General features: G+C 60.7%; 49 protein-coding genes, 1 tRNA gene and 2 riboswitches. Of the genes, 29 read left to right on the plus strand and 21 right to left on the minus strand.

All coding sequences use genetic code 11. The features are described 5' to 3' along the window. Positions 1–229: 229 nt before the first annotated feature. Genes ACNKH3_RS00840 through ACNKH3_RS00850 form a run of 3 tightly spaced genes read right to left on the minus strand, consistent with a single transcriptional unit; the run spans position 230 to position 1,726 of the window. The gene (locus tag ACNKH3_RS00840) at positions 230–637 is read right to left on the minus strand and encodes a thioredoxin family protein (protein WP_420207893.1); all 408 of its coding nucleotides are present in this window, start codon (positions 635–637) and stop codon (positions 230–232) included. Between the two features lie 48 nt (positions 638–685). Continuing rightward, positions 686–1,468 (minus strand): histidinol-phosphatase, encoded by a 783-nt coding sequence (locus ACNKH3_RS00845; RefSeq protein ID WP_420207894.1) that lies wholly within the window; start codon positions 1,466–1,468, stop codon positions 686–688. Between the two features lie 60 nt (positions 1,469–1,528). Next, the gene (locus tag ACNKH3_RS00850) at positions 1,529–1,726 is read right to left on the minus strand and encodes a hypothetical protein (protein ID WP_420207895.1); all 198 of its coding nucleotides are present in this window, start codon (positions 1,724–1,726) and stop codon (positions 1,529–1,531) included. A 234-nt stretch (positions 1,727–1,960) separates the two neighbouring features. Here ACNKH3_RS00850 and ACNKH3_RS00855 point away from each other — a divergent pair, with 234 nt between their 5' ends. Then, positions 1,961–2,908 carry a YkgJ family cysteine cluster protein gene (locus ACNKH3_RS00855; RefSeq protein WP_420207896.1) on the plus strand — a complete coding sequence of 316 codons (948 nt, stop codon included), beginning with the start codon at positions 1,961–1,963 and terminating at the stop codon, positions 2,906–2,908. A gap of 37 nt (positions 2,909–2,945) precedes the next feature. On the opposite strand, the gene pabB is transcribed toward ACNKH3_RS00855, so the two are convergent. The 11 genes from pabB to ACNKH3_RS00910 form a co-directional block, all read right to left on the minus strand. Then, complete coding sequence (pabB, locus tag ACNKH3_RS00860; protein WP_420207897.1) at positions 2,946–4,805, minus strand: aminodeoxychorismate synthase component I; 1,860 nt, start codon at positions 4,803–4,805, stop codon at positions 2,946–2,948. After that, positions 4,802–5,281 (minus strand): hypothetical protein, encoded by a 480-nt coding sequence (locus ACNKH3_RS00865; RefSeq protein WP_420207898.1) that lies wholly within the window; start codon positions 5,279–5,281, stop codon positions 4,802–4,804. Before ACNKH3_RS00865 ends, pabB begins: the two co-directional genes overlap by 4 nt. Further along, entirely contained in the window at positions 5,278–5,976 is a 699-nt protein-coding gene (locus ACNKH3_RS00870; RefSeq protein WP_420207899.1) for an ABC transporter ATP-binding protein, read from the minus strand. Before ACNKH3_RS00870 ends, ACNKH3_RS00865 begins: the two co-directional genes overlap by 4 nt. Then, a complete protein-coding gene (locus ACNKH3_RS00875) occupies positions 5,969–7,198 on the minus strand; it encodes a lipoprotein-releasing ABC transporter permease subunit (protein WP_420207900.1) in 1,230 nt (409 codons plus the stop codon). The genes ACNKH3_RS00870 and ACNKH3_RS00875 overlap by 8 nt, the downstream gene beginning before the upstream one ends. A 6-nt stretch (positions 7,199–7,204) precedes the next feature. Next, positions 7,205–8,386 carry a nickel pincer cofactor biosynthesis protein LarC gene (gene larC, locus ACNKH3_RS00880; protein ID WP_420207901.1) on the minus strand — a complete coding sequence of 394 codons (1,182 nt, stop codon included), beginning with the start codon at positions 8,384–8,386 and terminating at the stop codon, positions 7,205–7,207. An 8-nt stretch (positions 8,387–8,394) separates the two neighbouring features. Further along, positions 8,395–9,336 (minus strand): methionyl-tRNA formyltransferase, encoded by a 942-nt coding sequence (gene fmt / locus ACNKH3_RS00885; RefSeq protein WP_420207902.1) that lies wholly within the window; start codon positions 9,334–9,336, stop codon positions 8,395–8,397. Positions 9,337–9,553: 217 nt separating this feature from the next. Further along, on the minus strand, positions 9,554–9,964 hold the full coding sequence (locus ACNKH3_RS00890) for a hypothetical protein (protein ID WP_420207903.1): 411 nt from the start codon (positions 9,962–9,964) through the stop codon (positions 9,554–9,556). A 3-nt stretch (positions 9,965–9,967) separates the two neighbouring features. Next, positions 9,968–10,732: a phosphoribosylformimino-5-aminoimidazole carboxamide ribotide isomerase gene (hisA, locus tag ACNKH3_RS00895; protein ID WP_420207904.1), complete on the minus strand. Its 765-nt coding sequence runs from the start codon at positions 10,730–10,732 to the stop codon at positions 9,968–9,970. Between the two features lie 217 nt (positions 10,733–10,949). Next, positions 10,950–11,642, minus strand: a complete 693-nt coding sequence (locus tag ACNKH3_RS00900; RefSeq protein ID WP_420207905.1) for a DEAD/DEAH box helicase family protein — start codon at positions 11,640–11,642, stop codon at positions 10,950–10,952. Between the two features lie 23 nt (positions 11,643–11,665). Beyond that, positions 11,666–13,747 carry an elongation factor G gene (fusA, locus tag ACNKH3_RS00905; protein ID WP_420207906.1) on the minus strand — a complete coding sequence of 694 codons (2,082 nt, stop codon included), beginning with the start codon at positions 13,745–13,747 and terminating at the stop codon, positions 11,666–11,668. A gap of 340 nt (positions 13,748–14,087) precedes the next feature. Continuing rightward, positions 14,088–14,765 (minus strand): CAP domain-containing protein, encoded by a 678-nt coding sequence (locus ACNKH3_RS00910; RefSeq protein ID WP_417916897.1) that lies wholly within the window; start codon positions 14,763–14,765, stop codon positions 14,088–14,090. A 24-nt stretch (positions 14,766–14,789) separates the two neighbouring features. Next, positions 14,790–14,868, minus strand: a riboswitch (cyclic di-GMP riboswitch). A 330-nt stretch (positions 14,869–15,198) separates the two neighbouring features. Here ACNKH3_RS00910 and ACNKH3_RS00915 point away from each other — a divergent pair. From ACNKH3_RS00915 to dmeF, 3 genes are read left to right on the plus strand one after another with little or no spacing between them, the layout of a single operon-like run. Continuing rightward, positions 15,199–16,686 (plus strand): CHAD domain-containing protein, encoded by a 1,488-nt coding sequence (locus ACNKH3_RS00915; RefSeq protein WP_420207907.1) that lies wholly within the window; start codon positions 15,199–15,201, stop codon positions 16,684–16,686. A 2-nt stretch (positions 16,687–16,688) separates the two neighbouring features. Then, positions 16,689–17,282, plus strand: a complete 594-nt coding sequence (locus ACNKH3_RS00920) for a histidine phosphatase family protein (protein WP_417917025.1) — start codon at positions 16,689–16,691, stop codon at positions 17,280–17,282. 12 nt (positions 17,283–17,294) lie between these two features. Then, positions 17,295–18,263 (plus strand): CDF family Co(II)/Ni(II) efflux transporter DmeF, encoded by a 969-nt coding sequence (gene dmeF / locus ACNKH3_RS00925; protein WP_417917024.1) that lies wholly within the window; start codon positions 17,295–17,297, stop codon positions 18,261–18,263. A gap of 37 nt (positions 18,264–18,300) precedes the next feature. On the opposite strand, the gene ACNKH3_RS00930 is transcribed toward dmeF, so the two are convergent. From ACNKH3_RS00930 to ACNKH3_RS00955, 6 genes are all read right to left on the minus strand, one after another. Further along, positions 18,301–19,548 (minus strand): diguanylate cyclase, encoded by a 1,248-nt coding sequence (locus tag ACNKH3_RS00930; protein ID WP_420207908.1) that lies wholly within the window; start codon positions 19,546–19,548, stop codon positions 18,301–18,303. A 97-nt stretch (positions 19,549–19,645) separates the two neighbouring features. After that, positions 19,646–20,272 carry an MBL fold metallo-hydrolase gene (locus ACNKH3_RS00935; protein ID WP_420207909.1) on the minus strand — a complete coding sequence of 209 codons (627 nt, stop codon included), beginning with the start codon at positions 20,270–20,272 and terminating at the stop codon, positions 19,646–19,648. A gap of 70 nt (positions 20,273–20,342) precedes the next feature. Beyond that, positions 20,343–21,338 carry a P-loop NTPase gene (locus tag ACNKH3_RS00940; protein ID WP_417915878.1) on the minus strand — a complete coding sequence of 332 codons (996 nt, stop codon included), beginning with the start codon at positions 21,336–21,338 and terminating at the stop codon, positions 20,343–20,345. A 62-nt stretch (positions 21,339–21,400) separates the two neighbouring features. Further along, a complete protein-coding gene (gene hflC, locus ACNKH3_RS00945; RefSeq protein ID WP_417915879.1) occupies positions 21,401–22,345 on the minus strand; it encodes a protease modulator HflC in 945 nt (314 codons plus the stop codon). An 8-nt stretch (positions 22,346–22,353) separates the two neighbouring features. Further along, on the minus strand, positions 22,354–23,481 hold the full coding sequence (gene hflK, locus ACNKH3_RS00950) for an FtsH protease activity modulator HflK (protein ID WP_420207910.1): 1,128 nt from the start codon (positions 23,479–23,481) through the stop codon (positions 22,354–22,356). Positions 23,482–23,552: 71 nt separating this feature from the next. Further along, positions 23,553–24,500 (minus strand): rhomboid family intramembrane serine protease, encoded by a 948-nt coding sequence (locus tag ACNKH3_RS00955; protein WP_420207911.1) that lies wholly within the window; start codon positions 24,498–24,500, stop codon positions 23,553–23,555. 179 nt (positions 24,501–24,679) lie between these two features. On the opposite strand from ACNKH3_RS00955, the gene ACNKH3_RS00960 reads away from it, so the two are divergent. The 3 genes from ACNKH3_RS00960 (at position 24,680) to ACNKH3_RS00970 (ending at position 29,315) form a co-directional block, all read left to right on the plus strand. After that, positions 24,680–27,808, plus strand: a complete 3,129-nt coding sequence (locus ACNKH3_RS00960) for an ATP-binding protein (RefSeq protein WP_420207912.1) — start codon at positions 24,680–24,682, stop codon at positions 27,806–27,808. A 13-nt stretch (positions 27,809–27,821) separates the two neighbouring features. Continuing rightward, on the plus strand, positions 27,822–28,004 hold the full coding sequence (locus ACNKH3_RS00965) for a hypothetical protein (RefSeq protein WP_420207913.1): 183 nt from the start codon (positions 27,822–27,824) through the stop codon (positions 28,002–28,004). A gap of 171 nt (positions 28,005–28,175) precedes the next feature. After that, on the plus strand, positions 28,176–29,315 hold the full coding sequence (locus ACNKH3_RS00970; protein WP_417917145.1) for a M20/M25/M40 family metallo-hydrolase: 1,140 nt from the start codon (positions 28,176–28,178) through the stop codon (positions 29,313–29,315). Between the two features lie 75 nt (positions 29,316–29,390). Here the strand turns inward: ACNKH3_RS00970 and ACNKH3_RS00975 are convergent, their stop codons facing one another. After that, positions 29,391–30,275, minus strand: coding sequence for an outer membrane beta-barrel protein (locus tag ACNKH3_RS00975; protein WP_417915718.1), 885 nt, complete (start codon positions 30,273–30,275; stop codon positions 29,391–29,393). A gap of 346 nt (positions 30,276–30,621) precedes the next feature. Between ACNKH3_RS00975 and bamE the strand changes: the two genes are divergently transcribed. The 22 genes from bamE to cobU all read left to right on the plus strand — a co-directional run bounded on the left by bamE (position 30,622) and on the right by cobU (position 50,099). Then, entirely contained in the window at positions 30,622–30,999 is a 378-nt protein-coding gene (gene bamE / locus ACNKH3_RS00980; protein WP_420207914.1) for an outer membrane protein assembly factor BamE domain-containing protein, read from the plus strand. Next, positions 30,996–31,625 carry a YqaA family protein gene (locus tag ACNKH3_RS00985; RefSeq protein ID WP_420207915.1) on the plus strand — a complete coding sequence of 210 codons (630 nt, stop codon included), beginning with the start codon at positions 30,996–30,998 and terminating at the stop codon, positions 31,623–31,625. The genes bamE and ACNKH3_RS00985 overlap by 4 nt, the downstream gene beginning before the upstream one ends. Before the next feature lie 131 nt (positions 31,626–31,756). Continuing rightward, positions 31,757–31,832 (plus strand) — tRNA-Gly (locus tag ACNKH3_RS00990). A gap of 151 nt (positions 31,833–31,983) precedes the next feature. Next, positions 31,984–32,451 carry a ribosome maturation factor RimP gene (gene rimP, locus ACNKH3_RS00995; protein ID WP_417915721.1) on the plus strand — a complete coding sequence of 156 codons (468 nt, stop codon included), beginning with the start codon at positions 31,984–31,986 and terminating at the stop codon, positions 32,449–32,451. Between the two features lie 27 nt (positions 32,452–32,478). Beyond that, positions 32,479–33,774, plus strand: a complete 1,296-nt coding sequence (gene nusA, locus ACNKH3_RS01000; RefSeq protein WP_417915722.1) for a transcription termination factor NusA — start codon at positions 32,479–32,481, stop codon at positions 33,772–33,774. A 6-nt stretch (positions 33,775–33,780) separates the two neighbouring features. Continuing rightward, a complete protein-coding gene (locus tag ACNKH3_RS01005; RefSeq protein ID WP_417915723.1) occupies positions 33,781–33,999 on the plus strand; it encodes a YlxR family protein in 219 nt (72 codons plus the stop codon). A 53-nt stretch (positions 34,000–34,052) separates the two neighbouring features. Next, a complete protein-coding gene (gene infB / locus ACNKH3_RS01010) occupies positions 34,053–36,731 on the plus strand; it encodes a translation initiation factor IF-2 (RefSeq protein ID WP_420207916.1) in 2,679 nt (892 codons plus the stop codon). Positions 36,732–36,749: 18 nt separating this feature from the next. After that, a complete protein-coding gene (rbfA, locus tag ACNKH3_RS01015) occupies positions 36,750–37,172 on the plus strand; it encodes a 30S ribosome-binding factor RbfA (protein ID WP_420207917.1) in 423 nt (140 codons plus the stop codon). Beyond that, the gene (locus ACNKH3_RS01020; RefSeq protein ID WP_420207918.1) at positions 37,141–38,166 is read left to right on the plus strand and encodes a DHH family phosphoesterase; all 1,026 of its coding nucleotides are present in this window, start codon (positions 37,141–37,143) and stop codon (positions 38,164–38,166) included. Before rbfA ends, ACNKH3_RS01020 begins: the two co-directional genes overlap by 32 nt. After that, positions 38,163–38,900: a tRNA pseudouridine(55) synthase TruB gene (gene truB, locus ACNKH3_RS01025; protein ID WP_417916681.1), complete on the plus strand. Its 738-nt coding sequence runs from the start codon at positions 38,163–38,165 to the stop codon at positions 38,898–38,900. Before ACNKH3_RS01020 ends, truB begins: the two co-directional genes overlap by 4 nt. Before the next feature lie 330 nt (positions 38,901–39,230). Then, positions 39,231–39,500 (plus strand): 30S ribosomal protein S15, encoded by a 270-nt coding sequence (gene rpsO / locus ACNKH3_RS01030; protein ID WP_420207919.1) that lies wholly within the window; start codon positions 39,231–39,233, stop codon positions 39,498–39,500. A 75-nt stretch (positions 39,501–39,575) separates the two neighbouring features. Continuing rightward, entirely contained in the window at positions 39,576–40,556 is a 981-nt protein-coding gene (locus ACNKH3_RS01035; RefSeq protein WP_420207920.1) for a TerC family protein, read from the plus strand. Between the two features lie 70 nt (positions 40,557–40,626). Continuing rightward, entirely contained in the window at positions 40,627–42,717 is a 2,091-nt protein-coding gene (gene pnp / locus ACNKH3_RS01040; protein WP_420207921.1) for a polyribonucleotide nucleotidyltransferase, read from the plus strand. 52 nt (positions 42,718–42,769) lie between these two features. Further along, positions 42,770–43,714 carry a SurA N-terminal domain-containing protein gene (locus tag ACNKH3_RS01045; protein WP_417916595.1) on the plus strand — a complete coding sequence of 315 codons (945 nt, stop codon included), beginning with the start codon at positions 42,770–42,772 and terminating at the stop codon, positions 43,712–43,714. Between the two features lie 50 nt (positions 43,715–43,764). Further along, on the plus strand, positions 43,765–44,391 hold the full coding sequence (locus ACNKH3_RS01050) for a helix-turn-helix domain-containing protein (RefSeq protein ID WP_420207922.1): 627 nt from the start codon (positions 43,765–43,767) through the stop codon (positions 44,389–44,391). Between the two features lie 113 nt (positions 44,392–44,504). Further along, a riboswitch (cyclic di-GMP riboswitch) is annotated at positions 44,505–44,583 on the plus strand. 22 nt (positions 44,584–44,605) lie between these two features. Further along, positions 44,606–45,619, plus strand: coding sequence for a hypothetical protein (locus ACNKH3_RS01055; protein ID WP_420207923.1), 1,014 nt, complete (start codon positions 44,606–44,608; stop codon positions 45,617–45,619). A gap of 139 nt (positions 45,620–45,758) precedes the next feature. Next, positions 45,759–46,226, plus strand: a complete 468-nt coding sequence (locus tag ACNKH3_RS01060; RefSeq protein WP_420207924.1) for a tRNA (cytidine(34)-2'-O)-methyltransferase — start codon at positions 45,759–45,761, stop codon at positions 46,224–46,226. 60 nt (positions 46,227–46,286) lie between these two features. Continuing rightward, the gene (gene serC / locus ACNKH3_RS01065; protein ID WP_420207925.1) at positions 46,287–47,369 is read left to right on the plus strand and encodes a 3-phosphoserine/phosphohydroxythreonine transaminase; all 1,083 of its coding nucleotides are present in this window, start codon (positions 46,287–46,289) and stop codon (positions 47,367–47,369) included. A gap of 70 nt (positions 47,370–47,439) precedes the next feature. Then, entirely contained in the window at positions 47,440–48,324 is an 885-nt protein-coding gene (locus tag ACNKH3_RS01070; protein ID WP_420207926.1) for an AEC family transporter, read from the plus strand. 17 nt (positions 48,325–48,341) lie between these two features. Next, entirely contained in the window at positions 48,342–48,629 is a 288-nt protein-coding gene (locus ACNKH3_RS01075) for a YbeD family protein (protein ID WP_420207927.1), read from the plus strand. 16 nt (positions 48,630–48,645) lie between these two features. Further along, complete coding sequence (gene ispH, locus ACNKH3_RS01080) at positions 48,646–49,566, plus strand: 4-hydroxy-3-methylbut-2-enyl diphosphate reductase (protein WP_420207928.1); 921 nt, start codon at positions 48,646–48,648, stop codon at positions 49,564–49,566. Then, entirely contained in the window at positions 49,566–50,099 is a 534-nt protein-coding gene (gene cobU / locus ACNKH3_RS01085; RefSeq protein WP_420207929.1) for a bifunctional adenosylcobinamide kinase/adenosylcobinamide-phosphate guanylyltransferase, read from the plus strand. The genes ispH and cobU overlap by 1 nt, the downstream gene beginning before the upstream one ends. Positions 50,100–50,272 lie beyond the last annotated feature (173 nt).

A 50,272-nucleotide genomic window follows, 5' to 3' on the forward strand; every position in this document is an offset into this window, starting at 1 on the left:
GGTTGCAGACTGTCAGAAAAACAGCGATAATGAAACTGTCCCGGTCCATGGCGCGCTCCTTGTGAATATGGCTTAGATACCGCTATTCTACAGGATGCGCCCCATGGATCGGGCATTTTTTTTAAGAGTTGCACATTAGGTCTCGGTTTCAACATAAACCGGCTGGCCGTTCAGCTCAAATTCGATCAGTTTTTTTCATCAGAGCATTCCTGCAAGAGATAAAGAAGGTTCAGTTCTCTTTTGCCAGCACTGCTTCCAATTCGGCAATAAACTCGTCCGGCGTGTAAATTCGGCCTCGTTTGAACGGATGCACCCTCACGCTGCCGCCTTCCGGGAAGACCACACGGAAGTTCGGATAGCCTCTCACGCCATATTTCATGGCGATGAGATTTTCCTTCCCGCCGTCTTCCGGGTTGATTTTCACCCGGTAATAGGAGGCGAGGAACTGCCGCACCTTGCTGTTGTCAAGCAGCTCTGATTGCAACCGCTTGCAATACCCGCACCAGTCAACATGGAACAAGAGGAAGAACGGCTTTTCCTCGTTCTTCGCCCCTTCATAAATTTCTTCATATCCCGATGCCTTGCTGTGCCAAGTATTGGCACTCAGGGCAAATGCAGCTTTGCCGGAAAGCAGCATGACGGCTGCGGCGGCCAGCAGGAAAGAATGTCGTAAATTGATCGCTTTTCAAGGAGATAAGAGTTGTCGGATCTGCTCAAAATGCCGCCCCACCTGCTCCGGGTGGTGGGCATCGGAGCCAGGAATCAGGGCGATGCCCATTGCCGCCGCCCGACGGATGATTTCCGCTCCGGGATACGGCGCAGGCCGGACCGCATAGCCGGAGGTGTTGACCTCCAAGGCGATGTTTTTGCCGCGCAGCAGCTCCAGCAGCTGGCTGATCTGCGCCTGATGGCGGGCAGTCAGGCGGATGTTCGGCAGGTGGCGCAGGGCCGCGTCAAGGTGGCAGAGCTTGTCGCAGGGAATCTCGCCGCAGGCTTCGATCAGGCTGGCGAAATACGCCTCCAGCACCTTGTCCGCGCCGACCTCGATCAGCGCGTCAATATGCTCCTGCCTGCTGCTCAACATGTTGAGATGACGGCTGCCGTCAAAATAAAAATGGCAGGACAGCCCCCGGTGCTCGAAGGGAAACCGGGCCAATGTGGCCCGCAGCTCATCCGCCGCCAGCGCGTTCCAGCCGATCTCTACTCCCAGCTGCACCTCGATCTGGCCTGCATATTTTTTTTTCAGCCGGAAGCCTTCTTCAAAATACTGCGCAAACAGCTCCGGGGTCAGCCAGATTTGCTGCTCATAGATCAGGCCGCATTCCAGATGCTCCAAAAAGGTCATGGACTGCAAGCCCCTGCTGACGGCTGCGCGCACATAATCCTCCATTTCGCCGGAGGCGTGATTGCAGAGCTTGGTGTGAATATGGTGGTCGCCGCTGAGGTCGACAGGAGAAAAAACAGGCATGAGCGGAAATGAAAAAAAGACCTCAGCCGCCGCAGAAGGACGGCTGGGGAAGGGTGGAAATCAGGCGTTCCCTTTGGGGAAGAAATGAATCACGCCGTCAATCTCCGAGGTGTCGCAGATGTCGCCAAACTCCATCTCGAAATTGAACATGTCGGCGAACTCGTTCATCTCCATGGAAAAGGCCGGGCCGTCAGGAAGATGATAGACCAAGGTCTCCACCTTGCTGAAGTCAATCGGACGGGCAAATATTTTCTTCATGTATTTTCCGTTGATGGGAACCTTGACAGGGCGGCAGCCGCCCCTGAAACATGCGTCTAAAAAGATTATAGTTTCTTTTGCCGAAAAAGCAAGTCCTGTCCCGGCTGGCCCGGAAACAGGCGGGCAGGGCAAGTTTCGTTTGACAGCGCCCCTGCTGATGGTAATATGCTGAAAAAGGTCATGCAGACGCGGAGGAGGACGCTCCGCCGGAAACCCATCAGAACAGGAACAACCATGAGCGACAGCAACGGCGGCGGGATCAAGAGGGAATTTCTCCAGTCAACCACGGACAAGAACCCCTCGCACATTCTGCCGGAGAAATTGAGCCTTGACTCTCCGCTGCAATTTGAATGCCATCCGGGAGTCAGCTGCTTCACAGCCTGCTGCCACAACATCCAGATCGTGCTGACCCCCTACGACATCCTTACCCTGCGGCGGCGGCTGAATCTGTCGGCCCATGAGTTCCTCACGAGCTACACGGAACCAACGTATCTGGAAAAGACCGACATGCCGGGCGTGCAGATCAAGCTGACCGGCGAGAAAAACGGCTGCCCTTTTGTCACTCCGGAGGGCTGCACGGTCTATTCCGACCGGCCCACGGCCTGCCGTTACTATCCAGTGGGCATGGCCGATTTTCATGAAGGCGGCAAGGAAGGGAGCGAGGACAAATTTTTCTTTTTGGTCAAAGAGCCGCACTGCAAAGGCTTTGAGGAGCCGAAGCGGTGGACCATCGGCGAGTGGCGGGCCGATCAGGGCGTGGATCTCCGCGACGAGATGAACAAGGAATGGCTGCGGCTGGTGATGCGGCGCAAGTCCTTCAGCCTCCAAGCCAGTCTCTCTGAGGCGGCGCAGCGGATGTTCTTCATGGCCTCCACGGATTTAGATCATTTCCGCTGCTTCATCTTTGAAAGCTCGTTCCTCAAGACCTACGAAATCGACCCGGAAACTGTGGAGAGCATCCGGCAGGACGACGAGGCCCTGCTGCGCTTCTCTTTCAAGTATCTGGCCAACGTGCTCTTTGGCGCCGAAGGGCTGACGATGAACAAGGCCAAGGTGATGGAAAAGGCGGAGGCGATGAAAAAGGAGCAGGAGCAGAACCTGCGCCGGATTGAAGAGGACTACAAGCAGCTCAAGGCCGAGCGCGAGCAGATGAAAAAGGCGCAGGAGGCAGGCAAGTCCTGAGCCGCCCGGCGGAGCGGGAGGCTGGACAGGCTCCCGCTCAGGCCAGCTGCATCCGCACCAACCCCCGCACTGAATTGGCGGCATAAAGCTCTGCCGCCGTCCGCACCTCCTCCACCGTCAGCACCCGTTCCATTGCTTTTCCTTGCTCCAGCAGCATCCGTCGGAACGTTCCCGCCAGCAGGCCGCAGCTGACCGGCGGGGTGAAAAGCGGGCCGTTTTTCTTCAGCCGGACAAAAAGATTGCTGATGCTGCCTTCCGTCACCTGCCCGGCGGTGTTGACAAAAAGCACCTCGTAAAAGCCCTGCGCAACGGCTCTGCCGCGCTCCCGGTCGTACAGCTCGCGGCGGGTGGTTTTATGAAAGCGGTGCGAATCGGCAGGATCAATCCGTTCCTGCGAAAAAATCACCTTCGGCAGCTCCGCAGGCGGCAGCTCGTCCGGCAGCAAGACTGCATTGATGTCAAGTCTGCCGTCCCGGCAAAGCAGCAGGCGCACCCGCTGCCGCTCATGCCGCTGCGCAACAGCCGCTGTCAGCCGCTGCCGCACTGCTTCAATATCGCAGGAAAAATGAAAATAGCGGGAGGAATCCGCCAGCCGCTCCAAATGATACTCAAGAAGGAAAAAGCCGCTTCCCGGCTGCCAGAGCAGCGTTTCGATGAGCTGAAAATCCGGCTCGTTTTTGGTCAGGAAATTGCCTTTGAGCAGACATTCCGCCCATTCCTCCTCGGCCTTGGAGTCCGCGACAATGCCGGAGCCGATGCCCATTCTGCCTCGGCTCTGCGCCAGCTCCACAGTGCGGATCGGCACGTTGAAGCAGCTTTCCTGCTGGCTGGTGAAGCCGACCGCGCCGCAATAAACACCGCGCCGCTGCCGCTCCAGCTCGCGGATGATCTCCATCGTCCTGATTTTCGGTGCTCCAGTGACAGAGCCGCAGGGGAACAAGGCCTCGATCATCTGCCGAAAGGAGGGCGCGGCACCTGCCGGAATGCCGTCAATGGTCGAGGTCATTTGCAGCAGAGATTCGTAGGTTTCCACTTGGAAAAGAGCGCGGGGCGCGACCTGCCCGCCGCCGGACTCATGCAGCAGGCGGCCCAAATCGTTGCGGAGCAGATCAACGATCATCACGTTTTCGCTCCGGTTTTTCGGATCGGCTTGCAGCCGCCGCCGCCGATCCTCGTCCTCAGAATTTGTGCGGCCTCGGCGCAGAGTGCCTTTCATGGGCCGCACCCGCACTTTTTCCGTGTCGGCGCGGAAGAACAACTCTGGCGAAAAGCTGAGGATGTCCTGCCCGTTATGCCGGATCCACGCGCTGTAGCAGACCGACTGATTGCGCCGCAGGGCGCGGTAGAACGCTGCTGCCGAACCTTGAAAGGTGAAGTCGAAATGCAGCGTGAAGTTGACCTGATATGTGTCGCCAGCGCGGATGCAGTCCTGAATTTTTTCAACCGCCAGCAGGTATTCTTCCCGGCAGATGCTTGTTTGCAGATCAGAGCAGGAGAAAGAGTCTTCAGCGGCATCCATCGCGCCCGGCACTGCCCCGCTCCAGATTCCGGCCTGATGGTCAAAAATCAGCGGCTCGCTGTAAACACCCAGTACAGCCAGAGGCCTGCTGCTTTCATCGCTGAGAAAGCGGCGCAGGCGCGGCTCCAGCAAATAGCCGAATTCATAATCTAACCAGCCTGCAAGAAAAAAGCCCTGCTGCCGGAGCTGGTCAACTTGCTTGAGAAACGCGGCTGCGTCATCGCTGGAACGGCAGATCAGATGACTGCTTGGATTGAGAAAGAGGAAAGAGCGGCAGTTCTCCGCCGTCACTCTGGAGCTTTCGAGAAAAACAAAATCATCCTGCTGGGCAAGCCAAGACGTGAGACGGAGAATGTCGGCATCGCTGAAGGGCTTCAATGCGGCGCGTCAGGAATTTGCTTGCCGTGCTCCCATGTTTCTTCTTGGGACGAGCCGTCTTTGGCTGTGAAAACACCTTTGCCGTGCTTTTTACCGCCAGACCAGCTGCCGGAATATTTCGTGCCGTCAGCGTAGGTCATTGTGCCGCTGCCGTCCGGCCTGTTATCCAGCATCTCGCCAAGATATTTGTTGCCTGTCTCGGTGCTCACAGCGCAATTACGGCGGCATTGTCCGTCTTCAAATATGCCTTCTATGGTGAGAAAAAGCTTGTTTTTGGCAAGCCAAAGCAGTTTTCCCGGCGCGCTGGCCTTGCCGTCTTTGCATTCCCCTGACCACAAAACTGCTTCATCAGGAATGGGGAGCGGATTTTTGATCTGACAGCCAGTTTTCGGGTCCGCAATCCAGCCGCCTTTGGCCAGCGCAGCAGAGGGCATGGCGCAGCAAGCGAGACCGATCAACAGCAGCTGCCTCTTCACGCCAAAGCTCCGTCCTTCAGGGTCAGACAGCGGTCCATAGCTGCTGCCAGCTCCAGATTGTGCGTGACCATGACCACGGACATGGACTGCGTGCGGCACAGCTCAGTCAGCAGCTCGAAGACTTGCCGGCCGCTGGCAGAGTCAAGGTTGCCGGTCGGCTCGTCGGCCAAAAGCAGGGCGGGCTGCATGACCAAGGCGCGCGCCAAGGCCACCCGCTGCTGCTCGCCGCCGGACAGCTCGCCGCTGCGGTGCTCCAGCCGGTGGCCCAGCCCGACCTGCTGAAGCAGGCGTGTGGCCCGTTCTTTCAATTTGCCTTCCTGCTGCCGGGCGATTAGGCCGGGCATCATCACGTTTTCCAAGGCCGTGAATTCTGGCAGCAGATAATGAAACTGGAAGATGAAGCCGATGTGCTTGTTCCGGTGCGCGGCGAGCTGGTTGTCAGAGAGGCGGCGCAGGTCGCGGCCTGCAAAGAAGAGCTGGCCCTTGTCCGGCACGTCAAGGCTGCCGAGAATTTGCAGCAAGGTGGTTTTGCCGGAGCCGGACGCGCCGACGATGGCCAGCATTTCACCCCGCGCCACCTCGATGCTCACCCGGCGCAGCACCCGAACCGGATTCTCTTTCGTACCGTAATCCTTGTGAATATTGACCGCGTGCAGCAGCAGGGAGTCTGCGGCGGAGATATTCAGCTCATTCATAGCTCAATGCCTCCGCAGGCCGGATGCGCGACGCTTTCCAAGAAGGATAAAGGGTAGCGGCCAGCGTGATCAGAATGGCCGAGACAGCGATCACGGTTACGTCTATCGGCACCACTTTCACTGGCATGGTGGACATGGGATAGACATTGCTCGGCAGCTCGATGATTTTATACCGCTTGAGCAGGGCGCAGATGCTCAGGCCGAGCGTGACTCCCAGCGCGGTGCCGCCCAAGCCGATCACCGCGCCCTGATAGAAGAAGATGCGCATGATCGAGCCGGTCTTCGCGCCCATGGATTTGAGGATGGCGATGTCTTTGTTTTTCTCCATCACCACCATCACTAGCGCGCTGATGATGTTCAGGGAGGCGACAAGGATGATCAGGTCAAGGGCGATGAAGATGCCGATTTTCTCCAATTTGAGGGCGGCGAAGAGGTTCTGGTTGAGCTGCATCCAGTCGCGCACGGAATACGTCTGGCCGAGCCGCTCGCGGATGGCGGCGGCGGTCAGGTTGGCTTTGTCGATGTCCGCCACCCGCACCTCAAGGCCGTGCACGCCCTCGCCCTCAATCCCTGCCAGCCGCCGGGCGGTGTCCAAATTGACAAAGCCCATAGTCGAGTCGTATTCATACATGCCGGTGGCGAAAATGCCGCTGACCACGCAGGTCTGCACCTTGGGCAGCACGCCCATCGGCGTGAGCGGGCCGTTGGGCGAAATCAGACGGATTTTCCCGCCCTGCTGCACCCGGAGCTGGGCGGCCATCTCCTTGCCGAGCACGATGCCGGGCATGTCCTGCTGGCCGTTCAGGTCAGCCAAGCTGCCGCTGATCATTTTTGTCTCCAAACTGATCACCCGGCCTGCGCTGGCCGGATCAAGGCCGCGAACCGCGATGCCCGACGACTGGCCGCCGCCAGAGGTGATCAGGGCTTGGGCGTAGATGTAGGGCGTGGCCGCCGTCACCCCTTTGATCTGCTCCACATCCTGCCTGAGCAGCGCGGGCCGGTCGATCTCGCCGCCGAACTGCTGCACCAAGATGTGGGCGTTGATGCCGATGATCTGGTCGCGCAGGCCTTCGGTGAAGCCGGTGTAAACCGAAAGGACAACAATCAGGGCCATCACCCCGACCGCCACGCCGAGCACCGAAATCAGGGAAATCAGCGAGATGAACTTCTGCCTGCGCTTGGCGCGCAGATAGCGGAAGCTGACAAAGCGTTCAAAGGACATGGGCACTCAGCTTGGATTGGAGAGGGCGGCTGCGGCCTGCGCCGCCGCGTGAACTTGTTGCAGGGGAATGCCATGTTCCCGCGCCAGACGGGCGCAGTCTTCATATTCCGGCTTGAGGCGGCAGCAGCCGTCAGGCAGCTCCACCTGCTTCGCCCGCACCGCGCCCCACGGCGTGGCCAGCTCGACCGCCGTTCTCGGCAGGGTCATTCTGCGCTCGCTGTGAAAACGGAGGCCGATCGCGCTGGTTTCTGTCAGCAGCAGCTCTTTCAGGCGGGCGGCATGAGCGGGATCGGCAATCAGCCGGAGGAGGAAGCCGGGCCGTCCTTTTTTCATCTGCACAGGAGACAGGCTGAGATCCAGCGCGCCCGCAGCCATCATCTTTGCTGAAACATGCGGCCAGAACTCCGGGTTCCAGTCGTCAAGACAGGTCTCAATCACCTCGACCAGCTGCGCCTCCTCGACTTCCTGCCGCTGTCCGATCAGCAGCCGGAGCAGATTGGGCCTGCCGTCACGGCGGCGGCGGGTGCCTGCGCCGCAGCCGCTGCGGCTCAGGATCATCGGCGGCAGCGGGCCGAAAGAGCTGCTCAAGCCGACAGCCAAGGCCGCGCCGGTGGGGGTGACTAATTCCTGCGCCAGCAGCTCGCCGCGCACCGGCACGTTTTTGAGCAGCTCGCAGACTGCCGGGGCAGGCAGGGGCAGCTCGCCATGCGCGCAGCGCACCCAGCCGGATGCCAGCGGCAGCGGCGAGCAGACTGTCTCGCTGATGCCGAGATGATGCAGCCCGACGACCGCGCCGACAATATCAATAATCGCATCCGCCGCGCCGACCTCGTGAAAATGCACTTCGTCCACACTGCTGCCGTGGACGCGGGCCTCGGCCTCAGCCAGCCGCTGAAACACGGCCAAAGCCCGCTCTTTGACCGCCGCCGCCAAGGCTGAGTCCTCTATCAGTGCCTCAATTTCGGCCAAATGGCGGCATTTCGTGCTTTTGCTCAGATGCACCTGCGCGAGCGTCGCCCGCAGCCCGGCCTGAACAGTCTGCTTGCATTCCAGCCGCCAGCCGTCCAAATCGAGCTTGGCCAGCTCGGCCCGCAGCAGCTCCTCCGGCAGTCCGGCATCAAGCAGGGCACCGAGCAGCATGTTGCCGCTGATGCCGGAAAAACAGTCCAAATAGCAGATGTTCCTCATCGCCGGACTCAGGTGAACTGCTGGCCGACCGGCAGGCGCAGCCCGCAGATGCAGGTCTGCACGCACATCCGTTTTTTGCCCTCCGGCTGAATTTCACGGATGAGCAGATAGTCTTTGCCCGTGGCTGCTAAAATCCCGTTGCAGTCGGCGCGGCAGATGGCGCCCGGCAGCTCGCGCACGTCGCCGGGCACCACCTGCGGCTGAAAGAAGCGGAAGCGGCGACCGTCAAAAAAGCTGTATGCCGAAGGCCAGGGATCAAGGCCGCGAATCAGGCAGTGCAGCTCGCGGGCCGGACGGCTCCAGTCGAGATGGCCCTCCTCTTTGCCAAGCATGGCCGCATAGCTGGCCTGCGCCTCGTCCTGCCTGACCGCCGGAAGCTGTCCTGCTTTGAGCCGGGCGACAGCTTCAAGCAGGGTCTCGCCGCCAAGCCGGGCGAGCTTGCCCGAAAGGCTGCCGCTGGTGTCGGCAGCGTCGATCGGCAGGCGGGCGGGCAGGAGGATGTCGCCGGTGTCTATGCCCTCGTCCATCTGCATGATGGTCACTCCGGTTTCGGTCTCGCCGTTGATCAGGGCGCGCTGAATCGGCGCGGCTCCCCGGTATTTGGGCAGCAGCGAGCCATGCACGTTGATTGTGCCGAAACGGGGCAGCCGGAGCAGGCGGCCCGGCAGAATTTTGCCATAGGCGACAACGACCATCAAATCCGGCTCGAAGGCGCGGATGGTCTCAAAAAATTCCTCGGTGCGGATGGACTCCGGCTGCAAGACCGGAATCCCGGCCTGCTCGGCCAGCGTCTTGACCGGCGGCGGGCAGACCTTCCGGCCCCGGCCTTGGCAGCTGTCGGTGCGGCAGACCGCGCAGACCACTTTGTCCGGCCCGGCGAGCAGGGCTTGCAGGCTGGGCAGGGCGAAAACCGGGGTGCCCATGAAAATGATGCGGAGCGGGGAAGTCATTGGCAGCGCTGTGCGTTTCTTCTTGATGGAAAGCCGGGCGGGTGCGGCAGCAAACTCCACTTTATGCCCGGCGGCCCGGCCTGTCAAGCCTTCTTCGCTGCGGCTCTTCCGTTCTATGAGTTTTTCAAAGAAGCCCTTCAGTTTGAGGGTGATATCAATGACAGGGACAGTCCATTTTGATTCAAAGGCACCTCAAAACATACCGATTTCATTTTATTTAGGAGTTACGTAGTTGCATAAAGATTAACTGGCGTAAGGATATAAACATCTCGATCATCCAGCTGATCTCGGCATATTTGAAACGCATCAGGTCAGTCATCTTGAGGTCATTGGTCGCCCAGTGTTCAATGTCATTTTCTGTTCTGACTTTCTTGAACACCTTGATCAGGCCGTATCCTGCAAGATGCACGATATCGACTTGTTCTGAGATAACAGCCTGATTGACAGGACGATTTTTTGTTGTATCTGGATTAATGTGTCGGCTTCTTTCCAAGCGGGTCAGCCAAAGCCAGTCAGGCGACCGGATAAATTTTTGCCAGAGAAAACCGAGAGACTGGCGGGCATTTCCGTGAGGAGCAGAAGCAAATCGAACTTGCTCAATGAGCAAGCCCTTCTCGCAGGCTGCCAAGCATCAATTGCGGCAGAACGCCACCACCTCATCATACGCGCACCCGCTGCCGCCGAAGATGTCCAGCGCGCTGCCCACGGTCGCATCAATTTTGTTCTGGCCAACCCGCCGGATCAGCTCCAGATCAGCCATGCTGCTCACGCCACCCGCGTAGGTGATCGGCACTGGCGCATCAGCTTCAGCCAGCAGGGCCAGCAGCCGTTCGTCCACGCCCATGCACTTGCCTTCCACATCCACGGCATGGATGAGAAATTCGGCGCAGCTTGCGGCCAGCTCAATCAGCAGCTCCTTGCTGACGCGCAGCTGCGTGAACTTCTGCCAGCGGTCGGTGACGACGTAATAACCGTCCTCACGCCAGCGGCAGCTTAAATCGAGCACCAGCCGCTCTTTGCCAATCAATTGACGCAGATGTTCCAGCCGCCCAAAATCAAGCTGGCCGTCGTGGAAAACATAGGAGGTGACGATGACGTGCGAGGCTCCGGCCTCCAGCCAGTGCTCGGCATTGGCCGCCGTGATGCCGCCGCCAAGCTGAAGCCCGCCCGGCCAAGCGGCCAGCGCATCCTTTGCCGCAGCCTCATTGCCCGGCCCCAGCATGATAATGTGGCCGCCGGGGAGATTGTCCTGCCGGTACAAATTGGCGTACCAAGAAGACGGCAGATCGGAAGAGAAGTTGGTGCGGAGGGCTGCGGAGCTGCCGTCGCTCAGGGTTGAGCCGACGATCTGCTTGACCCTGCCTTCATGCAGGTCGATGCAGGGACGGAAACGCATGGCGGTGACGTGGGAGAGATGAGACGAAATCACCCCGACAGCCTGTCGGAGAAATCTGCATAAGCTGTCGGGCATGTCCCGACAGCTTATCGGGAATCGCTGCACAGGCTGTCGAGAGATCCCCGACAGCCTGTCGGGGGAGCCTGCACAGCTTATCAAGAATCTTCCAACAGCTTATCGGGAAGGCTTGGACAACCTGTGCAGGTCGGCCCGACAGTTAATCCTGCCGTACCAGCATGGTGGCTGGATCAAGGCCGAGATGGCTGGCCTCGTCCACCTTTTTGCCCTTGTCGCGGAGGATTTGCAGAACGACATGATCCTGCTCCGGCTTGAGCAGGATGACGTTCTCAAAGAGATCGTCCAGCTCATGGCAGGGCGCGGGCACGCCGGAGGGCGAGACGCGCGGATCGTCGCGGTGGCTGGTGGCGGAGAACCATGTTTGCAGCTTCAGCTCCTCCATCAGCTTCTTCACATCCTCCAGCTTGGCGTGATCGGTGGCAGTGAAGTCAAAGCCGTCGATCACCACGCAGTCCGGGGTGAAAATGTTCTGCTGAATCAGATCGTGCAGCCGCTCCTCCAGCCGCTCGCGGTCAAATGCGCCCGCCTTGAAGGTCATGATCATCCGGTGCTGGCGGACCATGTCGATCAGCTCGTGCGGCCTGGCCACCGGGCATTCTTGGAGGACAGCCTGAAGCATGTCGTCATACCAGAGCTTGGTTTTGTCCAAGCTCTCGCCGATGCTGATGTGCAGCACCCGCTTGCCGCGCAGGATGGATTCCAGCGCGATCTGCACCAGCAGGGCGGTCTTGCCGAGGCCGGTGCGGGCCATGATCAGCCCCATCTTTCTGTCGTTTCCGGCCAGCTTGAGCACCCGCAGGGGGTTCTGCTTGACTAACGGTTCATATCCCATGATGCACCTCGTGTTGGGTTGTGTCAGTTCTTCTTGGAGGCTTCAAAGTCCTTGATCAGCTGCTCGGCCACGCCCTTCGGCACCTGCCGGTAGGCGGCGAACTCCATGCTGAACTCAGCCTTGCCCTGGGTCAGCGAGCGGAGCACCGTTGAATAGCCGAACATCTCGGACAGCGGCATCTCCGCCTCAACCACCGTATAGTTGGCCTCCTCAGAGGTGCCGACGATGATGCCGCGCCGCTGGTTGAGGCTGCCCATAATTGAGCCTTGGAACTCGGACGGCCCTTCCACCGCCACTTTCATGATCGGCTCCATGATCACCGCGCCCGCCTTGCGGTAGGCCTCTCGAAACGCGCCCTTGGCCGCCTGCTGGAAGGCCATGTCCGAGGAGTCAACCGTGTGGTAGCTGCCGTCGTTGATCACCATCCGCACCCCGTTGATCGGCGCGCCGATGAGCAGGCCCTTGTCCATCGAAGCGGTGAAGCCCTTGTCGCAGGAGGGGATGAACTCGCGGGGAATCGAACCGCCGACGATCTCGTCAACAAACTCGTAGTTGCCCTCGGCCAGCGGCTCCATGTAGCCCGCAACGCGACCGAACTGGCCGGAGCCGCCGGTCTGCTTCTTGTGGGTGTAGTCGAAGTCCGCCCGCTGGGTGATGGCCTCGCGGTAGGCGACGCGCGGCGCGCCTACTTCAACTTCCGCTTTGTACTCGCGCTTCATCCGCTCGATATAGACATCCAGATGCAGCTCGCCCATGCCGGAGATGATCGTCTCGCCGGTCTCATGATCGACAAAGGACTTGAAGGTCGGGTCTTCCTTGCAAAAGCGGTTCAGGGCCTTGGAGATGTTGTCCTGCGCTTTGGTGTCCTTCGGCTTGATCGCCAAAGAAATAACCGGGGCCGGAATATGCATCGAGGTCATGGACCAGTTGATGTTGCCGCCGCAGAAGGTGTCGCCGGACGCGCAGTCCACGCCAAAGAGGGCGATGATGTCGCCTGAGCCTGCCTCGTCGATCTCCTCCATCTCGTTGGCGTGCATCCGCACCAGACGGCCCACCTTGACCTTTTTGCCGGTGCGGCTGTTGACGATGAAGTCGCCCTTCTTGACCTCGCCCTGATAAGTGCGGACGTAGGTCAGCTGGCCGTAGCGTCCGTCCTCCAGCTTGAAGGCCAGCGCAACCAGCGGATCCTCCGGGTTGTTGCTGACTTTCACCTCGGCCTCGTTGTTGTCGAGGTCAAGGGCGATGTTCTCAACATCGGTCGGGCAGGGCAGATACATCTGCACTGCGTCGAGCAGCTCCTGCACGCCTTTGTTCTTGTAAGCGGAACCCATCATCACCGGGGCCAGCTGCAAGGAAAGGGTGCCTTTGCGGACCGCGTCGCGGATCAGCTCCGGCGGGATGTCGCCTTCCTCCAGCATCGCCTCCATCAGCTCGTCCGAGAACATCGAGACCGCGTCCAGCATCTCCTCGCGCTTGGCCTTGGCCTGCTCCAGCAGATGGGCAGGAATCTCGGCGCGGCGGATGTCGCGGCCCTGCTCGCCCTCGAAATAGACCGCTTCCATGGTGATCAGGTCAACGACGCCGTCCAGATCGTTCTCCAGACCGATGGGAATCTGGAGCATGATGGCGTTCAGGTTCAGCTTCTCGCGCAGTTGGCGGACAACGCGCTCCGGGTTGGCACCGGTGCGGTCGCACTTGTTGATGAAGGCGATGCGCGGCACATTGTAGCGGGTCATCTGCCGGTCAACCGTGATGGACTGCGACTGCACACCACCCACCGAGCAGAGGACGAGGATGGCACCGTCCAGCACGCGCAGGGCGCGCTCCACCTCGACCGTGAAGTCCACGTGGCCGGGGGTGTCAATGATGTTGATGCTGGTGTCCTTCCACGAGCAGTAGGTGGCGGCGGACTGAATGGTGATGCCGCGCTCGCGCTCCAGCTCCATCGAGTCCATGGTCGCGCCCACGCCGTCCTTGCCGCGCACCTCGTGGATGGCGTGAATGCGCTGGGTGTAGAACAGAATGCGCTCGGTGAGCGTGGTCTTGCCCGAATCGATATGGGCGCTGATGCCGATGTTCCGCACAAACTTCAAATCTTTGTTCATCTCATGTTCCTCTGCGTCCTGACCGCTGTGATCTTCTTCCCCGGCCTGCCCCGGACGGAACCCAGCCGCCCGCCTGCAAACGTCAGTTGAAAAATAAAAAAGGAGTCACAGCATTCTGCAACCCCTTGACACGTGTCCCCATGCTGCCGCTGCCGGGCCGACAGGCGGCTTCAGGCGGCAGCTCTGCCGCAAAACGGCGGCTGCCACGAAAAAAAGAATCTATATACACTGAATTGCCCGGCGGCGCAAGCCTAAACCAGCAGGGGCAGGCCGGAAAAAAAGCCGTCTCCGGCGGAAACCGGAGACGGCTTGCTGAGGTTGAAGGCCGGAATGGGACGGTTCAGTAGGGCTTCTGACCGACGACGTTGCCTGCCGGGGCGTAGCTGCACACCCATATCTGCGAGTTGTCGCCGCAGACTGACATGGCGCAGCCCACTTCCTTGGTGTCTTTCCATACCACCTGCGTGTAGTGCCCGCAGACTCCGCTGCAGCTGTTGTCAGCGTAGCTGTAGAACTTGATCTCGCTGCCCCAGCTGTCCGTGACCTGCTGCGGCGTTTTCTTCTGCAAGTCACGGCGGCCATCCGACCACATCAGTGAGCTGGCCTTGTAGATGTTCTCGCCGTAGCCGTTGCCGCTGTGGTACATCGAGCAGCCCTCGCTCTTCAGCCGGTCCGCCCAGCCTTGGGCCACACCTGCCAGCTTGTCCGACCAGCGCAGGCCGGACACCCCTACCTCCGCCCGCCAGCGGTTGTGCGCGGCGACCATTGCCGCCGGATCAACCCCGCCGCTCCGTCCGCCCGCAGCGACCATTTCAGCGGCCTCCGCCGCTGGCACAGTGCTGCTGAGAAGCATCCAGCCGCTTTGGCCGCTGGCAGCAGGAGGAGGCATAGGACGGGCATTTTCCGGCTTGGCTTGGCACGCGCCGAGGGCAGCGGCCAGCAGCAGTCCGGCCAGTGCAGCCGCTGTTTTCTGTAAACGTGATTTTCCTCCTGTTGTTGTTAAGATTGTTGTTTTCATGACAACCTCCCTGGTATCTGTGAAGCAGGCAGCCCGGCTGTCTCCAAATTGGAGACCCGTGGCTTTCCGGCGCCGCCTCGCGACGGCTGTGGCTTTGTTCAACTTTCCGGCGCAGGCAGCAACGCGGCCCGCACCCACCAGAAAGTTCGGCACCCCGCTCAGTTAATAAGCAGACTCCTTACTTTCAGGATAGGCCAAAAAATTGTTCCCGTCAAGCCAGTTGATAATAGTTATCATTTTTAAATAAAATATAAAAAATACACCAGGAAACGTGGCAGCATACTTGTTAATCATTTAATATCAAGAAGATACCCTTTTCTTTTTCCCGCTGTCCATCTTGGACTTGCGGAATAAGATATTTTCATATATCCTGTCATCTTCGTATAATTTTTTATACATTCCCTTCTGTTCCTTCAATTCCTCTGAATTTTTTATGAAACAACATTCTTTCCAATTTCATCTGCCTTGGCTGGCGCCATCCTCCCTGTCTGAACTCACAGCATGGCTGGGGAAAAAATATGCCCTGACAAAGTCTGCGCCATATTCCCGCCAAGTTGTCTTTTGGGACAGCTTTGACTGGCGGCTCTGGCGGCATGGCCTTGTCTGCTTCACTGAAGAAGGGCTGCTGCGCCTCGCCGATTTCAGCGGCAAGGCCGTCGCTGAGCCGCTGCCGCTGGCCGCCGAGCCGCCCTCCTTGTGGCAGGAGCTGCCGGACTCCGAACTCCGGCAGCATCTGGCCGCCCTGCTTCAGACCCGCGCCCTGCTCAGGCAGGGCGATTTGTCCGGCGCCGCGTCAAGCCTGCATTTGATGACTTGGAAGGGGAAGACAGCAGCCTTGGCCCTGCTCACTGAGACCGAGCAGGGCTGCCTGCTGGAATTTAGGGCGGCTCCCGGCGCAGGCAGGGCCTTTCAGCGGCTGGCGCGCAGGCTGAAGCGGCATTGCGGCAGACTGCGCCAGGCGGCGGCCAAGGAACAGCTTGAGGCCGCTCTGGCAAACACTGGCCAAATGCCGGGCGGCTGCCAGTTTGCCCCACAGCTGGAGCCGGACATGGACTGCCGGCAGGCGGCCAAGCGCATCTGCCTTCAGCTGTTAGATATTCTCCGCCGCAACCAGCCGGGCGTAGCCGACAACACAGACTGCGAGTTTCTTCACGATTACCGGGTGGCTCTGCGCCGCACCCGCTCCGCCTTGAATCTTTTCAAGAACGATCTTGAGCCAGAGGGTGCCGCCCGGTTCAGCGCGGCCTTCAAAGAACTGGGGCAGCTCACCGGCCCGGCCCGCGATCTTGATGTGCAGCTGCTGACGGCCAAGGACTGCCGCGCCCGCCTGCCGGAGCTGCTGCACCCCGGATTGGACAGCTTTTTCGCCGGGCTGGCAGCGCAGCGGGCCGCCGAGCAGGACAAGCTGGCCCAGCGGCTGAACGCGCCGGAGCAGGAGGAGCTGCTGCGCGGCTGGCAGGCGTGGCTGGAGGAAGAGGGGGAAAGCGGCAGACCTGCGGGCAAGACGGCCCAGCGGATTCTCAGCCGCCGTTTTGCCCGGCTGCTGCGGGCACTGCGGTCGGCGGACAGCGATGCCGCTGATGCGGAGCTGCACCGCCTGCGGATCGAGGTGAAAAAACTGCGCTATGCCTTGGAATTCTTCCGCTCTCTTTTTTCAGCGGCGGAGATGGATTGGCTGACCGGCCTGCTCAAGCAGCTCCAAGACAGCTTGGGGCTGGCCAATGATCTGGCGGTGCAGGAAGCCTTGCTGGCCCGGCAGCTCGCCGCCGGGCTGGAAAGTGGGGCGGCGGCCGCTGTCGGCGGCCTGCTGGCGGATTTGCGCCAGCGGCGGGAGCAGGCCCGCGCCGGGCTGCGGGAGAGCTTTCAGCTTTTCCTCTGCCGGGATAAAGTGAAGCGGGCGCGGCAGCTGCTGGAGCACTGATCATGGCCGAGCAATGCGCCCGCCTGCTGCTGCTGCGGCATGGCCCGGCTGCTGTTCCGCCGGGCTGCTTGGTCGGCAGCAGCGATCCGCCGCTTTCCGGCCAAGGGCTGAAGCGGCTGACTGGCCTGCTGCCTGAGCTGCAAACAGCGGAACGCTGGCTTTGCAGTCCGCTGCGCCGCGCCCGGCAGACCTTGGACTGCCTGCGGCGGCAGGGCTGCGCCTTGGCGCCGCCGATTTATGAGCGGCGGCTGCGGGAAATTGATTTCGGCAGCTGGGAGCTGCGCACCTTCGCCGACATCGCCGCGACCGAGCCGGAGCAAGTAGAAGCCTGGCAGCAGTACGAAGACTTCACCTTTCCCGGCGGCGAGGCGGTAGCGGATTTTGTCAGCAGGATCAGCCAGCTGCTGGCCGATTTCACCGCCCAAGGCGGTGTTGTCGGCGCAGTCACTCACGGCGGGGTGATCCGCACCATGATCTGTCTTGCCTTGGGCCTGCCGCCGCGCAGTTATCTCCTTTTTGACGTGCGGCCTGCCTCGCTGACTATTCTTGATCTTTTTCCCGGCGGCGGAGGCGTGCTGCGCGGCCTGAACCTCTGAAATTGATTTTTCATGCACATCAGCACCTTGCAGAACTGGCAGCACAGCCATCCCTTTGCCCTGAACAACGAGAGCGGCGAACGGCGGACGCGGCTTGTCCTTTTCCTCACTTTGCTGACCATGACCGCCGAAATCATTGCCGGCACGGTTTTCGGCTCAATGGCGCTGCTCGCCGACGGCTGGCACATGGGCACGCACGCCGCCGCCTTTCTGATCGCGGTTTTCGCTTACCGCCATGTGCGCAAGCACCAGCACAGTCTGCGCTACGCCTTTGGCGCGGGAAAGGTGGAGGTGCTGGCGGGATTTGCCAGCGCGGCGGCCTTGGCAGTCGTCGCCCTGCTCATGCTGGCTGAATCGCTGGCGCGGCTGGCCGCGCCAGCGGCAATCCGCTTCGACGAGGCCATTGCCGTGGCCGTCATCGGTTTTGCGGTGAATCTGATCAGCGCCTTTCTGCTCAAAGACGGCCATCATCATCACGAGCGCAGCCACAGCCATGATCACAGCTGCGGGCATGACCATCATCATCATGACCACAACCTGCGGGCCGCTTATCTGCATGTGCTGGCCGACGCGCTGACCTCGGTTCTGGCAATTACCGCCCTGCTGGCTGGCAAATTCTTCGGCTGGCACTGGCTGGATCCGCTGATGGGCATCGTCGGCGCGGCGATCATCACAGCTTGGGCCTGGGGCCTGATTCAAGAGACCGCGCCGATTCTCTTGGACAGCAGCATTGATCAGGAGCAGCGGCAGGCGATTCAGGCGGCGGTGGAGCAGGACGCGGACAACCGGGTCTCAGACATGCACGTCTGGAAGGCGGGCGCGAATCACTACGCGGCGATTATCGCCGTGGTCACGCATTATCCAAAACCGCCGGAGCATTACAAAGAGCTGCTGCGGCAATTTCATTCGCTCTCGCATGTCACTGTCGAGGTGAATGCCTGCGAAGGGCCGCCGTGCGTTCCAGAAAAAAGCAAGGCATGAGAGGAAGAAAGGACGGATGGTTTTGAAAAAAATGAATTTACTGAGCGGCGGCGACGCGGTTCCGTCCGCCTTTCTTGGCCGCGTACAGCGCCTGATCGGCCAAGGCCAGCAGACCGGAGCAGCCGGCTTCAGTGTCAGTCAGCTGGCTGACCGCCGCAGCGCCGACCGAGAGCGTGATGACCTTGGCGCAGCTTGAGGCCGGATGCGGCAACGCCAGCCGCTCCACCGCCAGCCGGGCTTGTTCCGCCATCAGCAGGGCCTGCTCCAGTCCGGCTCCGGGCAGAATGAGCACGAACTCCTCGCCGCCGTAGCGGGCCGTGAAGTCATTGACGCGGGCCGCGTTCTGCTGGAGCGTCTGAGCCACGGCCCGCAGGCAGGTGTCGCCTTCCAGATGGCCGCAGGCATCGTTGTAGCTTTTGAAGAAATCTATGTCGGCGATGAGCAGCGAAAAAACCTTGCCGCTCAGAATCCAGCGCTGCCACTCCTTGTTCAGCCGCTGATCAAAGGCGCGGCGGTTGTGCACGTGGGTCAGGCCGTCGTACATGGCCTGATGCGAGAGAAGTTCATTCAGCCGGGCCAGTTCAGCGGCCTGCTCCAGCAGGGCGGCCTCAGTGTCGCGCTGCCGGAGTATCTGCCGCCGGACAAAGCGGTTCATGCCGAGCAGGCCCGCGCCGCCGATGAGCCAGAGCAGGCCGCAGGAGGCGAGCAGGGTGCGCTCTGTGTGCTGTCTGATGTCCAAGTAGGGCTGAAGCGGCACGGACACGCCGATGCCGCCGCGCACGTCGCCCTGCTTGTAGCCCTGATGCCGGTGGCATTTGAGGCAGTCTTCCTGCGTGCGGAAGGCCCGCATGTAGCGGAGATACGGCTGGCGGTCAAGTTCCGCGAATTCAGAGACTTCGGTCACGCCCTGCTCGAACTGGCGGAGGACGCGCAGCTCCCATGCGTCCGGGGCGTTGACCGGATTGAGCGGCTTGAGGCTGGTGATCCGCCCTCTGATGCCGTACTGCCCGGAGAAGTCGTTCATCACCTGCCGGAGCATGTAGGCCGGATTCATCAGAGTCAGCCGCTTGCCGGAGGTGGTCAGCACGTCGCGCTCAGGGAGATGGGCGAGGTAGGGGTTGGGCGGGGTGTCGGACGCGGCAGGCACATACACGCCGCCGTGCTTGGCGGCCCAGGCGCGCAGGGCCATGTCTTTGTTGAAATTGGCTCTGGCCTCCAAGCGGGCGTATTCGAGCAGGTGCCGCTGCTCCTTGGCCAGCGCCCAGAGAAGCAGCCCGGCCAGCACAGCGGTCCAGAAGAGCAGGACTGTCCAGAAGATGCGGTTGAGCAGGAGCAGCCTGTCCGCCGCCCGTCCAGCCCTGCCAGATTGTTCCTGCTTCCTCTCAGATATAGGGGTTGCTCCTCGCCTCTCTGCCGATGGTGGATTTGGAGCCGCCGTAGCCGTGGCCCGGCCAGACTGCGGTTTCCGGCGGCAGAGTCAGCAGCCGCTCGCTGATCGACTGCGACAGCTCGCGCATCGAGCCGCCGGGGAAATCGGTGCGCCCGACCCCGCCTGCAAAGAGGGTGTCGCCGCTGAAGCAGTCCGGGGCGCTGTAGAGACAGATGCCGCCCGGCGTGTGGCCGGGAGTGTGGATCACAGTCAGCGTCTCCTCGCCGATGCGGATGAGGTCGCCGTCCTCGACCAGCAGGTCGGCGGGCGGGGACTCCGGCAGGCCGAGCTGGGCAAAGTAGCTCCGCGCCTCCTCGGTGCTGAAGAACTCGACATCGGCCCGGTGCATGACAATTTGCGCGCCGGTGGCCTGCTTGAGCGGCTCGTTGCCGCAGACGTGGTCAGGATGGCCGTGGGTGGAGATGATGTAAACGACCTCCAGTCCTTCTTTTTGGCAGGCGGCAAGGACTTTGTCCACATCCCCGCCGCAGTCGATCACGGCGGCCTTGCCGGTTTTGGCGCAGGAGACGATGTAGCAGCAGACATCCATCATGCCGACGATCAGTTGCTGGATTTTCATTATGAGTGAAGAACGGAAAATTTTCAAAAGACGTGGTCAGGAGCCGGGCCGCTCCTGACCGGAGGGCATTTCAGCAGGTGCAGGACGATGTTTTCTCCGAGGCGCAGCTCTCGCCGCAGCCGCAGCCGCACGAGGCGGTGGAGCCTGCCATGTTCAGCCGGAGATCGCCTTTGACAGGCAGCCGCTGCTCCACCGCGCTGATCACGGCGGCGAATGCCTTCACCGCCGGACTGTCGGCGTTCGATGACAGATAGGGCGTGCCGTTGTCGCCGCCCATGACCACGCGGGGATCCATCGGCACCCGGCCTAAGAAGGGCAAATCAAAGTCACGGGCGGTCTTCTCGCCGCCGCCGACTCCGAAGATGTCCACAGTCTCGCCGCAATGCGGGCAGACAAAGCCGGACATGTTCTCAACCACGCCAGCCACCGGCATCTTCACCGTGCGGCAGAAGTTGAGCGACTTGCGCACGTCGGCCAAAGCCACCTCCTGCGGCGTGGTCACGACCACGGCCTGCACGTTGGGCATGGTCTGGGCCACGGAGAGCGGCTCATCGCCTGTGCCCGGAGGCGCGTCAACGATCAGGTAGTCCAGCTCGCCCCAGTCCATGTCGGCGACAAACTGGCGGATGGCCTGAATCTTCAGCGGCCCGCGCCAGATGATGGCCTCGTCGCGGTCCTTCATCATGTACTCCAGCGAGACCACCTTCAGCTTGCCGTTGTAGAGCAGCGGCGGCACCAGGCCGTTCGCGCCGCTTTGCATCGTCTCCAGACTGCCGGTGAGGTTGAGCATCCGGCAGACATCCGGGCCGTGCAGGTCAACATCCATCAGGCCGACCTTATGGCCGCGCTCGGCTAGGCCTAAAGCGAGATTGACGGCCACGGTGGACTTGCCTACGCCGCCCTTGCCGCTCATGACGAGAATTTTATGTTTGATCTTGCCCAGCGACTTGGTGATGGCGATGTCCTGCTGAGCCAAATGGGCGCTGGCGGCGTTGAGCTGGGCGGAGCTGGCGCAGCTGGAGCTGCCTTTGCTGCCGCAGGAGCTTGATGATGAACAGGAACTCATGACGCTTCTCCCTCAATTGGGTTGAAAAAAAGAACCTCCCGCCGAAAGCGGGAGGGGGTGTCTCATCGCGCCGACGGCGACTGGAGGTGCTTGAACAGCTCGGCATCCGGCGGGAGCATCAGCGTGGTCTGGCCGCCGATGATGCTCTGGTAGCTCTCCAAGCTCTTCTGGAAGGAATAAAACTCGGCGTGGCCGCTGTATGCCTCGCCGTAAAGCCGCGACGCTTCCGCGTCCGCCTTGCCGCGAATTTCCGTGGCCTGCCGCTGCGCCTCGGAGATGATCTCCTTCAGCTCGCGCCCCATTTTGCCGACGATCTCCTGATAGCGGCCCTTGCCGAGCGAGCGTTTTTCCTCGGCGATCCGCTTGCGCTCGGAGATCATCCGCTCGTAAACCCGCTTGCGCACCGAGTCGATGTAGTTGACCCGCTTGAACATCACGTCAATCAGCTCGATGCCGTACTTGAGCGCGTCCTTGGAAGCCTGCTCCAGCGCCATCCGGCTGATCTGGTCGCGGCCTTTCTGCGGCGGCCTGGTCAGGTCGCTGGCCGAGGAGGTCTCCACCACATACTCAGGATTCCAGTCCGAGGAGCGGATGATCTCGATCAGGTCGTTTTTGTTGACCATGTCCCGCACCGCGCCGTTGATGATGTCGTTGAGCAGGGTCTTGGCGCGCTCCTCGCTTCCCACTGCCTGGAGGAATTGGAGCGCGTCCTTGATCCGCCAGCGGGCGGTGGTGTCCATGTAGATGAAGGTCTTGTCGTTGGTCGGGATCTCGTTCGGATAGCCGTCCCAGATCAGGATGCGCTTCTCAAAGATCCGCACCCGGTGCAGGAAGGGCATCTTCACTTTCAGTCCGGCCTCAGTGACCGGCTCGCCCACCGGCGCGCCGAACTGCGTGATCACCGCCTGCCTGCCCTCCGGCAGGACATAGAAGCCGTCCAGCACCATGAGCAGGAGCAGGCCGGCCAGCAGCAGGTAGAGGCCGTTGAGCATTTGTTGTTTCGGCATGATCTGGCTCATCGTGTCACGGCCTCCTGCGCCGGATGGAAGGGCACGGGCTGCTGCGGTCTGTCGTCCCCAGCGCCGTTCAGGTTGAGGAAGGGCAGCGCGGGCTGCGCGCCGCTGTCCATGATGTAGAGCTGCCGGACCTGCGGCAGCACGCTCTGCATGGTCTCCAAATACATGCGCTGGCGGGTGACTTCCTTAGCCTTCTCGTATTCAGCGGCGATGGCTTTGAAGCGGGCGGTCTCGCCCTTCGCGTCATTGATCCGCTGCGCCGCGTAGCCCCGCGCCTCCTCGATCATTTTGTTGGCTGTGCCTTTGGCTTCAGGAATCACCTTGTTGTACTCCTGCTCGGCCTCGTTGATCAGCCGCTTCATGTCCTGATCAGCGGCGTTGACATCGTTGAAGGCGGGCTTGACCTCGTCGGTCGGCGTGACATCCAAAAGCTGGAGGGTGACGATGTCCACGCCGGTCTCCAGCTTGTTGAGGTCGCGCTGCAATTCCTGCCGGCCCATGTCAGCCAGCGTGATGCGGTTGCCGAGCACGTAGTCGAAATCCATGTTGCCGACAATGCGCCGGATCACAGTCTCCGAGTTGTCGCGCACTGCCTGGGCCACGTTGCTGACCTTGAAAAGGTACTGGTAGGGATCCTTGATCTTGTACTGGACGATCCAGGCCACGTCGATCACGTTCTTGTCGCCGGTGAGCATCAGCGACTCGCTGTCGTCGCCGCTGGACCGGACTGTTTTTTGCAGGCCGAACTCCTCCTTGCGCACAGTCTCCACATCCACCCGGATCATGTCTTCCATGTAGGGTATTTTGAAGTTGAGGCCCGGCCCGGCAGTGCGGCTGTATTGGCCGAAGCGGAGGACGATGCCCTGCTCGCCCGGCTCGATGGTGTAGAAACAGGCGAAGACCCCGCGCAGCAGAAACAGCGCGGCGATGATGAGGGCTATTTTGCCCGCTCCGGCGGCGAAACCGCCGCCCTCGCTGCCGCCGCCTTCCGGAGCAGGCTCTTTCTTCTTCGGCTCCTTCCCGCTCCGCTCTTCAAAGAAATCACGGACTTTTTGGATCAGATCGGCGAGAAACTCTTCGGGATCAGCCGGTTTCTTCTTTTTTCCCCAAGGGGGAGGCGTGTTCATGGGCATGGCGTGCCTTTGCTTGAGTTGAATGTTGACGGATGAGCAATCATTTAAAACCGGAACGGGCTGTCTTACAAGTATTTTCGGAAGGCAAGCAGCCAGCAGAGGACGATCAGAAGCAGCGCGGCGGCGAAGAGCGCGGTTTGCAGGCGGCTGCGGCTGCCCTGCTGATCCCAGCCAGCCGCCCGCAGGATCAGGCCGCCGCCCAGCCCGCAAAGCAGGCCGAAAAGGTGCGCGCCGAGATCGGTCTGATGCGCGCTGTTTTCGCCGCCGCCGCTGCCGAGCATGGCCAAAAGCCCGGCTCCGGCACCCAGCGGCAGGATGAGCTGGCGGAGCAGGGAGCTGCCACCGATGAGCTGCCGTCCGCAGAATATGCCGATGGCCGCGAAGACGGCGGTGGAGAAGCCGACTGAGTAATGCGGCTCGGCGCGGAGGACGATGTTGAGCAGGTTGCCCAGAAAGGCGGCGAGCACAAGAGAGAACCAAGCTGTGCCGAAGCCGACGGTGCGGCAGAGGAGCTGCACCATCGCCCCGCCGATCACGCAGTTGCCGAGCAAATGGCCGTGATCGGCGTGCAGGGTGAGGGCGGTGGCGAGACGCTGCCATTCGCCCTGCTCCAGAATGGCGGGGCTGCTCACTGCTCCGGCCTTGAACCAAAGGCTGCCCGCCTGCCACGGCCCGGTGACCGCATGAACAAGCATCAGCCCGCCAAGCATGAAAAAAGTCGGCCACGCGCTGGTGCGGACAAAGGGCGGCGCGGGCTGCTCCGGCGGCGGCCAGCCGCAGTTCTCCTCGCGATAGGCCCGCAGCTCGGCCAAGGCCGACGCGCTCCGCTCTTGGCGGACTAAAATTGCCCCGTGCCGCCGGTCGACCTGATGCTCGATACCCACCGCGCTCAAGACCAGCGAATAATCGCGCAGATCAGCCGGAGCAGCCTTGGCGGCCAGCGTCCACGGCGCGTCGGCCAGCGTCTCTCCGGCTGCGCCGCTGGGCAGTCCGGCAGGATTGTTCCCGTTCATCTCCAAAATGATAAGCGCGGGGCGGACAGGAGTCAAGGCGGGAAATTCAGGCGGAAAAGGGCTGAATTGTGTTGACGGTGCTCGCCAAAGCATGACATAGTGCGTTTTGTCCGTTTGGCAGGATAATTCGGGCATCGTCCGCATTCAAGCGGAACAGCAGGCAGATGGAAGACAGAGCGATGAAACGGATATATGCACAGGCTCTCAGGCTGATCGAGGACGCGCTGCTGCTCAAGCGGATTGTCCCGGCGTTGCTGCTGCTGTTCGCCGGGGCGTATTTTTACGCCAGCCTTGAGCTGGAGAGCGAGCTGGACAGCCTGAAAACCCAGGAAACCCTGCATGTCGGCCAAGGCGCGGCCCTGCTCACCGCCAGCCTGCGGAGCATCAGCACCGACCTGCTCCATCTGGCTGGCAAAAAGGAGCTGCCGGAGCTGGCCGCCGCGCCGGACGAGGAGAGTCTGGCGCGGCTGGGCAATGAGCTTGTCCTGTTCCTACTCAACAAGCATATCTATGATCAGGTGAGGATATATCAGCAGATCCGATGGCTTGACAGCACAGGCATGGAACGGGCGCGGGTGGACAGCCTGCCTGGCGGGCCGCAGATCATGCCGCCGGGAGTCCTGCGCAGCAAGGCTGACCAGCCTTATTTCACCGAAACCGCCAAGCTGCAAGCAGGTCAGGTCTATTTCTCGGAGCCGGAAATCAGCGCGGACGAGGATGCCAAACTGATCATCCGGGCTGCCGCGCCCCTGATCAGCGCGGAGGGCCGCAGGCTGGGCGTGCTGACGCTCACGTGCTCGGCTGAGGAGATGCTGCGCGAGTTTGCTGAAAGCACCGCCACAATCAGAGAGCATATTGCGATATTCAGCAGCTCAGGCCAACGGCTGGCCATGCCTGCCTTGGCCGCTGGCAGCCAGCAGCCGGCCGAGGAGCAGACTCTGTCCGACTATGCGCCGGAAGAGTGGCAGGATGTCCTCCGCAAACAAGAAGGCGCGCTGTTCAGCAAGGGCAGTCTCTGGGTCTGGGCGACAGTCTGCCCCTTCAAAGACCGGAACGGACTGCTGCCGCCGGACCGCAGCGGACTCTGGAAGGTGGTTTCCCGCACGGACGGAGCTGCGCTGGCCGCAATCAAACTGAGCATCATCAAGAGGACAGCCTGGGTCTCCCTGCTGCTGGCCGCTGTGATCTGTTTCAGCGCGTGGAAGCTGGCGCGGGCCGAAGGTGCCATCCGCCGCATCAACGCCGGACTGGAGCAGCAGGTGCGCGAGCGCACCGCCGAGCTGAATATGCGGGTCGCGGAGCTGCACAGCGCGCAGGCGCAGGCTTCAGCGATCATTGACGCGCTGGCCCGCATCGGCTTGGGCCTGATCATCATCGACGAGCGGCAGAAGGTGCGCTACATGAACCAGACCATGAAGGACTGGTTCGGCGACCTGACCGCAACCGGCTGCTGCGGTCTCTCTAAGGACGGCCATTACCCGTGGTGCCAAGCGCAGGTGAGCGAGGCTTTAGCCGAGGAAAAATCGGTCTGCTATCTGCCTGGCACCTTTGACGGACGAATTTTTGAGGTCGCGGCAGCCCGCTTCACCGACAGCGGCGGCGGCGCGGCCATCATTCAGGTGGTGCGCGACATCACCCAGCGCAAGGCTGAGGAGCGGCTGCTCAAGGAAAATCAGGAGAAATACCAGCGGCTGGTGGACGACATCGGCGAAAAGTTCGTTGTCTTCAGCCAGAAGCCGGGCCGTGAGGAATGGACCTACGCCAGCGACGGCGCAGTCTCGGTCTTCGGCTGCGCCAAGGAGGCACTGACCTGCGGGCTTTCTTGGACGCAGCAGATCAAGTGGCTGCCGGAATCGCTGGAGCAGGCCCGCCTGCATCTCTCCCGCATCCGCGAGGGCAAGAGCGATTTTGTCCAGCACGACATGCAGTTCATCCACCCGGACGGCAGCCTGCGCACCATCCGGGTCGCCTCGCATCCGGTGCGCGGCCCCGGCGGCGCGCTGCTTTCGATTGACGGCATTCTGGAGGACATCACCGAATACGAGTTCATCAACCAGAAGCTGGCTGAAGCGCAGGAGCGGGCCGAGGCGGCCAGCCGGGCCAAGAGCGAGTTTCTCGCCAACATGAGTCATGAGATCCGCACCCCGATGAACGCGATCATCGGCATGTCCGGCCTGGCTTTGGAGACTAAGCTCACGCCGGAGCAGGAAAACTACATCCAGAAAGTCCACAACTCCGCCCAGTCACTGCTCGGCATCATCAACGACATCCTCGATTTCTCCAAAATCGAGGCGGGCAAGCTGGACATTGAGCAGATACCTTTCTGCCTGCAAAAGGTCTTTGACAACCTCGCCGACATCATCGGCCTCAAGGCTGAGGAGAAAGGCTTGGATTTGGACATCGAGGTGGCGGACAATGTTCCGGCCCGGCTCAAGGGCGACCCGCTCCGTCTCGGTCAGATTTTAATCAATCTCGGCAACAACGCGGTGAAATTCACCAGCCGGGGCGGCGTGAAGGTCAGCGTCGGGCTGCTGGAGCGGGACGAGGAGGAGGGGCGGATACTGCTCCAGTTCTGCGTCGCCGACAGCGGCATCGGCATGACCCAGGAGCAGCAGGCCAAACTCTTTCAGTCCTTCAGTCAGGCGGACAGCTCCACCACCCGCAAGTTCGGCGGCACCGGCCTCGGCCTGTCGATCAGCAAAAAACTGATTGAGCTGCAAGGCGGCAGAATCTGGCTGGAGAGCGAGGCGGGCAAAGGCTCGCGCTTTTATTTCATCCTGCCTTTCGAGACAGTTTTGTCGCAGAGCAGGGAGGACGGCGAGGAGCAGGAGGAGCAGGACTACTCCGTTCTGCACGGCGCCAAGGTGCTGCTGGTCGAGGACAACCTGCTCAATCAGGAGCTGGCGAAAATTCTCCTCTGCCGCAAGGACATCAAAGTGACCATCGCCGACAACGGCGAGGAGGCTCTTGAAAAGCTGGAGCACAGCAGTTTCGACTGCGTCCTGATGGACATTCAGATGCCGGTGATGGACGGCTACACCGCCTGCGCGGCAATCAGGAAACAGCCGCAGCACCAGCATCTGCCGATCATCGCCCTCACCGCCAACGTCATGGCGGACGACCGCGAGAAGAGCCGGGCCGCAGGCATGAGCGATCACATCGGCAAGCCCTTCAACGCGCAGGAGATGTACAGTGCCATGGCCCGCTGCATCGCCGCCGCCCGGCAGGAGGCCGCCGTCCCGGAAATGGCGGAGGCTGCGGCAACAGCGGCGCGACGGGCCGCTCTGGCCAGCTGCGGCAAGGACTGAAGCGGAAGGCACGATGACCGCTTTGCAGCATCTCACCTTTTTCCGGCTCCGCTGCCGCATTCAGGCGGAAACAGCCCTGCGCGGCGGCTTCGGCATGGCTTTGCGCCGAACCGCTTGCGCCCGGCCGCAGCGCAGCGTCTGTGGAGACTGCCTGCTCCGGCGGCAGTGCGTCTATAGCCAAAGCAGTATAAAATGACTACACTTGTGTATGGCTTACTCAATAGATTTTCGTCGGAAGGTTTTGGAAATCAAAAGACCTCTTGCATAAGTCCTTTCAGTCTGATCTTACTGCAAGAGGTCTGATGTCTCAGATTTATCCAAGCATGTCACCTCAACAGGTTTTGACGCTCTTTATGCGCAATTTGCTATGAACTTTCACCAATTAGTCAATTCGGAACGGCTGGCCCGCACCTTCATCCAGCTTTGCGAGACCGACAGCCCGTCCGGCGAGGAAGGCCGCATGGCCGCTTTCGTCACGGAGCTGCTCTGCGGCGCGGGTGCGCCGCCGCCTTTTGAGGATGACTCCGCCGCCCGCACCGGCTCTCAGTGCGGCAATCTGATCTTCCGCTTTGACGGCGACGCGGCGCAGGAGCCGCTGTTTTTCAACTGCCATTTGGACACAGTGGAGCCGGGGCGGGGCATCAAGGTGTTGCGGCAGGGCGGACGATTCACCAGCAGCGGCGGGACGATTCTCGGCAGCGACGACAAGGCCGGCATCGCTGCCCTGATTGAGGCGTGGCGGGTGATGCAGGAGCGCAAGCTGCCGCATGCGCCGCTGGAATTCATTTTTACCACCTGCGAGGAGACCGGCCTGCTCGGAGCCAAGGCCCTCAACCCGGCGCATGTCCGGGCGAAAATGGGCTACGCGCTGGACACCAGCGGCTTTGGCAGGGTGATTGTCGGCGCGCCAGCCTCGAAACGCCTGCGCATCACGGTCAAGGGCGCGGCATCCCACGCCGGCCTGCACCCGGAGAAGGGCATCAACGCCATCATGCTGGCCGCCAAAGCTTTGGCCGCCGCGCCCTGCGGCAGAATTGACCATGAAACTACAGCCAATTTCGGCACCATCCACGGCGGAACAGCCACCAACATCGTGCCGGAGCAGGTGCTGATTGAAGGGGAAATCCGCAGTCATTCTCTGGACAAGCTGGAGCGGCTGCACAAGGAGATTGAAGCTGTTTTCCACAAGACCGTCGCTGGCTGGCGCGATTCGTCCGGGCGCGCGCCGGAGCTGGATTTTCAGGCTGAGCTGGATTTTCCGGCCATGAGATTGAACATGAACGACGCGGTGGTCCGCCGGATTGCGGCGGCTGCGGAGCGTGTCGGCATGGACTTGCGCTATGAAATCGCAGGCGGCGGCAGCGACGCGAACATTTTCAACGGCTGCGGTCTGGCGACCGCGATTGTCGCCACCGGCATGACCAATGTCCATTCAACCGCCGAAGAGGTCAGCTTGGACGACATGGCGCGGCTGACTGAGCTGGCGCTGGCTTTGGCGGCTGCATGAAAAAACAAAGCTCCTGCGCAAAAAAAATCATGCGCAGGAGCGGGCTGACAAGACAGACTGGTTCTTCCTGCCGTGTCAGAAGGAGTATCTCAGGGCGGCGTTGACAGAGCTGGTCTTCACGTCATTGAACAGGGTGTGCTCCTCATTGCCGAGCTGCAAGGATGAGGTGCGCATGTATTCGTAGCCCAGATCCAGTGCCATGTTGGCGGCAAAATCATACGCCACGCCCGCGCCGACTTTGTAGGCGAAGCCGGTGTCGCTGTCTTCGACATCGTCGTCAAAGGTCACTTCCGCCTTGCCCGCGCCCATGCCCGCCATGCCATAGACCGAAAGCGTGTTGCAATTTCTGCCGAAGACCCAGAATTCGGGCACCGGAACATGATAAAAACCGTTCAGCATCAAAGTCTTGACGGTCAGCTCAGACAACCCTGCCGTGGCGAAATCAGCTGTCTGCGCGGCCATCTCGCCCTCGGCGCGGAAGTTGCCGAAGCGGCGGCCTCCGGCCAGCCCCAAGCCGTAGCCGGTGTCTGTCTCGCCCTTGTAGCCGTACTCAGCCTTGTCAATATCCATTGAGCCGCTCCAGACCAATCTGGCCACGCCTTTGACGTACCACGGATTGTACTGGTCGTGCCTGCGGTTTTTCAGGGCGTTCAACGTCTGATCATGCTGGTCAAGCCGGGCGCTGTTGGCCATGATCTGCTCGTCCTGACGGGCCTGGCCGCCTTCCAAGGCGCTGATCTGAGCGTCCTGACGGCCTTGGTCAGCTTGAAGGGCATTGATCTGCTCATCCTGTCTGGCTTGACTGGAATTCAGCACGTCAATTTGATCTTGGCAGTCGCCAGGACAGCCTGCCGCCGCTGGCCCTTTCGGCGGTTTGTACTTGGAACCGGCGACACTGTCGCCCGCTGCCGCAAAGAGCAGTACCGAAGCCGCCGCCACGCTCATTATTTTTTTCATCATCTCCCCTTTTTGTTCAGGTTGCTCTGCCTTTGCCGCGCCGCTTCAGCGGCATCTCACTCATTTATGATACTGGAACATCACGTGAAAAGCAAGGGGAATCGGGCCGGTAAAATTTTTTGCACCAAGCTCTTTTCCTTTTGATTGCACAGGATTTTTTTTGTCAAGAACGGGTCTGCCCGCGCCGCTGCCGCCGCTTTGCAGGCGAGGAAGACAATTTTTAACACCCTCCCCTGCCCGGCGCAGTTCGGATTGAAGATCAGCGCCGGACCGTGTAAGATGAAAAACTGCGGCCTGCGGCTTTTCTCATCACTTTTTCAAACTGAACACCAGAGCGGAGGTTTCTCTCATGCGGCATTTGCTTTTTTTCCTGCTTGCAGCTCTTGCTGTGACGGGCGGCTGCTCCTTCAAGCCGGTCCGCCATCTCGCATCGGACGCGGCCCTGATCAAGCCCGGCGAATCGACCCGAAAAGACGTGCTGCGCTACTTGGGCGAGCCGGATGGCCGCCGCACGGTCGGACCGGGCGTGGAGGAATATCTGTACTCGGAGACCCGCAAAGGGCAGCTGGGCGGCCTGCCGCTGGTGGGCAGGCTGGCCGATCCGGCCAGCCAGGAAATGGTGGTCGTCACGCTCAACGGCGAGCAGGTGGCCTCCTGCGAGTTCCGGCTGCTGAAAAAAGATGATCTGGCATGGAAGAAAGATGCCCAGTGGGAGGACGTGCGATGAGCCAAACTGACCAGGACGGCGGCGCGGCGGTCCGCAGACTTTCTCTGATGCAGCGCATCTATCTCCGCTGCATGGCGTGGATTCAGACTCCAGCCGGACTGTGGGTCTTCTTTTTCATCGCCTTGGCGGAATCCTCCTTTTTTCCCATTCCGCCTGATGTCTTTTTAGTCGCCCTCTGCGTCGGCGCGCCGAAAAAATCTTTCAAATTCGCCGCAGTCTGCACTGTCGGCTCGGTCATCGGCGGCGCGCTGGGCTATGGTCTCGGCCTGGCATTCATGGACACTCTTGGCATGAAAATCGTCTCGATCTACGGGCTGGCGGAAAAATACGACATGGTGCGGGACATGTATCAGCAGCACGATGCGCTGGCTGTGGCCGCCGCCGGATTCACGCCGCTGCCTTATAAGCTTTTCACCATCACCGCCGGCGTGTGCAAAGTGAATTTTTTCACTTTTATACTGGCCTCAATTGTTTCGCGGGCGGCCCGTTTTTTTCTGGTGGCGGCGCTGATTTACAAATTCGGCGCGCCGGTGCAGTATTTCATCCGCAAATATTTCAATATCCTGACAATAATTTTCCTTCTTCTTCTGATCGGCGGCTTCGCGCTCATGAAGCTGGCCTTGTAGTCAGCTCCGGCTGACGGCATTCCCTGTCTTGCCGCTTGACAAAAATTGCCGGATTGACTATATACAGAGTCCGAATGAGCTGACAGGATGCGCCTGTCCATCTGCGGACGGCAATGCTTCCGGTTTTGCGAGCGGGTGTAGCTCAGCTGGCAGAGCACAAGCTTCCCAAGCTTGGGGCCACGGGTTCGAACCCCGTTACCCGCTCCATGATGCAGATTTGTCAGCTTTTCGGTTCATTCCGCTGCGGCGGAAGCGGACGCATTGCTGAGGTATTGTGAAAGTGGGCTATGCCCGCTTTTTTTATTGGTGTCGCACGAAGCGGGGCAAATCCTGCTGGCGGAGAAAAGGAAGGCGGCTTGTGAGCGGAGACCGGGTTGTCAGGGCGGCGGAGGAATTCGTCCGTCCGATTGCGGAGGAAATGGGGCTGGAGCTGGTCGAGACGCAGTTTCGGCAGGAGTCTGGCGGCTGGGTGCTGCGGCTGTTCATCGACCGGGCCGAAGGCGGCGTGGGCATTGACGACTGCGCCTCGGTGAGCCGCCAGCTGGCGGCTCGCTTGGAGGCCGAGGATGTCATCAGCCACGCCTACACGCTGGAGGTCTCCTCGCCCGGTGCTGAACGCCCGCTCAAGCGGATCGAGGATTTTGTCCGCTTCGCAGGCCGCCGGGCCAAAATCAAACTCAAGGAGCCGGTCAACGGCGAGCATGCCTTTTTCGGCACGCTGGCAGCGGCAGACACGGAAAAACAGCAGATCACGCTGGCTGCGGAGCAGGGCGGGCTGATGACAATTGATCTGGACGCAGTGGCCAGGGCCAGGCTCTGCCTGTAGCGGGCGGCTGACCGAGAGGAGAAGAGCATGTCAGAATTGAAACGGATACTGGATCAGATCTGCCGCGACAAAGGCATAGACCGCACCCTGATGATCGAGGCGATTGAAGAGGCGGTGCGCTCGGCGGTGCGGAAAAAATACGGCGGCAAGCGCGACGTGGAGGTGCAGTACAACGAGACGCTGGGCGAGATTGAGGTCTTCCGCTACCGCACTGTGGTCGATGATGTCTGGGACGAGGAGTCGGAGATTCATATTGACGAGGCCCGCAAGCTGGCACCGGACATCGAGCTGGAGGAGGATCTCGGCGAAAAGCTGGACAACGTCGCCGAGCTGGGCCGCATCGCCGCTCAGTCCGCCAAGCAGGTGATCATTCACAAGATGCGCGACGCGGAGCGCGAGGTCGTTTTCGACATGTTCCGCGACCGCGAAGGCTCGATTGTGGACGGCATCGTCCAGCGTTTCGAGCGCGGCAAGATGATCGTCAACTTGGGCCGCACCGACGCGGTGCTGCCGCGCGAGGGCCAGATTCCCAAGCGCTCCTACAAGCAGGGCGACCGCATCCGGGCCTATTTGCAGGAAGTGCGCCACGACGCGCGCGACTCGCAGCTGCTTCTCAGCCGCACCTGCAACGAGTTTCTGATCAAGCTCTTTGAGCTGGAAGTGCCGGAGATCGCTGAAGGCATCGTCAAAATCATGGGGGCATCGCGCGAGCCTGGCTTCCGGGCGAAAATCGCGGTGGCCTCTTCGGAGTCGGACGTGGACCCGGTCGGCGCCTGCGTCGGCGTGCGAGGGGCGCGGGTGCAGAACGTGGTGCAGGAATTGCAGGGCGAGCGCATTGACATTGTGCCGTGGAGTCCCGATCCGGCCCGCTATGTGGCCAACGCCCTCGCTCCGGCGGAAGTCATATCGGTGGCGGTGGACGAGGCGAATCACTCGCTGCTGGCCATTGTGCCGGATGATCAGCTCTCGCTGGCCATCGGACGGCAGGGGCAGAACGTGCGGCTTGCCGCCCGCCTCCTTAGCTGGCGCATTGATGTGAAGAGCGAGAAAGCGTATCAGAACCTCAGTAGTCCGGGCTGTCAGAGCCTCTTGGAGCTGGACGGGATTGACGAGGCCGAGGCGGAGCGGCTGGCTGACGCGGGCATTGACTCGCCGGAGAAGCTGGCCGCCGCGCCGCTGGCGGAGATTGTCAGGCTGACTGGCATGGATGAGGATGAAGCCGCGCTGCTGAAGATTCAGGCCGCCGAGGCCGGGCAGGAGCAGCCGGATAAGACGGATGCGGAGCCGGTTCCCGGCCTGCCGCAGGATGAGACAGAAGACTGACCAGCCATGCGGCGGGGGCATGTCCCGATCCGCACCTGCAAAGGCTGCGGTCAGAAGCGTCCGGCGGCGGAGCTGATCCGCCTGACGCTGGCTGAGGGCGGCGGCCTTCGCGAGGACAGCGGCAGATGCCTGCCAGGGCGCGGGGTCTGGTGCTGTCCGGGCGGCGCGTGCCGTCTCCGGCTGGAAAAGAACAAAAAAGGCTTGAGGCGGGCGTTTCGTCTTTAAGCCGCTGCGAATTGCAGTTATACTACGGGCAAGAAAGGTTACGGGAGCAATTGATGAGCAGGATCCGCATCTACGATCTGGCGAAAGAAGCCGGTCTCAAAAGCAAAGATCTGGCAGACAAGCTGGCGGCAATGGGTTATCCGATCAAAAGCGCCAGTTCCACAGTTGATGACGACATGGCTGCCGACATCCGCCGCAAGGTCTTGGGCAAGGCGACTGCTGAGATGACGGAGAAACCCATCGGCGCAAAACACAGAGGTGCGGAGATGCCAGACAAAGGGGGCGCATCGGTGGTCCGGCGCAGGTCCCGGGATCAGAAGGAGCATTTGGCCCGGCAGGCTGAAGAGGCGGCGGCCAAAGCGGCGGAGCAGGCGGCGCGGAAAAAAGCGGATGAAGATATGCAGGCGGCAGCGGGCGACGCGGTTGCGGCGGAGCCGGGCAATGCCCTGACCTCCTCTGAAGCGCCGCCCGTGTCGGCAGGCGGCGAGAGGCCGCAGCAGCCCCAGCCGCCGAAACGGGCCAAAGGGCTGGCCCGGATCATCGGCCAAGTGGTGATGCCGGTGTCGGCGGAGGAGCCGAGACGTTCTTCCGGCGCAGGCCGTCCAGGCGGCGGAAGCGGCAGGCCGCAGGGACAAGGCGGCCCGTCCTCCCGTCCGCAGGCGCCCTCATCAGCTCGTCCGGCAAGAAATGCGGCGGCAAGCGCGCCTGCCAGTCCGGCGGCGGCTCCGGATCCTGCCCGCAGAGGCGGCGGTGGTGGCGCGGCGAAAAAAGGCGGCAAGCGCGGCGGTTCCGCTGAAGAGGAAAGCCGGGCGAAAAGCGGCGGCAAAGGCGGCGGAAGCCGGGGCAAGGGCGGAGGCCGTCAACCGCAGGCCTACGGCAGCGCGGGGGGCGATGATTTTTATCAGGGCCGCCGCAAGAAGGACAAGCGGGCCAAGAGCAAGCCGTTGCCCCAGCCGGTGGGCGAGACCAAAGCCATCAAGCGGCGGATCACGGTTTTTGAGACCATCACCGTCGGCGAGCTGGCCAAACGGATGGGTGCCAAGGCGGGCGAGGTCATTGCCAAGCTGATGAAGCTCGGCGTTCTTGCCACGCTCAACCAGTCTTTGGACGTGGATACCGCCGCGCTGGTCGCCGCCGATTTCGGTTATGAGGTCGAGCAGGGCATGACTGAGGAGCTGGGCGTGGAGGCCTTGCAGCAGGCTGAGGAGACCGGCGGCGAGCGTGTGCCCCGTTTCCCGGTGGTCACGGTCATGGGCCATGTTGACCACGGCAAAACCTCGATTCTTGATGCGATCCGCCGCACTGACGTGGCCGCTGGCGAGGCAGGCGGCATCACTCAGCACATCGGTGCCTATCATGTGCAGGCCAAATCCGGCGACATCACCTTTGTCGACACACCCGGCCACGCCGCTTTCACCGAGATGCGGGCGCGCGGTGCCAAGGTCACGGACATTGTCGTGCTGGTTGTGGCCGCCGATGACGGCGTGATGGAGCAGACCAAGGAGGCCATCGCTCATGCGCAGGCCGCCGAGGTGCCGATTGTGGTGGCGATCAACAAAATAGACAAGGACAACGCCGACCCGGCGCGAGTCATCCGCGAGCTGGGTGATTTCGGCCTGATCCCGGAAGCATGGGGCGGCAGCACGATCTTCTGCGAGACCGCAGCTAAAAAAGGCATTGGCATCGCCGAGCTGCTCGAAAGCATCCAGTTGCAGGCGGAAATCCTTGAGCTGACTGCTGATCCCAAGCGCAAGGCGCGGGGCACGGTCATCGAGGCCCAGCTGCACAAAGGCCGGGGGCCGGTGGCCACGGTGCTGGTGCAGGAAGGCACGCTGCGGGTGGGCGAGTGGTTCATCGCCGGACAGTTCAGCGGCAAAGTGCGCAGCCTGATGAACGAGCGCGGCGAGCTGGTGACTGAGGCCGGACCGTCCATTCCGGTCGAGGTGCAGGGGCTGTCCGGCGTGCCGCAGGCAGGCGACGAGTTCATGGTGCTCAAGGATGAGAAGATGGCCAAGGCCCTTTCTGATGCCCGCCAGCTCAAGGTGCGCGAGTCCGAGCTGGCCTCGGCCACCAAAGTTTCGCTCGACAACCTCTTTGCGAAGATGGCCGAGCAGACGGTGAAGGAGCTGCGCGTGGTGCTGCGCGCCGACGTGCAGGGCACCTTGCAGGCCTTTGGTCAGGCGGCGGAGAATCTCTCCACCGAAGCGGTGCGGGTGCGGGTGCTGCACGAGGGCGCAGGCGCGATCACCGAGAACGACATTCTGCTGGCCTCAGCTTCAGATGCGCTGATCATCGGCTTCAACGTCCGACCGTCGGCCAAGGTCAAAGATTTGGCCGACCGCGAAGGCGTGGACATCCGCACCTATGATGTCATCTACCACGCTCTTGAGGACATCGAGAAGGCTATGGCGGGAATGCTTGATCCTGAGCTGCGCGAGCGGGTGATCGGCTCCGCCGAGGTGCGCGAGATATTCTCCGTGCCCAAGATCGGCAACATAGCGGGCTGCGTGGTCACAGAAGGCAAAATCGAGCGGAATGCCCATATCCGGGTGCTGCGCGAGTCAGTGGTCATCTACACCGGCAAAATTGCCTCCTTGCGCCGCTTCAAGGATGACATGAAAGATGTCGCAGCAGGCTACGAATGCGGCATCGGCATCGAAAAATTCAATGATGTCAAGGTCGGCGACACGCTGGAAGCCTTCCATGTGGATAAAATCGCCGCCACCCTTTAAATCAAGCGAGGCTGCGCGATGAGGCAGGAATTCAATTTCACCCTGCCCGGACTGGGCAAGCCGAAAAGCTCGCGCCCGGACCGGATAGCTGAAGCGGTCGTGCAGGAGCTGGCCATGCTCCTGCGCCAGGAAGTGCAGGATGCCCGGCTGCTGCGGGTGTCTTTTTCCAGAGCGCAGGTCTCGCCTGACCTGAAGCTGGCCAAGATTTGGTTCACTGTTCCGGAGGGAGCGGACGCTGCGGCAATTCTCAAAGCCTTGCAGCACGCCAGCGGCTTTTTCCGCTCGCATCTCGCCAAAACGCTGAACCTGCGCCGCACCCCCGATCTGCTCTTCTATCATGACCGGCAGAGCGAGGAAGCCGAGCGGCTGGAGCGCATTTTCAGGGAGATCCGCAGCCAGGAGCCAGCAGGTGAGGACGGAGAAGGCGGCGGACGTGGGTAAAAAAGCGATTGCGCAGGCAGTGCAGGCGGCAGGCAATTTTGTGCTGGCCACGCATGTCCGCCCGGACGGCGACGCGCTTGGCTCGCTCTTCGGCTTGGCGCGAATTCTGACTGCGCTGGGCAAACAGGTGCTTTGCTATCTGGAGGAACCGCCGCCGGAGCTGCACAGCCGTTTTGCCGCTGGGCTGCGCTGGGAAAGCGATATCGAGCGCGTCCTCGCCTTTGCTCAGGAGTGCGGCCCGGACATCATGGGCATCTGCTTGGATTGCGGCGACATGGCCCGCTTGGGCAAGAACGCGGCAGCCCTGCGCGAAATCAGGCCCTTTGCGGTGATTGACCACCACCAGAGCAACGATGGGTTCGGCGAGCTGCTCTGGATAGAGCCGGGCCGCTCCTCCACCGGCGAAATGGTGTATGATCTGGCTGCCGAGCTGGGAGCTGCCGAAAACATGTCTTTGGAGGCTGCCGAATGCCTCTACACCGCCCTTGTCACCGACACAGGCTCCTTTCAGTACGACAGCACCACGGCGCACACCTTCGCTGTGGCAGGCCGTCTGCTCAACCGGGGTGTGCGGCCCGCCGCGATCTGTCAGCGGCTCTATGACAACGCCTCTTTCGGCAGCCTCCAGCTCATGCAGCTCGTGCTCTCCACTCTCCAGACTTTTTTCGACGACCAAGTGGCAGTGATTCAAGTCTCGCAGAAAATGCTGGAGACGACCGGCACGGATTATGCGGATTGCGACAATCTGATCAATTTTCCCCGCTCCATCAAGGGAGTGCGGGCGGCGGTCTTTCTCAAGGAGCGCGAGGACGGCGAGGTTTCGGTCAGCATCCGGGCCAAGGGCGACTGTGACGTGGCCTGGGCTGCGGCCCAGTTTAGCGGCGGCGGCCATAAAAACGCGGCGGGCTTCCGTTTGCATGGCCAGAGCATGGAGCAGGTGCGGGATTTGCTTCTGCCGGTGCTAGAAAAGGCTTTGGTGCAGGGCAGGCAGTGAGTTTGGCTGAATCCGCCGCCGGAGTTGTTCTGATTGACAAACCTGCCGGGCCGACTTCTTTTGCCATAGTGCAAAAGCTGCGCCGTCTGCTGGGCGTGAAAAAAATCGGTCATGCGGGCACGCTGGATCCTTTTGCCAGCGGCCTGTTGATTCTCTGTGCCGGGCGGGAGGCGACGAAGCGCATTGACTGCTTCATGGCGGGACGCAAGACCTATCAGGCTGTCCTTCAGCTTGGCCAGGAAACAGAGACCCTTGACCCGGAAGGCGCAGTGACAGCGGTCAGGCCAGTGCCGGAGCTGCGCGAGGATGAGCTGGCCGCGCTGCTGGCGGCATTTGTCGGCCCGCAGCTGCAAGCTCCGCCAGCCTACTCAGCTGCCAAGTATCAGGGCAAGCCGCTGTATCACTACGCCCGTCAAGGCATTGTGATAGAAAAAGAGGCCAAGGCGATAGAAATTTACAGTCTTGACCTGAACAGTTACGATCCGCTGACGGCCCGTCTCACACTGACCGTTTCATGCAGCCGGGGCACCTACATCCGGGTTTTAGCGGCGGATATTGGCCGCAAGATCGGCTGCGGGGCGCATCTGACCGCCCTGCGCCGCACCCGCAGCGGCGGTTTCACGGTTGAAGAGGCGGCGGACGGGGCGCAGCTTTTTGCCGCCAACAGCCCGGACGCGCTGGCCGTTCTGCAAGCTAAAATGCAGACCGTGGAACAGGCTCTGGCCCGGACTTGAGCAGGGGCGAAAAATTTTTCGCCCCTGCTGCTGTTGCAACGTTAAACTGACAAGTTTTGCAGACGCAAAAAGCTGCCTGAGCGGAGTCGAAGGCAGCGGCCCGGTCGGCGGTTTCGGCTCCGCTCAACCGCCTTCGCATGGAAAAAGGCGGAACCGGCAACGTAACGTTGCGGGAATACGGCTGTTCCGCACAGGGCGGAGCAGCGGCTGTCTGCCGCATCTCATTCCTCGGATGCGGAACCGCAGGCATTATGTATCCAGACTCCGGCGAGGCTGAGGAACAACAGGCTTTGCCGACAGCGGAAGGACGCACCTTCTCGGAGGCCAATCATGGCGCAAGACACAGCAAAGAAAAAAGAAATCATCGGCAAATTCGCGGCGCACGACGGCGACACCGGCTCGCCGGAAGTGCAGATCGCGCTGATTTCCGACCGCATCACCTACCTGACCGAGCATTTCCAGACGCACGCCAAGGATCATCATTCCCGCCGCGGCTTGCTCAAGCTGGTCGGCCAGCGGCGCAGCCTGCTCACCTATCTGCGGAAGAAGGACATCAACCGCTACCGCACCGTGATTCAGGCACTGGGCATCAGGAAGTAGCCTGCCCTGCCCCGTCTCCTGCCGCTGCTGCGGCGGGAGACAGCCTTCCCAACCGACATTTGTGAAAAACAGCTCATGGCATTGCTTCCTTGGTTTCTTTTCATTCTGCTGATTTTAGCCCTGCTCTTTCTTGATCTTGGCGTTTTTCACAAGCAGAACAAGGTTATTGCCGCCAAGGAGGCCCTTCTTTGGACAATGTTCTGGGTGGTGCTGGCCCTCCTCTTCAACATTTTCATTTTTTACGCCTACAGCCATAACTGGCTGGGCATCGGCCTTGGTGAACATGCGCTGAAATCCGGCAAGGATGCGGCCTTGAAATTTTTCACCGGCTACATTATTGAAAAATCTCTCAGCTTGGACAACATCTTCGTTATTGCGATGATCTTTTCCTATTTCAAAGTAGAGGGAAAATATCAGCACCGGGTGCTGTTCTGGGGCATTTTGGGCGCATTGGTCATGCGCGGGGCGATGATACTGGCCGGAACTGCCCTGATTCAAACCTTTGACTGGATGATTTACGTCTTCGGCGGCTTCCTCATCCTCACCGCAGGCAAGATGCTTTTCAGCGGCGACGAGGAAATTGAGCCGGAAAAAAATTTTCTCATCCGGGCGGCGCGGAAATTTTTTCCTGTCTCGCCAAAATTTGAGGGAGAAAAATTTTTCACTGTCTTGGACGATGGCAGAAAAGCGGTTACGCCAATGTTTCTCGTCCTGCTGATCATCGAAAGCACCGACCTGCTCTTTGCCGTTGATTCTATTCCGGCCATTTTCGCCGTCACCACGGATCCGTTCATCGTCTTCACCTCCAATGTCTTCGCCATTCTCGGCCTGCGCTCGCTTTATTTCGCCTTGGCCGCGATGATTGACCAGTTCCGCTATCTGAAGCTCAGCTTGGTGGCGGTGCTGGCTTATGTGGGCGTGAAGATGATCCTCTCGCATCATTATCCCATCCCCACCGGCCTGTCCTTGGGCATCATCGCGGGCATCCTCTGCGCAGGCGTGGCCGCCTCGCTGCTCGCCAGCAGGAGGGAGGAGAAGGCGCGGAGACCGGCCTGAAAGTTTGATCATAACGCAGAAGAAAAGACCCGGCCATCAGCCCGGGACAGCTGAACGCAAAGGAGTTTGCATGTACAAGAGGACAGAGGTTGAGATCGGCGGGCGCAGCATGGTTTTTGAAACCGGCAAACTGGCCAAGCAGGCCAGCGGCTCAGTGGTGGTCTCCTGCGGAGACACAGTTGTGCTGGTCACGGCGGTGGCGGAGAAAAAAGCGAAAGACGACATGGGCTTTATGCCCTTGACCATAGAATATCAGGAGCGGCTCTACGCCGCAGGCCGGATTCCGGGCAACTACTTCCGCCGCGAGATTGGCCGCCCTTCCGAGAAAGAAATCCTGACCAGCCGTCTGATTGACCGCCCACTGCGGCCCCTTTTTCCAAAAAACTGGAGATCGGAAACCCAAGTCATCGCCACCGTGTTTTCAGCGGACACGGAGATGGATCCCGACATTTTGGCCATGAACGGCGCGTCCGCCGCCTTGGCTCTGTCTGATGTGCCGTGGGCCGGGCCGGTGGCCGCCGCCCGCGTCGGCTATGTGGACGGCGCATACGTCCTCAATCCCAGCAGGAGCCTGATCGCGAAATCCGCGCTCAATCTGGTGGTCGCCTGCACGGAGAACGCCGTGGTCATGGTCGAAGGCCGCTGCGGGGAACTGAGCGAGGAACTGGTGCTGGATGCGATTTTCTTTGTCCATCAGTCAGTGCAGCTGCTCATCGCTGCGCAGAAGGAGATGCAGGCCGAGGCAGGAAAGGTCAAGCGGACGATTGCGCCGCCTGTGGTCAACGAGACACTGAAGGCCAGAGTTGAGCTGCTGGCGGCCGCTGGGATGGAAGAAGTGGTGGCCACGCCGGAAAAGATGGCCCGCTACAGCCGCTACGACGCGCTGCTTGACGAGGTGCTGGCTGTTCTGGAGCCGGAACTGTATGAAAAAAGCTCGGAAGTTGCTGACATCCTTGACGCGTATAAGAAAAAAGTCATGCGCGGCCGCATTGTTGAGCAGGGCATCCGTCTGGATGGCCGCCGCCATGACGAAGTGCGGCCCATCAGCTGCGAGGTCGGCGTTTTGCCCAAGGCCCACGGCTCGGCTCTCTTCACACGCGGCGAAACTCAGGCACTGGTTGTGGCCACGCTCGGCTCCGAGCGCGACGAGCTGCATGTCGAGGGGCTGACCGGCGATGTCTACCGCCGCTTCATGCTCCATTACAACTTTCCGCCCTTCTGCGTCGGCGAGGCGCGGCCCCTGCGCGGCCCCAGCCGCCGCGACATCGGCCACGGCACCTTGGCCCGCCGGGGCATTGAGGCGGTGCTGCCTGATCCCGCCGGTTTCCCCTACACCCTGCGCCTCACCTCCGAAGTGCTGGAGTCCAACGGCTCCTCCTCGATGGCCACGGTCTGCGGCGGCAGCTTGGCCTTGATGGACGCGGGCGTGCCGATCAAATCGCCGGTCTCCGGCGTGGCCATGGGCCTGATCAAAGAGGGCGACAAGGTGGTGGTTCTGACCGACATACTCGGCGACGAGGATCATCTCGGCGACATGGATTTCAAGGTTGTTGGCACCAGCCAAGGCATCGCCTCGCTCCAGATGGACATCAAGATCGACGGCGTGAGCCGCGAGATCATGGGCAACGCCTTGGCGCAGGCCAAAGAAGGCCGCCTGCACATTTTGGAGAAAATGCACGAGGTGATCGGCATTCCCCGCGCCGATATCGCCGACCATGCGCCCAAGTACGTGACCACCAAAATCAGCCAGGACAAAATCCGCGACATCATCGGACCGGGCGGCAAGATCATCCGCGAGCTGACCTTGGAGTTTGATGCCAAGATTGACGTGGACGACGACGGCACGGTGAAGATTTTCGCCAAGAGCAACGAGTCCGCCGCCGCCCTGCTCGCCCGCATCGAGGGCATGACCGCCATGCCGGAAGTGGGCCGGATTTACAACGGCACAGTAAAAACTATCAAGGATTTCGGTGCCTTTGTCGAAATTCTGCCCGGCACGGACGGCATGGTGCATATCTCCGAGCTGGCTTTGCAGCGAGTCGCCAAGGTCGAGGATGTCCTCAAAGAGGGCGACAAGGTGCAGGTCAAGGTGCTGGAGGTTGACAGCCGGGGCCGCATCCGCCTCAGCCGCAAGGCGGCGATGGAGGAGAGCAAAGTCTGATTTTTTTGCAGCCAACCGCGCCGCTTCCTGCGGACAACGACATGGAGACGAGATGACGAAGAGAGTATGCAGCAGTCTGGCCGCGCTCATTTTTCTGCTGGCCTCTTGGGCCGAGTCTGCGGAAGTGGTTGACGCTTGCGCCGCCGTGGTCAATCAGGATGTCATCACCGTGTCCGAAGTCGAGGAGGCGGTCAGGCCGATTGCCGAGCGGATCAAAGCCGAGGCGCCGTTCAGCCAGCGGGACGAGGCGATGCGCCAGGCCCGGCGGACGGCGCTGGAGCGGCTGATTGAGAAGCGCCTGATTCTTCAGCAGGCCGAGCAGATGCGCGTCGCTGTCAGCGAGGCGGAGGTCGAGCAGGCCCGGCGGCAGATTCTGGAGCGAGGCGGAATGAGCGAGGCGGATTTCCAAGCCGAGCTGAAAAAGATGGGCCTGAATGAGCGGCAGTACCGCGACAGCCTCCGCGAGCAGCTGCTCAGCTCCCGGCTGGTCGGCTACGCTGTCCGCTCCAAGGTGGTGGTGCCGGAAGAAAAAATACGAGACTATTATAATAAAGAGTATACTGCCAAGGCCGCAGGCTATCATCTTTTGCAGATCGGCTTCAGCAGCGGCGGCAAGGCCGCTGCCCGGCAAAAGGCTGAGGCGGTGCGTCAGCGCGCCCTGGCTGGAGAAGATTTCAAAGAGCTGGCCAGGCGGCATTCCGAGCTGCCCTCGGCGGCGGACGGCGGCGACATCGGCCTGTTCAAGGCGGACGAGATGGCTCCGCACATGCGGGAGGCCGTGACCGCGCTCAAGCCTGGCGGCATCAGTCCGGTGGTGGAGACCTCGGAGAGCCTGATGCTCTTCAAACTTCTCGCCGACGGGCAGGATGCGGTCAAGGCGCCTTATGAGTCAGTGCGGGAGGAGATTCACGAGCTGCTCCATCAGCAGGAGATGGAGGCTCGCTACAAAACGTGGATTGAGGAAATCCGCAGCGGGGCCTATATCAGGATATTATGACGGCGCCGCAGCCGGGCGGTCAAACAAAACAACCCTCAGCGCAGACATTCATGAACCAACACGAGCAGATCGGCACAGACAAACAGGCGGCTGGCGGCGAGCATGTGCGGCAGGAAATCCAAAAAACCGAATACGCCTCTGTTGGCGCGATGCTGCGCCAGCTGCGGAAGGAAAAAGGAATCAGCATCCGCGACGCGGCCAAGGAGACCAACATCTCCGCATCCAATCTGGTGGCTGTTGAGCATGAAAAGTATGCGGACCTGCCTGCCAACACTTTCATGCGCGGCCAAGTGGCCATTTACGGCAATTTTCTCGGCGCGGACGGCCCGGCGGCGGCGAAACAGTTCATCGCCGAACGCGAGCGGCATAAGCTGAACGAGCAGAAAAACAGCGGCGCAGGCCGGGAGCGCAGCTCCATGTCGGCGAAGCAGCTTGCTGAACCGGCCCACATGTCGGCGCTCACGTTGGCGGCTGGCATCATTGCGCTGATCATTTTATTCATCGCCGGATTTTTCCTATACACCGGCTGGAATCCCTTCTCCTACCAAAAACAGGAGCAGATTCCGGCGGAGCACCTTCAGCATCTGCCTGAACTTGAAGCCGCGCCGACTCCGGAAGAACCGCCGCCCAGCATCAAGCCGGCGGAGCAGGAACAGGCCGTTCCAACAGACAATTGAAAATTTTAAAAAAAGTATTGACATTTGCGGGGGGGGGGGCATATAACGTATATATAGATTGCAAACTGGCGGGAACCTGACTTGCCGGGCTGGAAAAATATCCGGACCGGGGAAGTTGATAAAGCCAAAGCCGCCGTGAGGCGGTGACGGAAAGCTGCGGGTCTCCATAGGGGAGACAGCCGGGTTGCCTGCTTCATATACCGGGAGGTATGTCATGAAATCCACAGCAACAGTATTGACCATTGGACTGGCCGCATTTTTCGCCGCTTCCATCCCTCTCGCCGCCCAAGCAGGCTTGCAGGTTAGTTATTCCCCTGAAGGCGGAACATGTCAGCGGATGCTGGCGGGCCAGTTCATCGAGGCAGGTGAAGTTTGCGTCCAAGTAGAAGGTGACTTTATGACTGTCACTTACAAAACGAGCAACGGTTGGGAACTGTCTGAAGCCCAACTTTGGGCAGGCTTGAATTTGGACCTTATGCCTGCGGGCAAGCAAGGAAATCCACAAATAGGAAATTTTCCCTATATATCCGACGATATTACCGGAGCAACAAATTATTCGTTTTATGTGCCGCTGAAGGAATTAAGCACAGGAGAGCTGTGTGATCTCACTGGTTATTTGGCAGCACATGCGTCCCTGCGTAAACCTGACGGCAATGGCGGTTATCAAACCGAAACTGGATGGGTTGAAGGGCCGCCGATCAATGGCGGCAGTTGGGCGATGTATTCTTCTGTTTCCTTTACTTGTCCTGTAGACCCCATCCTCGATCCTCTCCCTGTTGCTGAAGGTTGTGAAACCGCATTCGCCTTTGGTGATCGCAATGGCGACCTCCTCCTTGACAAAGGCGACTTGGAATTGAATGATTTCCTTAAAACAAAACGCTGGGGCTGGCAATTAGCCGTGCGGAAGGGCGACAGTTTCACTGTGCCGATTTACGCTGCTGCTGGAAAAAATGACATCAGCAAAGGAACTCTTGTTGGTGAACTGGATGTCACCTACAAGGAAAGCAAAGAGGTTGCTGTTGCTTACAGGATGCTTTCCGGTTTCAGTTTGGATAAGACGCATCTGTATGTAGGAACGAGATATCTGCCGAAAGTAGCTCCTGGCACTTACGGTCATTCTGGCTCTGACAGCTACATCGTCACCCTCAAAACTGATGCCTCCACCGTGTATGTTGTTGCCCATGCGGTTGTGCGAGGCGCAGCTCTTGAAGGCACCTGCGGTGAATAACGGCTATTAGCTCGCTTTCTAAATGCCGCAGAAGGGGCAGGCCCAGTCGGGTCTGCCTTTTTTTTCGTTGAAAAATTGCCTTCTGCCGCTGATTGGGGTATATGCTTCCGGCAGAAGATTTTTCAACCACGCTGATCCCATGCCGAACGCCCCTTGCAACATCGTTCTTGTCGAGCCGGAGATTCCGCCCAACACCGGCTCTGTGGCCCGGCTTTGCGGCGCCACGGACTCCATTCTGCACCTTGTCCATCCGCTCGGCTTCAGCACCGACGACAAGCACCTGAAGCGGGCCGGGCTGGACTACTGGCCGCAGGTTCGCATCCAGCACTGGCCGAATTTAGAGGCATTCCTCGCCGCGCAGGACGAACGCAGGCTCTTTTTTTTCACAACCAAGGCGGAGCGGCCTTACTGGCAGGCGGATTTCCAGCCCGGCTGCTTCCTTGTTTTTGGCCGGGAAACCAAAGGACTGCCAGAAGAAATCCTTGCGCTCTACGCCGACCGCTGTTATACCATTCCGATGACCAATCCGCACATCCGCAGCCTTAATCTGGCCATGAGTGCCGGAATTGTGCTGTATGAGGCGTTGCGGCAGCATGTCAAAATGTAGGGGCGAAAAATCTTTCGCCCCTGCTCCTTTATTTATATTGCAAGGAGACCGAACAATATCATGCCTGAAAGAATCTTCAACTTCAGCCCCGGCCCAGCCGTTCTGCCGCAGTCCGTCCTTGAGCAGGCGGCCCGCGACATCGTCAATTTCAACAACAAGGGCATGGGCCTGATCGAGATGAGCCATCGGTCCAAGGACTTCATGGCCGTTCTTGATGAGGCAGAAGCTCTGATCCGCGAGCTGCTGGCTGTGCCTGCGAATTACAAGGTGCTTTTCCTGCAAGGCGGCGCGTCGTCGCAATTTTTCATGGCCCCGATGAACCTGCTGGGGCCGGGCAAGAAGGCGACCTACCTCAACACTGGCGTTTGGGCGGGCAAGGCGATCAAGGAGGCCAAAGCCTTTGGACAAATTGAGGTGCCCTATTCCGGCGAGGCGAATCGCTTTCGGCACATCCCGGCGGATGATGAATATAGCGTGGCCGCTGACTCGGAATATTTGCACCTCTGCTCAAACAACACCATTTACGGCACTCAGTTCGCCCATTTCCCGGACAAAGGCTGCATGATGGTCTGCGACATGTCTTCCGACATCATGTCGCGGCCTGTTGATGTGTCAAAGTTCGGCATCATTTATGCCGGAGCGCAGAAGAACATGGGGCCTGCGGGCGTGACCATCGTCATCATCCGCGAAGACCTGCTCGACAGATGTCCGGCCACGGTGCCGGTCATGCTCCGCTACAAAACCCACGCCGACAAGGGTTCGATGTACAACACCCCGCCGACATTCGCCATTTACTGCGTCGGCTTGGTGATGCGCTGGCTGAAGGAGCAGGGCGGCCTGGCGGCTGTGCAGCAGCGCAACGAGGAGAAGGCGGCGATCGTCTATCAGGCTATTGATGCGACCGATTTTTATCGGGGCCATGCGGAGGAGGCAGCGCGCTCGCGGATGAATGTCACCTTCAACCTGCCGACCGCCGAGCTGGAGGCCAAGTTAGTCAAGGAGGCCGCCGCCGCAGGTCTGGACGGTCTGAAAGGCCACCGCGACGTGGGCGGCTGCCGCGCCTCGATCTACAACGCCTTCCCGCTGGAGGGCGTGCAAAAGCTGGCGGAGTTCATGGCGGAGTTCGCCAGGAAGAACGGCTGAGGCTTTATTTGGCCGCGCCTTTGGGGAGATGATTTGCTCCAAAGGGCGGCGGTTCTTTTTTCCTGCCGCCATGTCTTTTCTGCTCCTCATGGCTCTTGGCCGCCTGCTTGCCGCGTTGGGAATTTTTCCGGCAGGCACTGACAAGAGCCTGAATCTGTATGTCATTTACATCGCCCTGCCTGCTTTGGTTTTGCAGCAGGTGCCAAAGCTGCATTTTTCGGATCAGCTGCTTGCGCCCTTGCTGATGCCGTGGGCAGTCATCGCTGTCTCCGCTTTTTTGGTGCTGCTGGCCTGCCGCCTGCTGCGATGGTCAAAAGAAACCGCAGGCGCCTTGCTGCTCATGGTGCCGCTGGGCAACACCGGTTTTCTTGGCCTGCCGATGGTGGAGCAGTTTTTTGGCCCGGACGCGCTGGCCTATGCGGTGGTTTACGATCAGCTGGGCACTTTTCTGGCCTTGTCCACATACGGCACGCTTGTTCTCGCGCTGTACAGCGGCGGCGAGAAGCCCCGGCCAGCTGTCCTGCTCCGGCGGCTGGTCAGCTTTCCGCCCTTTGCCGCGCTGCTGCTCGCCCTCATGCTGCGGGATGTCATTTTGCCTGACTGGGCGCAGCATCTGCTGGCCATTGCCGCCAGTTCAATGGTGCCGGTGGTGATGGTGGCCATTGGCGTGCAAACCAAGCTGCTGCTGCCGCGAGACGAGATCGCGCCGCTGGCGTTCGGACTTGCTCTCCGCATGGCAGTCATACCTTTGCTTTTCATTTTCAGCTGCCGTCTGCTCAACATTTCCGGCGAGGCAGTCAAAGTGTCGCTGTTTGAGACAGCCATGCCGCCGATGGTGACAGCCAGCGTGCTTGCCTCAGTGGCCGGGCTGAAGCCGCAGCTCAGTTCAGCTTTGGCCGCTTATGGAATTGTTTGCGCATTTCTCACCTTGCCGGTGATATACAGGCTGCTGTGAATTTTCGGAAAAATAAAATGATAAATCAAGACGATATGAACAAGGGGGATAAACAAGGCCGCACAGCGCAGATTGACTATCCCTGCGTCTGGCAATACAAGCTGATCGGCTCTGACCAAGAGGCGATGCGGGCCGCAGTCTCCGCCCTGCTCGGCGACGCGCCCTATTCCTTTTCCGAATCCCGCCGTTCCAGCGCGGGCCGCTATCTGTGCATGAATCTTGAGGTCGCGGTGGAAAGTGATGAGCAGCGGCAGGCTGTTTTCCAGCATCTTGCCGGGCACCCGGCGGTGCGGCTGCTGCTGTAGGAAGGAGGGCAAAGGCATGGAAATCATTCTTGCCCGCCCGCGCGGTTTCTGCGCCGGGGTGAAGCGGGCGATCAGCATCGTCAGCAAGGCCTTGGAGCTGTACAGCCCGCCGGTCTATGTGCTGCATGAAATCGTGCACAACAGCCATGTGATCCGGGAGCTGACGGCCAAAGGCGCGGTTTTCGTCGAGCAGCTGGAGGACATTCCCGCCGGTTCAGTGACCATCTTCAGCGCGCACGGGGTGTCCCGCGCTGTGACCGAGCAGGCGGCGGCCCTTGGCCTGCGCGTCATTGACGCGACCTGCCCCTTGGTGGCCCAGGTCCACCGCCGCGTCACCCGCCTGAACAAAATCAGCTGCGACGTGCTGGTGATCGGCCACAAGGGCCACCCGGAAGTGGAGGGCACCTGCGGTCACGCTGACGGCGCGGTGCATGTCATCTCCTCGGTCGACGAGGTGGAGAGTCTGACTGTGCGCGATCCAGCCCGCGTCGGCTGGGTCACGCAGACCACCCTCAGTGTGGACGACACCGCCGCAATCCTCGCCGCCCTGCGCAGGCGTTTCCCCCTCCTGGCCGAGCCGGAGCGCACCGACATCTGCTTCGCCACCACCAACCGGCAGCGGGCGGTGCGGCAGCTGGCGGACATGACCGATCTGCTGCTGGTGGTCGGCTCCAAGAACAGCTCCAACTCCAACCGCCTGCGCGAGGTGGCGAGCAAAAAAGGTGTTCCGGCGTATCTGATTGATGAAGCCGACGAAATTGACCCGGTTTGGCTGCGCGGCGCAAGGCGGGTCGGCGTGACTGCCGGAGCATCTGCGCCGGAGCATCTGGTGAAGGAAGTGGCGGACTGGCTGCGGCGGCACGGCGCGGTCAGTGTGACCGAAATGGACGGCGAGACCGAGCAGATCGCCTTTCAACTCCCGGAGCTGCGTGTCTGATGGCTCTTGCCCTGATCACCGGCGGCAGCCGTTCCGGCAAATCCGCCTTTGCCCAGCAGCGGGCCGAAGCTCTTGCCGCGCCCCGGCTTTTTGTGGCCACCTGTCCGCGCATCGACCCGGAAATGGACGGGCGCATCCTCCGCCATCAGCAGGAGCGGCAGGGCAAAGGCTGGCAGACTGCGGAGGAGCCGCTGCGGCTGGCGGAGGTGCTGTGCTGCCGTCCCGATGAAGAAACCGTGCTCATTGACTGCCTCACGCTGTGGATCAGCAATTTGATGCACGAGGCCGAGCAGCAGGGCGGCGCATTGGATGAGGAGCATGTCAGCGCGCTGACCAAGGAGCTGTGTCAAACCGCCAGCAGACGGCGCGGGCAGGTGATTTTGGTCAGCAACGAGGTCGGACTGGGCATCGTCCCGGACAATCCTGCCGCCCGGCGTTTCCGTGATCTGGCGGGCCGCTGCAATCAGACAGCGGCGGCGGCGGCTGATGAAGTTTTTCTTGTCTGCTGCGGCATTCCGCTGCGGCTCAAGTGAGTTTTACGAAAAAATATGCAGGAGAATAATACTTAGGAGTTACGCAGTTGCATAAAGATTGATAGGCTCAAGCGTATAAATCGGTTTCGTCAAATACGCCCGAACAGCGTCACGGATGATGGCAGTCTTTGCCTCGAACCAAGAAATTCCTTTGACAAAACAATGATATTCAA

It is taken from the genome of Candidatus Electronema sp. JC (assembly GCF_048287365.2).
Taxonomy (GTDB): domain Bacteria; phylum Desulfobacterota; class Desulfobulbia; order Desulfobulbales; family Desulfobulbaceae; genus Electronema.

What these genes read in the sequence shown, in the direction of transcription:
- ACNKH3_RS00840 (WP_420207893.1), bottom strand. Translation starts at nt 637, where the DNA reads ATGCTGCTTTCCGGCAAAGCTGCATTTGCCCTGAGTGCCAATACTTGG.
- ACNKH3_RS00845 (WP_420207894.1), bottom strand. Translation starts at nt 1,468, where the DNA reads ATGCCTGTTTTTTCTCCTGTCGACCTCAGCGGCGACCACCATATTCAC.
- ACNKH3_RS00850 (WP_420207895.1), bottom strand. Translation starts at nt 1,726, where the DNA reads ATGAAGAAAATATTTGCCCGTCCGATTGACTTCAGCAAGGTGGAGACC.
- ACNKH3_RS00855 (WP_420207896.1), top strand. Translation starts at nt 1,961, where the DNA reads ATGAGCGACAGCAACGGCGGCGGGATCAAGAGGGAATTTCTCCAGTCA.
- ACNKH3_RS00870 (WP_420207899.1), bottom strand. Translation starts at nt 5,976, where the DNA reads ATGAATGAGCTGAATATCTCCGCCGCAGACTCCCTGCTGCTGCACGCG.
- ACNKH3_RS00875 (WP_420207900.1), bottom strand. Translation starts at nt 7,198, where the DNA reads ATGTCCTTTGAACGCTTTGTCAGCTTCCGCTATCTGCGCGCCAAGCGC.
- larC (WP_420207901.1), bottom strand. Translation starts at nt 8,386, where the DNA reads ATGAGGAACATCTGCTATTTGGACTGTTTTTCCGGCATCAGCGGCAAC.
- fmt (WP_420207902.1), bottom strand. Translation starts at nt 9,336, where the DNA reads ATGACTTCCCCGCTCCGCATCATTTTCATGGGCACCCCGGTTTTCGCC.
- hisA (WP_420207904.1), bottom strand. Translation starts at nt 10,732, where the DNA reads ATGCGTTTCCGTCCCTGCATCGACCTGCATGAAGGCAGGGTCAAGCAG.
- ACNKH3_RS00900 (WP_420207905.1), bottom strand. Translation starts at nt 11,642, where the DNA reads ATGGGATATGAACCGTTAGTCAAGCAGAACCCCCTGCGGGTGCTCAAG.
- fusA (WP_420207906.1), bottom strand. Translation starts at nt 13,747, where the DNA reads ATGAACAAAGATTTGAAGTTTGTGCGGAACATCGGCATCAGCGCCCAT.
- ACNKH3_RS00910 (WP_417916897.1), bottom strand. Translation starts at nt 14,765, where the DNA reads ATGAAAACAACAATCTTAACAACAACAGGAGGAAAATCACGTTTACAG.
- ACNKH3_RS00915 (WP_420207907.1), top strand. Translation starts at nt 15,199, where the DNA reads ATGAAACAACATTCTTTCCAATTTCATCTGCCTTGGCTGGCGCCATCC.
- ACNKH3_RS00920 (WP_417917025.1), top strand. Translation starts at nt 16,689, where the DNA reads ATGGCCGAGCAATGCGCCCGCCTGCTGCTGCTGCGGCATGGCCCGGCT.
- dmeF (WP_417917024.1), top strand. Translation starts at nt 17,295, where the DNA reads ATGCACATCAGCACCTTGCAGAACTGGCAGCACAGCCATCCCTTTGCC.
- ACNKH3_RS00935 (WP_420207909.1), bottom strand. Translation starts at nt 20,272, where the DNA reads ATGAAAATCCAGCAACTGATCGTCGGCATGATGGATGTCTGCTGCTAC.
- ACNKH3_RS00940 (WP_417915878.1), bottom strand. Translation starts at nt 21,338, where the DNA reads ATGAGTTCCTGTTCATCATCAAGCTCCTGCGGCAGCAAAGGCAGCTCC.
- hflC (WP_417915879.1), bottom strand. Translation starts at nt 22,345, where the DNA reads ATGCCGAAACAACAAATGCTCAACGGCCTCTACCTGCTGCTGGCCGGC.
- hflK (WP_420207910.1), bottom strand. Translation starts at nt 23,481, where the DNA reads ATGAACACGCCTCCCCCTTGGGGAAAAAAGAAGAAACCGGCTGATCCC.
- ACNKH3_RS00955 (WP_420207911.1), bottom strand. Translation starts at nt 24,500, where the DNA reads ATGAACGGGAACAATCCTGCCGGACTGCCCAGCGGCGCAGCCGGAGAG.
- ACNKH3_RS00960 (WP_420207912.1), top strand. Translation starts at nt 24,680, where the DNA reads ATGAAACGGATATATGCACAGGCTCTCAGGCTGATCGAGGACGCGCTG.
- ACNKH3_RS00965 (WP_420207913.1), top strand. Translation starts at nt 27,822, where the DNA reads ATGACCGCTTTGCAGCATCTCACCTTTTTCCGGCTCCGCTGCCGCATT.
- ACNKH3_RS00970 (WP_417917145.1), top strand. Translation starts at nt 28,176, where the DNA reads ATGAACTTTCACCAATTAGTCAATTCGGAACGGCTGGCCCGCACCTTC.
- ACNKH3_RS00975 (WP_417915718.1), bottom strand. Translation starts at nt 30,275, where the DNA reads ATGATGAAAAAAATAATGAGCGTGGCGGCGGCTTCGGTACTGCTCTTT.
- bamE (WP_420207914.1), top strand. Translation starts at nt 30,622, where the DNA reads ATGCGGCATTTGCTTTTTTTCCTGCTTGCAGCTCTTGCTGTGACGGGC.
- ACNKH3_RS00985 (WP_420207915.1), top strand. Translation starts at nt 30,996, where the DNA reads ATGAGCCAAACTGACCAGGACGGCGGCGCGGCGGTCCGCAGACTTTCT.
- nusA (WP_417915722.1), top strand. Translation starts at nt 32,479, where the DNA reads ATGTCAGAATTGAAACGGATACTGGATCAGATCTGCCGCGACAAAGGC.
- ACNKH3_RS01005 (WP_417915723.1), top strand. Translation starts at nt 33,781, where the DNA reads ATGCGGCGGGGGCATGTCCCGATCCGCACCTGCAAAGGCTGCGGTCAG.
- infB (WP_420207916.1), top strand. Translation starts at nt 34,053, where the DNA reads ATGAGCAGGATCCGCATCTACGATCTGGCGAAAGAAGCCGGTCTCAAA.
- rbfA (WP_420207917.1), top strand. Translation starts at nt 36,750, where the DNA reads ATGAGGCAGGAATTCAATTTCACCCTGCCCGGACTGGGCAAGCCGAAA.
- rpsO (WP_420207919.1), top strand. Translation starts at nt 39,231, where the DNA reads ATGGCGCAAGACACAGCAAAGAAAAAAGAAATCATCGGCAAATTCGCG.
- ACNKH3_RS01035 (WP_420207920.1), top strand. Translation starts at nt 39,576, where the DNA reads ATGGCATTGCTTCCTTGGTTTCTTTTCATTCTGCTGATTTTAGCCCTG.
- pnp (WP_420207921.1), top strand. Translation starts at nt 40,627, where the DNA reads ATGTACAAGAGGACAGAGGTTGAGATCGGCGGGCGCAGCATGGTTTTT.
- ACNKH3_RS01045 (WP_417916595.1), top strand. Translation starts at nt 42,770, where the DNA reads ATGACGAAGAGAGTATGCAGCAGTCTGGCCGCGCTCATTTTTCTGCTG.
- ACNKH3_RS01050 (WP_420207922.1), top strand. Translation starts at nt 43,765, where the DNA reads ATGAACCAACACGAGCAGATCGGCACAGACAAACAGGCGGCTGGCGGC.
- ACNKH3_RS01055 (WP_420207923.1), top strand. Translation starts at nt 44,606, where the DNA reads ATGAAATCCACAGCAACAGTATTGACCATTGGACTGGCCGCATTTTTC.
- ACNKH3_RS01060 (WP_420207924.1), top strand. Translation starts at nt 45,759, where the DNA reads ATGCCGAACGCCCCTTGCAACATCGTTCTTGTCGAGCCGGAGATTCCG.
- serC (WP_420207925.1), top strand. Translation starts at nt 46,287, where the DNA reads ATGCCTGAAAGAATCTTCAACTTCAGCCCCGGCCCAGCCGTTCTGCCG.
- ACNKH3_RS01070 (WP_420207926.1), top strand. Translation starts at nt 47,440, where the DNA reads ATGTCTTTTCTGCTCCTCATGGCTCTTGGCCGCCTGCTTGCCGCGTTG.
- ACNKH3_RS01075 (WP_420207927.1), top strand. Translation starts at nt 48,342, where the DNA reads ATGATAAATCAAGACGATATGAACAAGGGGGATAAACAAGGCCGCACA.
- ispH (WP_420207928.1), top strand. Translation starts at nt 48,646, where the DNA reads ATGGAAATCATTCTTGCCCGCCCGCGCGGTTTCTGCGCCGGGGTGAAG.
- cobU (WP_420207929.1), top strand. Translation starts at nt 49,566, where the DNA reads ATGGCTCTTGCCCTGATCACCGGCGGCAGCCGTTCCGGCAAATCCGCC.